General features: G+C 68.1%; 63 protein-coding genes and 2 tRNA genes (1 of these 65 running past the window's edge). 50 read left to right on the forward strand and 15 right to left on the reverse strand.

Going from position 1 to position 53,933, the window contains the following annotated elements; translation table 11 throughout:
- Positions 1–108: 108 nt before the first annotated feature.
- The 4 genes from FGX59_RS24520 (at position 109) to FGX59_RS24535 (ending at position 3,960) form a co-directional block, all read left to right on the forward strand.
- Positions 109–675: a cytochrome-c peroxidase gene (locus FGX59_RS24520; RefSeq protein ID WP_370296252.1), complete on the forward strand. Its 567-nt coding sequence runs from the start codon at positions 109–111 to the stop codon at positions 673–675.
- A 91-nt stretch (positions 676–766) separates the two neighbouring features.
- Positions 767–1,243 carry a TRAP transporter small permease subunit gene (locus tag FGX59_RS24525; RefSeq protein WP_138469771.1) on the forward strand — a complete coding sequence of 159 codons (477 nt, stop codon included), beginning with the start codon at positions 767–769 and terminating at the stop codon, positions 1,241–1,243.
- Complete coding sequence (locus tag FGX59_RS24530; protein WP_138469772.1) at positions 1,236–2,855, forward strand: TRAP transporter large permease subunit; 1,620 nt, start codon at positions 1,236–1,238, stop codon at positions 2,853–2,855. The genes FGX59_RS24525 and FGX59_RS24530 overlap by 8 nt, the downstream gene beginning before the upstream one ends.
- Before the next feature lie 40 nt (positions 2,856–2,895).
- Positions 2,896–3,960, forward strand: a complete 1,065-nt coding sequence (locus FGX59_RS24535; RefSeq protein ID WP_138469773.1) for a TRAP transporter substrate-binding protein — start codon at positions 2,896–2,898, stop codon at positions 3,958–3,960.
- A 486-nt stretch (positions 3,961–4,446) separates the two neighbouring features.
- On the opposite strand, the gene FGX59_RS24540 is transcribed toward FGX59_RS24535, so the two are convergent.
- Entirely contained in the window at positions 4,447–5,382 is a 936-nt protein-coding gene (locus FGX59_RS24540) for an alpha/beta fold hydrolase (RefSeq protein ID WP_240722691.1), read from the reverse strand.
- A 101-nt stretch (positions 5,383–5,483) separates the two neighbouring features.
- Positions 5,484–6,077 carry an HD family hydrolase gene (locus FGX59_RS24545; RefSeq protein ID WP_138469775.1) on the reverse strand — a complete coding sequence of 198 codons (594 nt, stop codon included), beginning with the start codon at positions 6,075–6,077 and terminating at the stop codon, positions 5,484–5,486.
- 76 nt (positions 6,078–6,153) lie between these two features.
- Here FGX59_RS24545 and FGX59_RS24550 point away from each other — a divergent pair, with 76 nt between their 5' ends.
- The 4 genes from FGX59_RS24550 (at position 6,154) to FGX59_RS24565 (ending at position 9,892) form a co-directional block, all read left to right on the forward strand.
- Positions 6,154–6,444, forward strand: a complete 291-nt coding sequence (locus FGX59_RS24550) for an S-adenosyl-L-homocysteine hydrolase (RefSeq protein ID WP_138469776.1) — start codon at positions 6,154–6,156, stop codon at positions 6,442–6,444.
- Positions 6,445–6,549: 105 nt separating this feature from the next.
- Positions 6,550–7,938, forward strand: a complete 1,389-nt coding sequence (ahcY, locus tag FGX59_RS24555) for an adenosylhomocysteinase (protein WP_138469777.1) — start codon at positions 6,550–6,552, stop codon at positions 7,936–7,938.
- Between the two features lies 1 nt (position 7,939).
- Positions 7,940–8,905 (forward strand): ketopantoate reductase family protein, encoded by a 966-nt coding sequence (locus tag FGX59_RS24560; protein ID WP_138469778.1) that lies wholly within the window; start codon positions 7,940–7,942, stop codon positions 8,903–8,905.
- 57 nt (positions 8,906–8,962) lie between these two features.
- Positions 8,963–9,892, forward strand: coding sequence for a DUF808 domain-containing protein (locus FGX59_RS24565; RefSeq protein WP_138469779.1), 930 nt, complete (start codon positions 8,963–8,965; stop codon positions 9,890–9,892).
- 211 nt (positions 9,893–10,103) lie between these two features.
- Here FGX59_RS24565 and FGX59_RS24570 read toward each other — a convergent pair whose 3' ends face one another.
- Positions 10,104–11,441, reverse strand: coding sequence for a dicarboxylate/amino acid:cation symporter (locus FGX59_RS24570; RefSeq protein ID WP_171060815.1), 1,338 nt, complete (start codon positions 11,439–11,441; stop codon positions 10,104–10,106).
- Between the two features lie 424 nt (positions 11,442–11,865).
- Here FGX59_RS24570 and FGX59_RS24575 point away from each other — a divergent pair, with 424 nt between their 5' ends.
- On the forward strand, positions 11,866–12,285 hold the full coding sequence (locus FGX59_RS24575) for an EVE domain-containing protein (protein WP_138469781.1): 420 nt from the start codon (positions 11,866–11,868) through the stop codon (positions 12,283–12,285).
- A 185-nt stretch (positions 12,286–12,470) separates the two neighbouring features.
- The gene (locus tag FGX59_RS24580; protein WP_138469782.1) at positions 12,471–13,760 is read left to right on the forward strand and encodes an Nramp family divalent metal transporter; all 1,290 of its coding nucleotides are present in this window, start codon (positions 12,471–12,473) and stop codon (positions 13,758–13,760) included.
- A 10-nt stretch (positions 13,761–13,770) separates the two neighbouring features.
- Here FGX59_RS24580 and FGX59_RS24585 read toward each other — a convergent pair whose 3' ends face one another.
- From FGX59_RS24585 to tsaD, 4 genes are all read right to left on the reverse strand, one after another.
- Complete coding sequence (locus tag FGX59_RS24585) at positions 13,771–14,043, reverse strand: YciI family protein (protein ID WP_138469783.1); 273 nt, start codon at positions 14,041–14,043, stop codon at positions 13,771–13,773.
- Between the two features lie 444 nt (positions 14,044–14,487).
- Entirely contained in the window at positions 14,488–15,162 is a 675-nt protein-coding gene (locus FGX59_RS24590; protein WP_138469784.1) for an SDR family NAD(P)-dependent oxidoreductase, read from the reverse strand.
- Positions 15,163–15,165: 3 nt separating this feature from the next.
- Positions 15,166–16,113, reverse strand: a complete 948-nt coding sequence (locus FGX59_RS24595) for an NAD(P)H-dependent glycerol-3-phosphate dehydrogenase (protein WP_370296254.1) — start codon at positions 16,111–16,113, stop codon at positions 15,166–15,168.
- Positions 16,110–17,219, reverse strand: a complete 1,110-nt coding sequence (tsaD, locus tag FGX59_RS24600) for a tRNA (adenosine(37)-N6)-threonylcarbamoyltransferase complex transferase subunit TsaD (protein WP_138469785.1) — start codon at positions 17,217–17,219, stop codon at positions 16,110–16,112. Before tsaD ends, FGX59_RS24595 begins: the two co-directional genes overlap by 4 nt.
- Positions 17,220–17,270: 51 nt before the next feature.
- Between tsaD and FGX59_RS24605 the strand changes: the two genes are divergently transcribed.
- From FGX59_RS24605 to FGX59_RS24685, 17 genes are all read left to right on the forward strand, one after another.
- Complete coding sequence (locus FGX59_RS24605) at positions 17,271–17,975, forward strand: uroporphyrinogen-III synthase (RefSeq protein ID WP_171060816.1); 705 nt, start codon at positions 17,271–17,273, stop codon at positions 17,973–17,975.
- A gap of 75 nt (positions 17,976–18,050) precedes the next feature.
- Positions 18,051–19,700 (forward strand): hypothetical protein, encoded by a 1,650-nt coding sequence (locus tag FGX59_RS24610; protein WP_138469787.1) that lies wholly within the window; start codon positions 18,051–18,053, stop codon positions 19,698–19,700.
- A 10-nt stretch (positions 19,701–19,710) separates the two neighbouring features.
- The gene (locus FGX59_RS24615; RefSeq protein WP_138469788.1) at positions 19,711–21,168 is read left to right on the forward strand and encodes a heme biosynthesis protein HemY; all 1,458 of its coding nucleotides are present in this window, start codon (positions 19,711–19,713) and stop codon (positions 21,166–21,168) included.
- Positions 21,169–21,233: 65 nt separating this feature from the next.
- A tRNA-Thr gene (locus FGX59_RS24620) sits at positions 21,234–21,309 on the forward strand.
- An 879-nt stretch (positions 21,310–22,188) separates the two neighbouring features.
- A tRNA-Gly gene (locus tag FGX59_RS24625) sits at positions 22,189–22,262 on the forward strand.
- Positions 22,263–22,467: 205 nt separating this feature from the next.
- Positions 22,468–22,677, forward strand: coding sequence for a 50S ribosomal protein L29 (gene rpmC / locus FGX59_RS24630; protein WP_138469789.1), 210 nt, complete (start codon positions 22,468–22,470; stop codon positions 22,675–22,677).
- A 4-nt stretch (positions 22,678–22,681) separates the two neighbouring features.
- Entirely contained in the window at positions 22,682–22,915 is a 234-nt protein-coding gene (gene rpsQ, locus FGX59_RS24635) for a 30S ribosomal protein S17 (protein WP_138469790.1), read from the forward strand.
- Positions 22,916–23,013: 98 nt separating this feature from the next.
- Positions 23,014–23,382: a 50S ribosomal protein L14 gene (gene rplN, locus FGX59_RS24640; RefSeq protein WP_072708063.1), complete on the forward strand. Its 369-nt coding sequence runs from the start codon at positions 23,014–23,016 to the stop codon at positions 23,380–23,382.
- A 1-nt stretch (position 23,383) separates the two neighbouring features.
- Positions 23,384–23,689, forward strand: coding sequence for a 50S ribosomal protein L24 (gene rplX / locus FGX59_RS24645; protein WP_138469791.1), 306 nt, complete (start codon positions 23,384–23,386; stop codon positions 23,687–23,689).
- Entirely contained in the window at positions 23,689–24,249 is a 561-nt protein-coding gene (gene rplE / locus FGX59_RS24650; protein ID WP_138469792.1) for a 50S ribosomal protein L5, read from the forward strand. Before rplX ends, rplE begins: the two co-directional genes overlap by 1 nt.
- A gap of 16 nt (positions 24,250–24,265) precedes the next feature.
- The gene (gene rpsN, locus FGX59_RS24655) at positions 24,266–24,571 is read left to right on the forward strand and encodes a 30S ribosomal protein S14 (RefSeq protein ID WP_138469793.1); all 306 of its coding nucleotides are present in this window, start codon (positions 24,266–24,268) and stop codon (positions 24,569–24,571) included.
- Between the two features lie 7 nt (positions 24,572–24,578).
- Positions 24,579–24,977, forward strand: coding sequence for a 30S ribosomal protein S8 (gene rpsH / locus FGX59_RS24660; RefSeq protein WP_171060819.1), 399 nt, complete (start codon positions 24,579–24,581; stop codon positions 24,975–24,977).
- An 11-nt stretch (positions 24,978–24,988) separates the two neighbouring features.
- Positions 24,989–25,522, forward strand: coding sequence for a 50S ribosomal protein L6 (gene rplF, locus FGX59_RS24665; RefSeq protein WP_138469795.1), 534 nt, complete (start codon positions 24,989–24,991; stop codon positions 25,520–25,522).
- Positions 25,523–25,533: 11 nt separating this feature from the next.
- Entirely contained in the window at positions 25,534–25,893 is a 360-nt protein-coding gene (gene rplR, locus FGX59_RS24670) for a 50S ribosomal protein L18 (protein WP_108258678.1), read from the forward strand.
- A gap of 145 nt (positions 25,894–26,038) precedes the next feature.
- Positions 26,039–26,596 carry a 30S ribosomal protein S5 gene (rpsE, locus tag FGX59_RS24675; protein ID WP_138469796.1) on the forward strand — a complete coding sequence of 186 codons (558 nt, stop codon included), beginning with the start codon at positions 26,039–26,041 and terminating at the stop codon, positions 26,594–26,596.
- 11 nt (positions 26,597–26,607) lie between these two features.
- Positions 26,608–26,796 carry a 50S ribosomal protein L30 gene (gene rpmD, locus FGX59_RS24680; protein ID WP_138469797.1) on the forward strand — a complete coding sequence of 63 codons (189 nt, stop codon included), beginning with the start codon at positions 26,608–26,610 and terminating at the stop codon, positions 26,794–26,796.
- A gap of 173 nt (positions 26,797–26,969) precedes the next feature.
- Complete coding sequence (locus FGX59_RS24685) at positions 26,970–27,278, forward strand: hypothetical protein (RefSeq protein WP_138469798.1); 309 nt, start codon at positions 26,970–26,972, stop codon at positions 27,276–27,278.
- 8 nt (positions 27,279–27,286) lie between these two features.
- Here FGX59_RS24685 and FGX59_RS24690 read toward each other — a convergent pair whose 3' ends face one another.
- Positions 27,287–27,829, reverse strand: coding sequence for a GNAT family N-acetyltransferase (locus FGX59_RS24690; protein ID WP_138469799.1), 543 nt, complete (start codon positions 27,827–27,829; stop codon positions 27,287–27,289).
- Positions 27,830–27,896: 67 nt separating this feature from the next.
- The gene (locus FGX59_RS24695; RefSeq protein ID WP_171060817.1) at positions 27,897–29,045 is read right to left on the reverse strand and encodes a PepSY domain-containing protein; all 1,149 of its coding nucleotides are present in this window, start codon (positions 29,043–29,045) and stop codon (positions 27,897–27,899) included.
- A 141-nt stretch (positions 29,046–29,186) separates the two neighbouring features.
- On the opposite strand from FGX59_RS24695, the gene FGX59_RS24700 reads away from it, so the two are divergent.
- The 5 genes from FGX59_RS24700 to FGX59_RS24715 all read left to right on the forward strand — a co-directional run bounded on the left by FGX59_RS24700 (position 29,187) and on the right by FGX59_RS24715 (position 32,822).
- Positions 29,187–29,879, forward strand: coding sequence for a VWA domain-containing protein (locus FGX59_RS24700; protein WP_240722690.1), 693 nt, complete (start codon positions 29,187–29,189; stop codon positions 29,877–29,879).
- Positions 29,880–29,952: 73 nt separating this feature from the next.
- Positions 29,953–30,105 (forward strand): hypothetical protein, encoded by a 153-nt coding sequence (locus tag FGX59_RS37765; RefSeq protein WP_171060814.1) that lies wholly within the window; start codon positions 29,953–29,955, stop codon positions 30,103–30,105.
- A gap of 158 nt (positions 30,106–30,263) precedes the next feature.
- Positions 30,264–30,785: a 50S ribosomal protein L15 gene (rplO, locus tag FGX59_RS24705; protein WP_138469801.1), complete on the forward strand. Its 522-nt coding sequence runs from the start codon at positions 30,264–30,266 to the stop codon at positions 30,783–30,785.
- Between the two features lie 103 nt (positions 30,786–30,888).
- Positions 30,889–32,244, forward strand: coding sequence for a preprotein translocase subunit SecY (gene secY / locus FGX59_RS24710; RefSeq protein WP_138469802.1), 1,356 nt, complete (start codon positions 30,889–30,891; stop codon positions 32,242–32,244).
- The gene (locus FGX59_RS24715) at positions 32,241–32,822 is read left to right on the forward strand and encodes an adenylate kinase (protein ID WP_138469803.1); all 582 of its coding nucleotides are present in this window, start codon (positions 32,241–32,243) and stop codon (positions 32,820–32,822) included. Before secY ends, FGX59_RS24715 begins: the two co-directional genes overlap by 4 nt.
- Before the next feature lie 56 nt (positions 32,823–32,878).
- Here the strand turns inward: FGX59_RS24715 and FGX59_RS24720 are convergent, their stop codons facing one another.
- Positions 32,879–33,175 carry a hypothetical protein gene (locus FGX59_RS24720; protein ID WP_138469804.1) on the reverse strand — a complete coding sequence of 99 codons (297 nt, stop codon included), beginning with the start codon at positions 33,173–33,175 and terminating at the stop codon, positions 32,879–32,881.
- A gap of 386 nt (positions 33,176–33,561) precedes the next feature.
- On the opposite strand from FGX59_RS24720, the gene rpsM reads away from it, so the two are divergent.
- The 15 genes from rpsM to FGX59_RS24795 all read left to right on the forward strand — a co-directional run bounded on the left by rpsM (position 33,562) and on the right by FGX59_RS24795 (position 46,137).
- Complete coding sequence (rpsM, locus tag FGX59_RS24725) at positions 33,562–33,930, forward strand: 30S ribosomal protein S13 (protein ID WP_138469805.1); 369 nt, start codon at positions 33,562–33,564, stop codon at positions 33,928–33,930.
- A gap of 15 nt (positions 33,931–33,945) precedes the next feature.
- Positions 33,946–34,341: a 30S ribosomal protein S11 gene (rpsK, locus tag FGX59_RS24730; RefSeq protein ID WP_138469806.1), complete on the forward strand. Its 396-nt coding sequence runs from the start codon at positions 33,946–33,948 to the stop codon at positions 34,339–34,341.
- Positions 34,342–34,457: 116 nt separating this feature from the next.
- Complete coding sequence (locus FGX59_RS24735; protein WP_138469807.1) at positions 34,458–35,474, forward strand: DNA-directed RNA polymerase subunit alpha; 1,017 nt, start codon at positions 34,458–34,460, stop codon at positions 35,472–35,474.
- Positions 35,475–35,639: 165 nt separating this feature from the next.
- A complete protein-coding gene (gene rplQ, locus FGX59_RS24740) occupies positions 35,640–36,059 on the forward strand; it encodes a 50S ribosomal protein L17 (protein ID WP_138469808.1) in 420 nt (139 codons plus the stop codon).
- A 140-nt stretch (positions 36,060–36,199) separates the two neighbouring features.
- Positions 36,200–37,528 (forward strand): replication-associated recombination protein A, encoded by a 1,329-nt coding sequence (locus tag FGX59_RS24745; protein ID WP_138469809.1) that lies wholly within the window; start codon positions 36,200–36,202, stop codon positions 37,526–37,528.
- A 31-nt stretch (positions 37,529–37,559) separates the two neighbouring features.
- Positions 37,560–37,937 carry a fluoride efflux transporter CrcB gene (gene crcB / locus FGX59_RS24750; protein ID WP_138469810.1) on the forward strand — a complete coding sequence of 126 codons (378 nt, stop codon included), beginning with the start codon at positions 37,560–37,562 and terminating at the stop codon, positions 37,935–37,937.
- Positions 37,934–38,983, forward strand: a complete 1,050-nt coding sequence (locus FGX59_RS38865; protein ID WP_138469811.1) for an RluA family pseudouridine synthase — start codon at positions 37,934–37,936, stop codon at positions 38,981–38,983. The genes crcB and FGX59_RS38865 overlap by 4 nt, the downstream gene beginning before the upstream one ends.
- A complete protein-coding gene (locus FGX59_RS38870) occupies positions 38,980–39,657 on the forward strand; it encodes an HAD-IA family hydrolase (protein WP_370296260.1) in 678 nt (225 codons plus the stop codon). Before FGX59_RS38865 ends, FGX59_RS38870 begins: the two co-directional genes overlap by 4 nt.
- A gap of 1 nt (position 39,658) precedes the next feature.
- The gene (locus tag FGX59_RS24765) at positions 39,659–40,372 is read left to right on the forward strand and encodes an ATP12 family chaperone protein (RefSeq protein ID WP_138469812.1); all 714 of its coding nucleotides are present in this window, start codon (positions 39,659–39,661) and stop codon (positions 40,370–40,372) included.
- A 283-nt stretch (positions 40,373–40,655) separates the two neighbouring features.
- Positions 40,656–41,672, forward strand: coding sequence for an amino acid ABC transporter substrate-binding protein (locus tag FGX59_RS24770; protein ID WP_138469813.1), 1,017 nt, complete (start codon positions 40,656–40,658; stop codon positions 41,670–41,672).
- A gap of 102 nt (positions 41,673–41,774) precedes the next feature.
- Positions 41,775–43,028 carry an amino acid ABC transporter permease gene (locus FGX59_RS24775; RefSeq protein WP_138469814.1) on the forward strand — a complete coding sequence of 418 codons (1,254 nt, stop codon included), beginning with the start codon at positions 41,775–41,777 and terminating at the stop codon, positions 43,026–43,028.
- Position 43,029: 1 nt separating this feature from the next.
- Positions 43,030–44,328 carry an amino acid ABC transporter permease gene (locus FGX59_RS24780; RefSeq protein ID WP_138469815.1) on the forward strand — a complete coding sequence of 433 codons (1,299 nt, stop codon included), beginning with the start codon at positions 43,030–43,032 and terminating at the stop codon, positions 44,326–44,328.
- 10 nt (positions 44,329–44,338) lie between these two features.
- Positions 44,339–45,124: an amino acid ABC transporter ATP-binding protein gene (locus tag FGX59_RS24785; protein ID WP_138469816.1), complete on the forward strand. Its 786-nt coding sequence runs from the start codon at positions 44,339–44,341 to the stop codon at positions 45,122–45,124.
- 157 nt (positions 45,125–45,281) lie between these two features.
- The gene (locus FGX59_RS24790; RefSeq protein ID WP_138469817.1) at positions 45,282–45,653 is read left to right on the forward strand and encodes a hypothetical protein; all 372 of its coding nucleotides are present in this window, start codon (positions 45,282–45,284) and stop codon (positions 45,651–45,653) included.
- Positions 45,654–45,768: 115 nt separating this feature from the next.
- Entirely contained in the window at positions 45,769–46,137 is a 369-nt protein-coding gene (locus FGX59_RS24795) for a 2Fe-2S iron-sulfur cluster binding domain-containing protein (RefSeq protein WP_138469818.1), read from the forward strand.
- A gap of 35 nt (positions 46,138–46,172) precedes the next feature.
- Here FGX59_RS24795 and FGX59_RS24800 read toward each other — a convergent pair whose 3' ends face one another.
- Both FGX59_RS24800 and argB read right to left on the reverse strand, forming a co-directional pair.
- A complete protein-coding gene (locus FGX59_RS24800) occupies positions 46,173–46,676 on the reverse strand; it encodes a histidine phosphatase family protein (protein ID WP_138469819.1) in 504 nt (167 codons plus the stop codon).
- 78 nt (positions 46,677–46,754) lie between these two features.
- Complete coding sequence (gene argB / locus FGX59_RS24805) at positions 46,755–47,621, reverse strand: acetylglutamate kinase (RefSeq protein ID WP_138469820.1); 867 nt, start codon at positions 47,619–47,621, stop codon at positions 46,755–46,757.
- 116 nt (positions 47,622–47,737) lie between these two features.
- On the opposite strand from argB, the gene FGX59_RS24810 reads away from it, so the two are divergent.
- The 3 genes from FGX59_RS24810 (at position 47,738) to FGX59_RS24820 (ending at position 50,582) form a co-directional block, all read left to right on the forward strand.
- Positions 47,738–48,469 carry an SDR family oxidoreductase gene (locus tag FGX59_RS24810; RefSeq protein ID WP_138469821.1) on the forward strand — a complete coding sequence of 244 codons (732 nt, stop codon included), beginning with the start codon at positions 47,738–47,740 and terminating at the stop codon, positions 48,467–48,469.
- A 96-nt stretch (positions 48,470–48,565) separates the two neighbouring features.
- Positions 48,566–49,342, forward strand: coding sequence for a mannosyl-3-phosphoglycerate phosphatase (locus tag FGX59_RS24815; RefSeq protein ID WP_138469822.1), 777 nt, complete (start codon positions 48,566–48,568; stop codon positions 49,340–49,342).
- A gap of 1 nt (position 49,343) precedes the next feature.
- Positions 49,344–50,582 carry a glycosyl transferase gene (locus FGX59_RS24820; RefSeq protein WP_138469823.1) on the forward strand — a complete coding sequence of 413 codons (1,239 nt, stop codon included), beginning with the start codon at positions 49,344–49,346 and terminating at the stop codon, positions 50,580–50,582.
- 16 nt (positions 50,583–50,598) lie between these two features.
- Here FGX59_RS24820 and yihA read toward each other — a convergent pair whose 3' ends face one another.
- From yihA to yidC, 3 genes are all read right to left on the reverse strand, one after another.
- Positions 50,599–51,255, reverse strand: a complete 657-nt coding sequence (gene yihA / locus FGX59_RS24825) for a ribosome biogenesis GTP-binding protein YihA/YsxC (protein ID WP_138469824.1) — start codon at positions 51,253–51,255, stop codon at positions 50,599–50,601.
- 169 nt (positions 51,256–51,424) lie between these two features.
- Positions 51,425–52,165, reverse strand: coding sequence for an MOSC domain-containing protein (locus FGX59_RS24830; protein ID WP_138469825.1), 741 nt, complete (start codon positions 52,163–52,165; stop codon positions 51,425–51,427).
- A protein-coding gene (yidC, locus tag FGX59_RS24835; RefSeq protein WP_138469826.1) for a membrane protein insertase YidC crosses the window boundary here: on the reverse strand, positions 52,162–53,933 show its 3' portion. 34 nt of this gene lie beyond the right edge of the window; 1,772 of the gene's 1,806 nt are visible here — the last part of the coding sequence; the start codon falls outside the window, past its right edge; it ends in the stop codon at positions 52,162–52,164. The genes FGX59_RS24830 and yidC overlap by 4 nt, the downstream gene beginning before the upstream one ends.

Genomic DNA, 53,933 nt, shown 5'->3' on the forward strand with positions numbered 1-53,933 from the left:
CATTGGGTGGCTCCTCTCATAGCAGTCACGACAACTGCACTATGGCGCATTGCGACGCCGGTTGGAGCAGGAGCCATCCACCCCATCGGGTTCCTCGCCGGCACGCCCTTGCCGTCCGCGGCCGAGGCGGGGCGGCAGCTGTTCTACGGCAAGGCCGGCTGCGACGCCTGCCATTCGGGACGGTTCCAGACCGACCAGGCCTTCCATGCCATCGCCATGCCGCAGATCGGCCCGGGCAAGGCGGCGCGGTTCGAGAGCGGCTTCCGCGACGAGGGGCGCCAGCGCGTGACCGGCGCGGCAGAGGACGCCTACCGCTTCCGCACGCCGTCGCTGCGCAATGTCACCGAGACCGCGCCCTATGGCCATGACGGCGCCTATGCCTCGCTCGAGGCGGTGGTGCGGCACCATCTGGATCCGGTGGCGGCGCTCGGGGCCTATGACCTGTCGCAGGCGCGGCTGCCGCATCTGCCGGGGGCGCGCGACCACATGGTGCTGGCCGATCCGCCGGAAATGGCGCGGATCGCGGCGGCCAGCGAGCTCGCCCCGGTCGCGCTGAGCGACGCGGAGGTGGCGCAGATCCTCGCCTTTCTCGCCGCGCTGACCGATCCGGCGGGGCTCGCGGGCCGGCTCGGCGTGCCCGGGATGGTGCCGAGCGGGCTTCCCGTGCCACGCTGAACGACCGGAAATTGCCCGCAACGGCGGGTCAGCCTTGCGGATCCGCGGCATTTTGGGCATGGGGCGCCATGACTTGAAAAGGAACGGCGAGATGGTGAACCGGATTGCCCTGAGCCTGCACCGGGTAACCGGGCTGCTCTGCCAGGGCCTGCTTGTATTGATCGTGCTGGGACAGCTTGCAGTGGTGATCCTGCGCTATGTCTTCGGCATCGGCTTCATCGAGCTGCAGGATGCCGTCGCCTATTCCTTTGCCGCGCTCGTGGTGCTGGGCCTGCCGGTCGCCTTCGCCGAGGACGGCCATGTCCGCGTCGACGTGTTCCGCGCCGGGCAGTCGCCGAAATGGCAGCGCCGCTTCGACATCGCGGGAATCCTCGCGCTGCTGCTGCCGTTCTTCGGGCTGACGCTCTGGTGGGTCTGGCCGGACGTGGCCTTCAGCTGGTCGATCATGGAAGGCTCGAAGGAGACCGGCGGTCTGCCCGGCTTCTTCATCGTCAAGTCGATGCTGCCGCTGGCCTGCGTGCTGATGATCCTGCAAGGCCTGGCGGCCCTGGCGGTGCGCCATGATTGAGCATGCCTGGCTGATCGTCTTCGGCCTCTCGCTGCTGGGGGGCATCCTCTCGGGCATCCCGGTGATGCTGGTGCTGGCCGGCGTGCCGGTGCTGCTGGCCTTCATCGCGGCGCCCTTCGGCGGCTTCGACCTGAGCTACCTGCAGGCCTATCCGCAGCGCGCCTTCGGGGTGATGTCGAACTCGCTGCTGCTTGCCGTGCCGCTCTTCGTGCTGATGGGGATCCTGCTGGAGAAATCCCGCGTCGCCGAGCGCATGCTGATGCAGGTCGGCCGCCTTCTCGGCGGCTCGCCGCGGGCGCTGGTGGCGGCAGTGCTGATGATCTCGACGCTGATCGCGGCCTCGACGGGGATCATCGGCGCAACCATCGTGATGCTGGGGCTGATCTCGCTGCCGGCGATGCGCCGCGTCGGCGTGCCGGACGGCACCGCCAGCGGCCTGATCTGCGCGGCGGGGACGCTGGGCCAGATCATCCCGCCCTCGATCGTGCTGATCCTCCTGGGCGACCAGGTGGCGAATGCCTATCTCGACGCGCAGCAGCGGGCGGGGAACTTCGCGCCCGACGCGGTCACGGTGGGCGATCTCTTCGCCGGCGCGCTGCTCCCGGGGCTGGTGCTGGTCGCGCTCTACGGGGTCTATGCCGTCGGCATCCTGTGGAAGCACGAGGCGCCGGCCTCCTCCGAGCCGATGCCCGACTCCTCGCTTGCCGATGTGCTGCGCGAGATCGTGCCGCCGATCCTGCTGATCCTCTCGGTGCTGGGTTCGGTCCTCGCGGGCGTCGCCACGCCGACCGAGGCGGCGGCAATCGGCGTCGCGGGCACCATCCTGATCACCGCCGCGCGGGTGCGCGCCGCGGGCGACGACGAGGTGATGCCCGGCGTCGTGCCCGAGGCGGCGCTGACCCAGCGGCTGACCCCGGCCTGGCTGCGCATCGCCATGTCGCTGACCGCGGCGGTCGGCTTCGGCCTGGTGGCGCTGCGCCTCGCAGGCGTCGGCCGGGTCGATCTGAGCGCCGCCACCGTGGCGATGGGGCCGGGCGCGATGCTGGCGCTGGGGCTGACGGTGCTCCTCGTCCTCGGGCTTGTCATCGCGGTGATCGCGCTCTGGCGGGCCGGCGTGATGGCGGCGGCGCTGTATGAAACCGTGAAGGTCTCGGCGATGATCTTCGGCATCATCCTCGCCGCCTCCATGCTGTCCCTGGTCTTCCGCGGCTTCGAGGGCGATGTCTGGGTGCACGAGATGCTGACCGGGCTGCCGGGCGACCACCGCACCATGCTCTTGATCACGCTGGCGATCATCTTCGTCATGGGCTTCGTGCTGGAATTCGTCGAGATCGTCTTCATCGTCGTGCCGCTGGTCGGGCCGATCATCCTGCAGGACGTGGATCCGGTCTGGTTCGCCGTGCTGATCGCGCTGAACCTGCAGACCTCCTTCCTGACGCCGCCCTTCGGCTTCGCGCTGTTCTACTACCGCTCGGTGGCGCCCGCGGACATTTCGACAGGGGCGATCTACCGCTCGGTGATCCCCTTCGTGCTGATCCAGCTGGTGACGCTGGCGATTGTTTTCCTGTGGCCCGATCTTGCGACCTGGCTGCCGGATATGCTGTTTGGCTGATACGGAAGAGGGGCCACGGGCCCCCGAAGGGAGAGACTGAATGAAACGCCGTGATTTCCTGAAGACCGGGGCCGTGGCCGCCCCGGCCGCCGCGCTTGCCGCTCCGGCCATTGCGCAGGGCGTGATCGAGTGGAAATGCCCGACCTCCTTTCCGGCGCAGGCGCCGGGGGTGGGCACCAATGCGGTCAATTTCGTCGAGCGCGTCAACGCCATGGCGGACGGCAAGCTGAAGCTGAAGCTGTTCTCGGCCGGCGAGCTGGTCCCGGCCTTCGCGGTCGAGGACGCGGTGCAGCAGGGCACGGCCGAGATCGGCCATTCCACCCCCTACTACAATGCCGGCAAGAACTCGGCGCTGCATTTCTTCACCACCATTCCCTTCGGCATGACCGCGGGCGAGATGTCGGGCTGGATGAACTATGGCGGCGGCCAGGAGCTCTTCGAGGAAATCTACGCCCAGCGGAACCTGATGCCGCTCTTCTCGGGCAACTCGACCGTGCAGGCGGCGGGCTGGTTCAAGAAGGAGATCAGCACGGTCGCCGATCTCTCTGGCCTGAACATGCGGATCGCAGGCCTCGGCGGCGAGGCGATGCGCAAGCTCGGCGTGAACGCGGTGCTGATGCCGCCCACCGAGATCTTCCCGGCCTTCCAGTCGGGCGCGATCGACGCCGCCGAATGGGTCGGCCCGATGCTCGACCAGGCCTTCGGCCTGAACAAGGTGGCGAATATCTGCTACGCGCCGGCCTTCCACGAGCCGGGCGCCGGTCTGGAAGTCGTCGTGAACAAGGACGCCTGGGATACCCTGACCCCGGACCTGCAGGCAATCCTGCGCTCGGCCGCCGATGGCGCGCTGTCGCAGAATATCGGCCAGTTCGAGTACTACAACGCCATCGCCTTCAAGCAGCTGCAGGAGGCCGGTGTCGAGTTCAAGACCTTCCCGCCGGAGGTGCTCGACGCGCTGCGCGGCGCGGTGAAGGAGGTCATGGACGAGCAGGCCGCTGCGAACCCGGATTTCGCCAAGTGCATGGAAAGCTACAACGCCTTCCTCGAGGTCGCGATCCCCTATTCCAAGGCCTTCAACGCACCGTCGATGATGCAGCGGGGCTGAGCGCCGCGCTGCCGGTTCAATTACGGTTAACCTCGAGTTTACCTAAAATGTGTACGACTCGGGGTGCCGGAACTGGCACGGAAGTAATCGGGCGCAAAACGCGCCCACGGATGCCGGGACAAGCGGAAAACCCGCCTGGCCGTCCCGCTTTCCGATGCAGGGGTGCAAAAAGTGCCCCGGAACCAGCATTTCGACTACCCCGGACCGGATCGCTACCGGGTCCGGGGCTTTCCTTTTCCGGCCGGGGCCCGGCTTCCGGCGGGTGGGTGCTGCTGAACAGGGCGGAATGCCAGGGGTTGCGCTGAACGGATGCCTGGGCGAGCCTTCCCGCCTTCCCGCCTTCCCGCCTTCCCGCCTTCCCGCCTTCCCGCCTTCCCGCCTTCCCGCCTTCCCGCCTTCCCGCCTTCCCGCCAGACGTGCAGAGCGCCCGCGTCCGGGGCGCGCGCCATATGCAGGCGGGCCGCTGTGCCAGCGCCCGGGGCCGGCTCAGCCCTGGCGGGTGTCGAGGAAGCCGAGGATCTCGGAGATCACCGCCGGAGCCGGCTCGCCCATCATCAGCACATGGCCCGCGCCGGGGATGATCCGCGGGATGCCGCCATAGTAGAAGGCGGTGCCGTAGGCATCGGGCACGGGCACCATGCGGTCGAGCTCGCCGCCGATCACCAGCACGTCGGATTGCGGTCCGGGCAGCGGCGCGAAGGGCGGGAAGCCGAGCGCCTGGGTCATCGCGCGCAGGCTCTCGTCGGTCATCTTCGGCACCAGCTCGCCGAAATCGCGGTCCGAGATGCCCCGCGGGAAGAGGTTGTGGCGCATTACCCCGATATTGCCCGGATTGAGCCCGGCCATCGAGAAATCCATCAGCGCCATGTAGAGCTCGGGATTGAGCCAGGCCATCTCCATCGAGGCGCGCCAGAGCCCGTAGGGCGGCACCGAGGCCAGCAGCACCGTCGCCTCGGGCCGCCTGCCGCGGCGCATCAGGTTCTGGGTCGCCGCGCCGCCCAGCGAATGGGCCACCACGGCGGCGGGCCGGCCGATCTGGTCCAGGCTGGTGGCGATCGCGTCGCTGAAATCGTCGAGCGTCGGCCCGTCGAGCGCGGGCATGCCGGGGAAGGACTGCGCCAGTAGGCCGAGCGCCGCGCGGGTGTCGCCCTTCTCGAAGGCGAGGCTCAGCACGGTGTCGAGCACGTCGGGATTGGTGGCGATGGAGCCGCCGGTCTTGCGGCCGGGCAGGGTGATCGTCCAGGACCGGTAGCCGGCCTTGGCAAAGCGCTCCAGCCAGGGGCGGTCCCAGATCCAGCCGCCCGAGGCCATGCCATGGACGAATAGCAGGTCGAAGGGCCGCTCGGGCCCGGCCACGGGATCGGTCCGGGTCATGGCCCAGCCCTGCAGGGCCTCTTCTTGCATGGCCTCGCCGGGGGCCATTCGCGTCACGGTTTCGCTCATCGCACGACTCACGCTTTGGGGACGGGATCTTCCTAACACGGAATGCTGCGCTGCGGCATCAGCCTTGCTGCCGCAGCGGATCACATTGCGGCCATCAGCGCGGCATGGCGGGCGGTGTAGTCCTCGCGGGCCTCGAGCGGCGGGCGCAGCCGCACCTCGAACCGGTCCGTCAGCTCCGGACGGGGCCGGCCGAAGAATTTCGACGCCTCCTCCTCGGAAAAGCCGGCGATCTGCGTCGCCTCCATCCAGGCGGAGACATTGTCGGCCCGCTTGATCGCCGCCTTGACCGGCTTGGGCAGGGTCGCGGGCAGGCCGAAGCGCAGGTGGATCGCCGCGGTGAGCCTCTGGTCGAGCTCGCCGTAATCCGGGCCGATCGCCGCCTTCACCGGCGAGATCATGTCGCCGATCACGTATTCGGGCGCGTCATGCAGCAGCGCGGCCAGACGCCAGCGGGCCGGCGCCTCGGGCGAGATCCGGGCGTAGATCGCCTCGACCAGCAGCGAGTGCTCGGCCACCGAATAGGGATAGTCGCCCAGCGTCTGGCCGTTCCAGCGCGCGACGAAGGCCAGGCCGTGGGCGATGTCCTCGACCTCGATGTCGAAGGGCGTCGGATCCAGCAGGTCGAGCCTGCGCCCCGACAGCATGCGCTGCCATGCCCTTGCCTGTTTCGCCATGCTTTCCGCCCGAACTTGCCGCTCCGCAGGGAACTTCGGCCCCGCCCGAGGGTTTCATCCCACGAAGGAGCCAAACATGAAACCCGCAATCCTGACCCTCGCGACACTGCTTGCTGTCCCGGCCTCCATGGCCACTGCCGACGTGATCTGCATGAAAAGCGACGAAATGGAGGCGGCGCTGATCGACTGGTACCAGCTCAGCCCCGTCAGCTGGACCTCGACCGAGGAGTCGGTCATCTGGGCCTCGTCCGATACCGGCGTCTGGGCGCTTGTCGACTATGACGGCAAGACCGGCATGTCCTGCGTGCTCGACCAGGGCGAAGACTGGACGGATGGCGGCGCCGGGATGCTCAGCGCGTCGAATTGACGGACGCCCTGCGGCCTGCGCCGCCCGGGCGGCTCAGGCGCATTGCCGTGCAGGGGGCCAGATGCTAGGTGGCTTGGGACTCAAGACCGTTTAGGAGCGCCTCCCATGTCGCAGGATTACGTCGTCAAGGACATTAGCCTCGCCGGTTTCGGCCGCAAGGAACTCGACATTGCCGAAACAGAGATGCCCGGCCTGATGGCGCTGCGCGAGGAATACGGCGAAGCCAAGCCGCTTGCCGGCGCGCGCATCGTCGGCTCCCTGCACATGACCATCCAGACCGGCGTGCTGATCGAGACGCTGGTGGCGCTCGGCGCGGATGTCCGCTGGGCCTCGTGCAACATCTTCTCGACCCAGGACCACGCCGCGGCGGCGATCGCCGAAGCCGGCGTGCCGGTCTTCGCGGTCAAGGGCCAGACGCTGGAAGAGCACTGGGACTATCTCGACAAGTCCTTCATGTTCCCCGAGGGCCCGAACATGATCCTCGACGATGGCGGCGACGCCACGCTCTACATCCTGCTCGGCGCCCGCGCCGAAGCCGGCGAGGACATCATCCCGGTGCCGGGCTCCGAAGAGGAAGCCGTCATCAAGGCGCAGATCGCCAAGCGGATGGAGGCCTCCCCGGGCTGGTTCACCAAGATGCGCGAGCAGATCCAGGGCGTCTCGGAAGAGACCACCACCGGCGTGCACCGTCTCTACGAGCTGCAGAAGAAGGGCCAGCTGCCCTTCCCGGCGATCAACGTCAATGACAGCGTGACCAAGTCGAAATTCGACAACAAGTACGGCTGCAAGGAATCGCTGGTCGACGGCATCCGCCGCGCCACCGACACGATGATGGCCGGCAAGGTCGCCGTGGTCTGCGGCTATGGCGACGTGGGCAAGGGCTCTGCCGCTTCGCTGCGCGGCGCGGGCGCGCGCGTCAAGATCACCGAAGCCGACCCGATCTGCGCGCTGCAGGCGGCGATGGACGGGTTCGAGGTCGTGCTGCTCGAGGATGTGGTCGACAGCGCCGACATCTTCATCACCACGACCGGCAACAAGGACATCATCCGCATCGAGCATATGCGCGCGATGAAGGACATGGCGATCGTCGGCAATATCGGCCACTTCGACAACGAGATCCAGGTCGCGGCGCTGAAGAACCACAAGTGGACCAACATCAAGGAACAGGTGGACATGATCGAGATGCCCTCGGGCAGCCGCATCATCCTGCTGTCCGAAGGCCGCCTGCTGAACCTCGGCAACGCCACCGGCCACCCGTCCTTCGTGATGTCGGCCTCCTTCACCAACCAGGTGCTGGCGCAGATCGAGCTCTTCACCCGCGGCGACGCCTATGGCAACGAGGTCTATGTCCTGCCGAAGCATCTCGACGAGAAGGTCGCGGCGCTGCATCTGGCGAAGGTCGGCGCCAAGCTGACCAAGCTGACGGCAGAGCAGGCGGCCTATATCGGCGTCGCGCCGGAAGGCCCGTTCAAGCCCGAGCACTACCGCTACTGACATGCGGATCGTCGTCTACGGACTTGGTGCCGTGGGCGGCACCGTCGCGGCGGGGCTGGCGCGGGCAGGCGTGCCCGTGACCGGCATCGCCCGCGGCGCCCAGCTTGCGGCGCTGCAATCGGGGCCGCTCCTGCTGGAAAGCCCGGCGGAGCGGATCGAGGCGCGCATCCCCTGCGTCGCCGATCCCCGCGAGCTGGAGCTCGGCGCGGATGACATCATCCTGCTGGCCGTGAAGACCCAGGACAGCGGCGCCGCGCTGGAGCGTCTGGCGCTGGCCGGGCTCGGCGGCCAGCCGGTCTACTGCACGCAGAACAGCCTGGCCAACGAGCCGCTGGCCGCGCGCTACTTCCCCAACATCCACGGCGTCAACGTGATGATGCCCTGCGCCATGGTCGCCCCGGGCCATGTCCGCACCTTCGTCGAGCCGCGCTTCGGCATGTTCGATATCGGCTGCTGGCCGGGCGGCAGCGATGCCGATGACGCGCGCCTGGCCGAGGCGCTGGAGGCCGGCAATGTCGCCTGCAGCCCGTCGGAGGACGTGATGACCTGGAAGCGGGGCAAGCTGCTCCTGAACCTCTCCAATGTCATCGATGCGGCGGTCGGGCCCGACGCCCAGGACGGCGCCATCCGCAAGGCGGCGCGGGAAGAGGCCGAGACGGTCTACCGCGCGCTCGGCCTGAGCTGGCGCACCATCGACGAGGACGACCCCCGCCGCGAACAGATCCGCCGCGGCACGATCGCGGGCGCGCCCCGGGCCGGCACCTCGACCACGCAGAGCCTGGCGCGCGGCGCCGCGCAGCTGGAGACCGCCTTTCTCAACGGCGAGATCGCGATGCTGGCACGGCAGGGCGGGCTCGAGGCGCCGGTGAATGCCGCGCTGTCGCGGCTCGGGGCGCGGCTTGCCGGGAACAAGGCGGCGCCCGGCGCGATGACAGTCGGTGAACTGGAAGACTGGATCCGGTCCTGAGCCCGGCCGCGCCCTCTGGCGGCGCGGCGGCTCGGGCCATCTGCAAGGGATATATTCATGAGTTCGGGATTGCTGGCGCTCTTGGATGACGTGGCGCTGATCGCGAAGACGGCGGCTGCCTCGGTCGATGACGTGGCGGGGATGACCGCCAAGGCCGGGTCGAAGGCGGCCGGGGTGGTGATCGACGACGCCGCGGTGGCGCCGCGCTTCGTCATGGGCTTCTCGCCGGCGCGCGAGATCCCCATCGTCTGGAAGATCGCCAAGGGCTCGGTCTTCAACAAGCTGGTGATCCTGCTGCCCGGCGCGCTGCTCTTGAGCCAGTTCGCGCCCTGGGCGATCACGCCGATCCTGATGGCCGGCGGGCTCTTCCTGTGCTTCGAGGGCGCCGAGAAGGTGCTGGAGATGATCCGCCCGCACAAGGAGGATGCCAGCGCGCCGGGCGTGGCGCCGGGGGCCGATCTGGAGAAGGTGCGGGTCAATTCGGCGATCAAGACCGACCTGATCCTCTCGGCGGAAATCATGGCGATCTCGCTCAGCTCGCTGCCCGACTCGCCGCTCTGGGAGCAGGCGATCGTGCTGGCCGCGGTCGGCATCGCGATCACCGCCGGGGTCTACGGCGCCGTGGCGCTGATCGTGAAGGCCGACGATATCGGGCTGCACCTGGCGGAGAACAGCGGCTCGCAGGCGGTGCAGCGCTTCGGCCGCTGGCTGGTCCGGGCGATGCCCTGGGTGCTTTTCGCGCTGGCCAAGATCGGCATGGTGGCGATGCTCTGGGTCGGCGGCGGCATCCTGCTGCACGGCTCGGAAGAGCTGGGGCTGCACGCGCCCGCGGAGATGGTGCACCACCTGCAGGAGGCCGCAGGCCATGCCGTGCCCTTCATCGGCTGGCTGGCGGCTGCGGCGGCCTCGTCGGTGCTGGGGCTCGCCATCGGCTTCTGCCTCGTGCCGCTCGGCCATCTGGTGGCGCGGCTGCGCGGCGGGCACTGAGCGCCCGGCGCGGGGTTCTTGACAGCCCCCTAAGACAAGTGCCTGATTTTTAGGGATTACGCGCTTTGGGAAATGGGCGTTTTCCTGTAGGGTCATCTGACACAGGCGCACCTTGCGCCGACAGGTATCACGGACAGGGGTGTGTCCGGGGTGGAAGAGAGGGTTCCGGCTGACCGGAACCCTCTTCGCGTTTCCGGGCCTTGCCCCGGGCCTATTCCGCGGGCCGGTGCTCGGCCGCATGGACGGCATCGGCCAGGCGCTTCTCGGTCTCCGGGTCGATGTCGAGCCCGTGCTCGCTCTCCGCGCCGGCATCCGGATTGGCGAAGGTCGCGAGGTCGAGCTTGCCCTCCGTCTTGGCGACCAGCACCGTCACCATCGCGTCGCCGGTCACGTTCACCGCGGTGCGCAGCATGTCCATCAGCCGGTCGACGCCGAGGATGATCGCGATCCCGTCAAGCGGCAGCCCGACCTGGCTGAGCACCATGGTCAGCATCACCATGCCGACGCCGGGCACGCCGGCCGTGCCGATCGAGGCCAGCACGGCCATGCCGATCACCGTCAGGTAGCCCGAGACGCCTAGATCGACGCCGTAGACATTGGCGATGAAGACCGTCGCCACGCCCTGCATGATCGCGGTGCCGTCCATGTTGATGGTGGCGCCGAAGGGGATGGTGAAGGAGGCGACCGAGGGATCGGCGCCCATCTTCTCGGTCACGCCCTGGTAGTTGACCGGGATCGTCGCCGAGGAGGAGGCGGTGGAGAAGGCGAAGACCTGGGTCGGCCACATCTTCTTCAGGAAGGTCACGGGGCTGAGCCCGGTGAAGACCTTGAAGATGATCATCAGCACCACGAAGCAGTGCAGCAGCAGCGCCAGCACCAGCGACGAGACATAGCCCAGCACCGGCAGGAAGACGACCAGACCCTCCTGGGCGAAGACCTTGGCGATCAGGCAGAACACGCCGTAGGGGGCGAAATGCATGACGATCTCGACGATTTTCATCATCAGCTCGTTCATGAATTCGCAGGCTTCGAGGAACGGTTTCGAGATGTCGCCCAGCATCAGCGCGGCGACCGCCAGCACGATGACGTAGAAGATGATCTGCAGCATCTGGCCGTTGGCCGCTGCCGCGATCGGGTTCGAGGGCACGATGTCGGCGATCACGTTCCACGCGGAGGGGGCCTCCTTGCCCGCGACCGAGCCGGCCTCGACGCCCGCCATCTCGAAGCCGCTGCCGGGCCCGATGATCAGCGAGATGCCGATGGCCATCATGATGGCCAGCGCCGTGGTGGCGATGTAGAGGACCAGCGACTTGCCGCCCACGCGGCCGAGCGCCGAGATGTCGCCGATCCCGGCGACGCCGCAGATCAGCGAGAAGATGACCAGCGGCACGACCAGCATCTTCAGCGCGTTCATGAAGATCGTGCCGACCATGGTGAACAGCCCGTTGACGAGCAGGCTGTTGAGGAAGCCGAGATCGACGGCATTCAGGATCAGCCCGACGACGATCCCGCTTGCCATGGCGATCAGTATCTTCGCAGTGAGCGACATGCGGCCGCCCCCTGATGTTGCATCCGGACTAGCCATGCGGAGACTCCTGCATTCCCTGTTATATGGGCTCGAGGATAAGCCGGGATTGCCGGTGGCAAAGCGCCGGGGACGCATTCAGCCGCCGCAATCGGTCCGGGCAAGGAAGAATTGCCCATGATTTAGGCGAAAATCGGGACATTTTCCGCCGGAGATCCGGCCCGGCCAGCTCCGGCCAGCTTGGGCGGCCCCGGTGCGGCGCAGATCGCGGGCTGCTCCGTTCTGTCGGCGGGACCGCGCCCGCGCGGTTCAAGCCCCTTGACCATGGCCGCCGCGTTCGCGACATCTTGGGGCCATCTGCAGCGGGCAGGCCGGCGCGGGACTCCGTGCCGGGCCGGCCCGGTCCATGGCGGGCAGGGACTGTCCCCCCGAAACTGGTGAGTGTCCGATGCGCTACTGGCTGTTCAAATCCGAAGCCTCCACCTGGTCCTGGGAGGACCAGCTCGGCAAGGGCGATGCCGGCGAGGAATGGAACGGGGTGCGCAACTACCAGGCGCGCAACTTCATGCGGGAGATGGCGCTCGGCGACCGCGGCCTCTTCTATCTCTCGCAGAAGGAGAAGGCGGCGGTCGGCATCGTGGAGGTCTGCGCCGAGGCGCATCCCGACAGCACCACCGACGACGCCCGCTGGGAATGCGTGGACATCCGCGCGCTGGAGACGCTTCCGAGCCCGGTCACGCTGGAGCAGATCAAGGCCGATCCGCGCCTGTCGGAAATGGTGCTGGTGAAGAACTCCCGCCTCTCGGTGCAGCCGGTGACCGAAGAGGAATGGCGCATCATCTGCGAGATGGGCGGCCTCGCCACCTGACCCTGCTGCGCCGGGCCATCGCCTGCCGCGCCGTCCGCCCGGTCCTGGTCCGGCCTGCGTCCGTGCGCCGGTTGCCGGGCGGCGTGCGCTTGTGTCAAACCTGCGTGAAAGACAGGGAGAGCGGATTTCAATTGCAACTCCCTCGCAAGTAGAACCCAGCCAATTGGCGCAAGGCAGTGCGAGTCATGCAGAGTCTCACGGACCGGACACGGGCCGGAATCAATTCCTTTCTTTCAGGAGAATCCCGCGGATTGCGCGGCCGCCTGCTTTTCGCGGGCCCGGCGGTGGTGGCCTCGGTCGCCTATATGGACCCCGGAAACTACGCCACCAACATCCAGGCGGGGGCGGGCTACGGCTACCAGCTGCTCTGGGTGGTGCTGATGGCCAACCTGATCGCGATGCTGTTCCAGGGGCTCTCGGCGCGGCTCGGCATCGTCACCGGCCGCAACCTGGCGGAGCTGTCGCGCGACCGCTTTCCCCGGCCGCTGGTCTGGGGGATGTGGGCGGTCAGCGAAGTGGCGGCGATGGCCACCGACCTGGCGGAATTCCTCGGCGGCGCGATCGGCCTGTCGCTGCTCTTCGGGCTGCCGCTGCTGGCGGGGATGGCGGTGACGGCGATCGTGACCTACGGGCTCCTGATGTTCGAGGGGCGGGGCTTCCGCCCGATGGAGCTGATCATCGGCGCCATGGTAGGGGTGATCGGCCTGTGCTACCTGGCCGAGATGCTGATCGCGCCGGTCGACTGGGCGGCGGCCGGGGCGGGGATGGCGACGCCGGCCCTGCCGGACGCCATGGCGCTGACCATCGCGGTGGGCATCATCGGCGCGACCGTGATGCCGCATGCGATCTACCTGCATTCCGGCCTGACGCAGGCCCGCGCCCGTCCGAGGAACGCGGCCGAGCGGCGGCGGCTGGTCTCCTATTCCAATACCGAGGTCGTTCTGGCCCTGGCCGTGGCGGGGATGATCAACGTGGCGATGGTCATCATGGCGGCCAGCGCCTTCCATCGCGGCCATTCCGAAGTGGCCGAGATCGAGACTGCCTACCACACGCTGACGCCGCTCCTGGGCGGGGCGGCGGCGGCGGCCTTCCTGGTCTCGCTGATCGCCTCGGGCGTCTCCAGCTCGGTGGTGGGGACGATGGCCGGGCAGATGATCATGCAGGGCTTCCTGCGGGTGCGGGTGCCGATCTGGCTGCGCCGCGCCGTGACCATGGTGCCGGCCTTCGCGGTGGTGCTGGCGGGGGTGAACGCGACCCAGGCGCTGGTGATGAGCCAGGTGGTGCTGTCGATCGCGCTGCCGGTGCCGATGCTGGCGCTTCTCTATTTCGTGTCGCGCCGCGACGTGATGGGCGAGCTGGCCGTGTCGGCGCCGGTGATGGCGCTGGCCGGGGCCGGCGCGGTGCTGGTCCTCGGCCTGAATGCCGTGCTCCTGGCCGGGGCCTTCGGGCTCAGCCTGCCGTTCCTGGCGGGCTGAGCGGGCCGGGTCAGCCGATCACGCGGTTCCAGTGCATGACCTGCACGCTGTCGAAAAGACCGGCCTTTGCATAGGGATCGCCGGCTGCCCACTCGGCCGCCTGCTCCTCGGTCTCCACCGACAGGATCACCAGCGAGCCGATCATCTGCCCCTGGGGGTCGAGGAACGGGCCGGCCTGCTCGACCGCGCCGGTTTCGGCGATATAGGCCAGATGCGCGTCGCGGTTGGCCTTGCGGATCTCAAGCGCGCCGGGCTTGTCCAGGCAGATCAGGGTATAGGGCATGGAACGGACTCCTCTATGCGTTCGCCCGTACCTAGTGCCTTTCGGGCGCGGATGGGAATATCCGGCAGCGCTTTCGCGCGGAAAGCCGCGGTCCGGGCCAATCGAATGCGCTGCCGGCGCCGTCCGGCGCGCAGCGCCCGGGCCAGCGCATGTTCCCCGAACTCGACAGGCCCGCGGCCGGCATGTGCGTGCCGGAGCCGTGCTGCGATGCCCGCGAGCCTTTCCGCCGCCGATGTCCGGACGGCCCCGCGCGGGACTGCGGCGGCGAAGACCGGAGCCTGTCGCGGAGGGCGCCGGCCGCCTGCCTGCACTGCCCGGTCCCGGCGGCGCGACTCTTTTCGGGCGCTGCTGTCGCGCGGCGCGGCGGGCCGTCTGTCCTATGGTCCCCGCCCGGTGCGGCAGCCGCTTTGCGCGCGGGATGTCCCGCCCCGAAACGGCGGAGCGTCACTCCTCGTAGATCATCTTCTTCGTCATCCCGCCATCGACGGCGAGGGTCTGGCCGGTGACGAAGCCCGCCGTGGCGAGGTAGAGCACGGCCCCGGCGATGTCGTCCGGCCGGCCGGCGCGGCCCGCCGGGTGCTGGGCATGGTCGCTTTCGCTCAGGTCCGGGTCATCGGTGATCCAGCCCGGGGCGATGGCATTCACGCGGATCCGCGGGCCGAGCTGCACCGCCAGGGCCTGGGCCAGCGAGACCATCCCGCCCTTGGCCGCGGCATAGGCGAAGTCGTGCCCCTCGGACATCAGCGCCCGGGTCGAGGCCATCATCACGATCGCGCCGCCCGCCTGCATGCGCGGCAGCGCCGCGCGGCTGACCAGGAAGGCGCCGGTCAGATGGCTGCCGATCATGCCGTTCCAGTCCTCCAGCGTCGTCTTGCCCAGATCGGGCGTCTGTGCGCCGACCTTGCCGCCATTGTTCACGACAAGGCCGATCTCGTCCCAGCCGAGCGCGTCGAAGGCGGCGGCGACGGAGGCCTCGTCGGAGATGTCGCAGCGGACCTGCCGGCCGGCCCGGCCGTCGGCCAGATCGAGGCTCGCGACCTCCCAGCCATCGGCCAGCAGCCGCTCGCAGATGGCGGTGCCGATCAGCCCGGCCCCGCCGGTGACGATGGCGCGTTTCATCCTCTATTCCTCCCGCAGCGGACGGGCCATCAGCGCGGCCAGCGCCTCGGCCACCGAAAGATCGCCGTCGACCAGCCGCGCGACCGCGCGGGTGACCGGCAAATCGAGCCCGGCGCGCTCTGCCAGCCGCGCCATGGCGCGCGCGGTGGCGGCGCCCTCGACGGTCATCGACGGATCCGGCGCCGCGCCGCGGCCGAGCGCCAGCCCGGCGCGGTAGTTGCGCGACTGCTCGGAGGTGCAGGTCAGCACCAGGTCGCCGAAGCCCGAAAGCCCGGTCAGCGTCTCGGGCCGGGCCCCCAGATGCGCCGCGGCGCGGGCCATCTCGGCAAAGCCGCGGGTCATGATCGCGGCGCGGGCGCTGTCGCCCAGCCCGGCGCCGATCACCGCGCCGGCCGCGATGGCGACGACATTCTTCAAGGCGCCGCCAAGCTCGGCCCCGGCCAAGTCGTCGGTCAGGTAGAGCCGCAGCGTCGGCGTCGACAGGAGCGCCTGCAGCCCCGCCGCGTCCTCGCCGGCGCAGGCCAGGGTCAGCGCGGTCGGCAGGCCGCTTGCGATATCGGCGGCAAAGCTCGGGCCGGTCAGCACCGCCGGGACGGCCCCGGGGGCGAGCTCGGAAATCAGGTGCGAGGGGCCGGTCAGCCTCGCCAGGTCGATCCCCTTGCAGCAGGCGACGAGCGTCCGGCCGGGCCAGAGGCCGGGATGCGCCTCGAGCAGCCCGGCCAGCGCCTGCATCGGCACGGCCAGCAGGATCGCCTCGGCCCCGGCCAGGTCGCCCGGCGCGGCGGTGACGCGCAGCGCGTCGGGGAAGGCGATGCCGGGCAGGCGCGGGCTCTCGCGGCGGGCGGCCATGGCGGCGGGATCGCGGGCCCAGAGCACGACCTCCTGCCCGGCGCGCGCCAGGGTGATGGCCAGCGAGCTGCCGAAGGCGCCGCCGCCCATCACGCCGATCACGCTTTCGGTCCCTTCTTGCCGGAGCCGAGCAGAGCCGGGCTGCGCTGGTCCAGCGGCCAGCGCGGCCGCGCCGCCAGATCCATGCCGTCGGCCTGGCCCGCGCGGAACCGCTCCAGCCCTGCCCAGGCGATCATCGCGCCGTTATCCGTGCAGAGCTTCAACGGCGGCGCGAGGAAGGGGATGCCGCCCGCGACCGCGGTCAGCCGCTCGCGCAGCGCCTGGTTCGCTGCCACGCCGCCGGCCACGGCGAAGCCCGTCAGCTGCAATCCGCGCTCGGCGCAGGCGGCCAGGGCGCGGCGGGACTTCTCGGCCAGCACGTCGGCCACCGCCGCCTGGAAGCCGGCGCAGAGATCGGCGCGGTCGCCGACCGTCAGCCCGCCCTTGCCCGCCATCGCCTGGTCGCGGGCGCGGATCAGCGCGGTCTTCAGCCCCGAGAAGCTCAGGTCGCAGCCGGGCCGGTCGAGGAGCGGCCGCGGGAAGCGGAACCGGGCCGGGTCGCCCTTGGCGGCTTCGCGCTCCACCGAGGGGCCCCCGGGCTGTTCCAGCCCGAGCAGCTTCGCGGTCTTGTCGAAAGCCTCGCCGGGGGCGTCGTCGATCGTGCCGCCGAGCCGGGTGAAGCGGTCGGGGCCCTCGGCCACCAGGAACTGGCAGTGCCCGCCCGAGACCAGCAGCATCAGGTAGGGGAAGCCGAGCCCGTCGGTCAGCCGCGGCGTCAGCGCATGGCCCGCCAGGTGGTTGACGCCGACCAGCGGCAGGCCCGCGCCCATGGCGATGCCCTTGGCGCACATCACGCCCGCCAGCACGCCGCCGATCAGCCCGGGCCCGGCCGTCACCGCCACCAGATCCACCGCCGAGAGCGGCAGCCCGGCCGTGCCGAGCGCTTCCTCGACGGCCAGATCCATCTTCTCGGCATGGGCGCGGGCGGCAAGCTCGGGGACGACGCCACCGAAGGGCGCGTGCAGCGCCGCCTGGCCCAGCACCACATTGGCGAGGATCTCCGCCGGCCGGCCCGGCACATGGCGCAGCACCGCCGCCGCGGTGTCGTCGCAGCTGCTTTCCATCCCGAGCACCGTCAGCGCCCGGTCGTGACCCGTTGTTCTCTCCATATCCGGCAGCTAGCATCGGGGACCGACCGCCACAAGCTTGCCGAGCGTCCCGTGCCCCATGCCCCGCTGCTCCTGACCCGCCCCGCGCCCGAGTCGCGCCGCTTCGCCGCCGAGGCGCAGGCGCGCCTGGGGGAGGGGCCGGTGGTGATCTCGCCGGTGATGCAGATCGTGCCGCGGGCGGAGCTGCCTTCGCTCGAGGGGGTGGCGGGCGTGGTGCTGACCTCGGCGCAGGCGGTGCAGCCCGGGATCTGCTGGCCGCCGGGCCTGCCGGCCTGGTGCGTCGGCGGGCGCACCGCGGCGGCGGCGGCGGCGGCCGGGCTGGCGGCGCGGTCCGCCGAGGGGGCGCTGCCCGAGCTGATGGCGCTCCTCCTGCGCGAGCGTCCCGGCGGGCGGCTCCTGCATCTGCGCGGTGCCCATGTCTCGGCGCCCCTGGCGGCGCCGCTCTCGGCGGCCGGGCTCGATATCGGCGAGGCGGTGGTCTACGATCAGGCCCCGGCGCCGCCCTGCGCAGACGCCCTGCGCCTCTTGGCGCAGCCCGGTCCGGTGCTGCTGCCGGTTTTCTCGGCACGCTCGGCACGGCTCCTGGCGCCGCTTCTTTCCGGAGCGGCGGCCGATCTTTTTGTTGCGGCAATCAGCCCTGCTGCCGCCGGTGCCCTGCCTGTGCAGAGTGCCGCCAGACTCGACGTGGCCGCGCGTCCGGATTCCGGGGCCGTGCTGGACCTGCTTGCCAAGCAAGACGCCAGTTTGCGTGCTTGAGAAATCGAACGCCGCCGGTCTAAGTTGCAATTCGGGACAGACCCCGGCGGACAGCTCCAGGGAGAGGACGCAGTTTTGAGTACGGATGACAAGCGCGGGCGGCAGGACGAGACCGCCGACGGCAAGGCAACCGAAAAGGACGTCGCGGACACCCCGCGCGATGTCGAGGATGCCGAGATCGTCTCAGAGACCCCTCCCGGGGATGGAACGGAAGAGAGCGGCGCCTCCAGCGTCCAGGCCGAGCCGGACATGACCAAGGAAGAGGCGGATGCCGCGGTCGAGGAGCCTGTCCTCGACGCGCAGGAGACCCCGGCGGATGCGCCGGAAGAGCCGGCTGCCGAGGCTGCCGCCGACGCGCCCGCGGAAGAGCCCGCGGAAGAGAGAGCGCCCGTCTGGGAGGAACCGGCTCCGGAAGAGCCGGCCGCGGAAGGGCCTGCCGCGCCCGCCGCGGCGCCTGCTCCGGCCGCGGCCGAGAGCGGCCGCCATGGCGGCGGCGTCTTCTCGACGATCTTCGGCGGCGTCCTGGCGGCGCTGGTCGGCTTCGGCGCGGCGCAGTTCGTCAAGGTCGACTGGCTGTCGATGACCGGCGTCGGCAAGGACCCGGTCGCGGTCGAGCTCGAGGCGCTGAAGACCCGGCTGGACGAGCTGGAAACCGAGAATAGCAGCTCCGTCGAAACCGCCGTGGGCAATGTCACCGGCGGCATCGAGGGCCTGGTCGGCGATGTTTCGGGCCAGATGGAATCGCTCTCGGGCGAGCTTTCCTCGCTTCAGGACGTGGTCCATGGCGATCTCGAGGATGTCACCACGCTCCTGTCCTCGGCGCAGTCGCAGATGGAGACGGTGGCGACCTCGCTGACCAATGTCGACACGCGGATGGGCAGCTTCGGCGAACGGCTGGGCGGGCTCGACGAGCGCCTGGCCGAGGTCGACCAACGGCTGGTCGCGGTCGAGAAGCGCCCGCTGGTGGAAAGCTCCGACACGGCCAAGGCGGCCTTCGACAGCTACGAGCGCCAGCTCGAGGAGCTGCGCACGATGCTGGCCAGCCAGCGCGAGGATGCCGGCAAGCTCGAGGACCGGCTGACCGACATCTCCGCCGCCTCCGCGGCCGAGCTGACCGCGATGCAGGAAGAGGCGCAGAAGGATCTGGCCTCGGCCCAGGATGCGGCCGCCGCGCAGGTCGCCGCCGCCGAGGAGCGCGCCCGCGCCGCCGAGGCCGCGGCCGAGGAGCGCGCCAACCAGGCGGTCGCCGAAGCGGCGCTGGCCCAGGTGGTCGCGGCACTCAACGCCGGCATCCCCTACGAGACCGCGCTGCCTGCGCTGCAGGAAGTGACCGAGGTCCCGGCGGTGATCCTCGACAATGGCGCGACGGGCATCCCGACGGTGCTCGAGCTGCAGGAAAGCTTCACCCCGGCCGCCCGCGAGGCGCTGGAGGAATCGCTGACCTCGACCATGACCGACGATCCGGCCGACCGCTTCATGGCCTTCCTGCGCACCCAGACCGGCGTGCGCTCGCTGGAGGCGCGCGAGGGCGACGATCCGGACGCGGTGCTGTCGCGGATGACGGTCGCCGTCGAGGAGGGCGATCTGGCCGCCGCGCTGGCCGAGTTCGACGCGCTGCCCGCAGACGGGCAGGCCGAGCTCAGCGGATGGGCGGACCAGGCGCGCGCCCGCGTGGATGCCGATGCCGCCCTGCCCGGTCTGGCCGCGGCCGTGAACACGAACTGAGGACGAGATCATGCTCTGGACCCTTATCAAGATTCTTGTCTTCGTCGCGGTCGTCGTCGCGCTGGAATACGCGATCACCATCATCGCGGGCTCGGGCGAGAACCTGACCGTGATCTTCGGCGGCTACGAGGTCACGCTCGGCCCGCTCCAGGCCGTGGTCGCGGCGCTGCTGCTCTTCGTGGCGGTGTGGATCGTGATGCGGCTGGTCGGGCTGCTGGTCGCGCTCCTGCGCTTCATCGCCGGCGACAAGACCGCGTTCACGCGCTGGTTCTACCGCTACCGCGAGAAGCGCGGCAACCAGCTGCTCAGCGAGGGCATGCTGGCGCTCGCCTCGGGCGACAGCAAGCTGGCGCTGCGCAAGGCGCAGAAGGCCGACGGCAAGCTGGCCAACGAGGAGGCCGCGGTTCTGCTGGCAGCGCAGGCGGCCGAGCAGATGGGCGACAACGCGATGGCGATGGAAAGCTACAAGAAGCTCCTGTCGAACGACAAGACGCGCTTCGTGGCGATCCGCGGGCTGATGCGGCAGAAGCTGGGCGAGGGCGACGAGGCCACCGCGCGCAAGCTGGCCGAGAACGCGCTGAAGCTGCAGCCTGCGCATTCCGAGACCGCCGACCAGCTGTTCCTCATGCAGACGCATGAGAAGGACTGGTCCGGCGCACGGGCGACGCTGGGGCTGAAGCGCAAGTACCACACTGCGCCGAAGGACCTGGCCAAGCGCCGCGACGGGCTGCTGGCACTCTGCCAGTCCTACGACCTGCGCCGGGCCGGCAAGCTCGAGGATGCGCGCAAGGCGGCGCTGGACGCGGCGAGGGAGCTGCCGAATTTCGCCCCCGCCGTGGTCGAGGGCGCCAAGGCGCAGGTGGAGATGGGCTCGGGCGCCAAGGCGGCGCAGCTGATCCGCACCGCCTGGGCGGCAGAGCCGCACCCGTCGCTTGCCGCGGCCTATGCCGCGATCGATCCGCAGGAGACGCCGGAGAAGCGGCTGAAGCGCTTCGGCGACCTGGTGAAGAAGGATCCGCAGCATCCCGAGGCCCGCATGCTGATGGCCGAACTGAACATCGCCGCCGAGCATTTCCCCGAGGCGCGCCGCACCCTGGGCGATCTGGTCGAGACCGATCCGACCGCGCGGGTGATGACGCTGATGGCGGCGATCGAGCGCGGCGAGGGCGGCTCCGACACGGCGGTGAAGGCCTGGCTCGCCAAGGCGGTCACGGCGCCGCGCGGCAATGCCTGGGTCTGCGAGGTCGAGGGCGCGGTCTATGCCGAATGGCAGCCGGTCTGCGATGTCTGCGGCAGCTTCGACACGCTGAGCTGGAAGCCGGCGCCGGCCTCCGAGGTGATGCCGGAGGTCTCCGCGGGCATGCTGCCGCTGATCGTCGGCGCGCTCGAGGACAAGGGCCCGGCGGCATCGCCGGAAGAGGCCGAGACCGTAGAGGGCTCTGCCGAAGAATCGACCGTCAAAGCGTAATTTCGGTCTTTCGCTGGTAGCAGGGATTTGCTACCAGCCGCTCCACGGTGCTTCGCGGCACCGGCGCCGCAGTAGCTCAGCTGGTAGAGCACGTCATTCGTAATGATGGGGTCGGGGGTTCGAGTCCCTTCTGCGGCACCACTTCTCTCCCCGGAAAACCGCATCCCGACGGGCCGCCTGCAGGCTCGGGCGAAGATGGCATCCTCCGGTCCGATATCCCAGTAGATCTCCGCCGGCGACTGCGGGACGTCCAGCGCGATGCCCCGGGCCTCCTCGAGGCAGGCGCGCCCGATCCAGATCTGGCGGACGCGATCCGGCGGAATCCAGTCTTCCCGGAAATCCAGCTCCCGCATGCCGGTGACGCCGAGGGCCGAGAGGTCGATCACGTCGGCATCGTCCTCGAATCTGTCGATGATGATGGAGCGGAGCCCGCGCCCCCGGGACGAACAGACCGGATACCGGCCCGGCCTCGATGGTCGCGTTCCGCCCGACACGGACCGTGCCGTCCCCGTCCTGCACCCCGACGCCATCGGCATGGGGCACGTCATTCCCGTCGCGCACGTGGATGGACTCCCGGTCCGGCCCGCGGCCGACGACATCGTCGCCGTCATGGTCCTAGATAGTGTCATTCCCCGCGAGGCCGTCGATCGCATTGGCGCGGCCCGGCCCGGCGAGGAGGGCACCGCCCTCGGTCGGCCGTGGCCTCATCGGGTACGGCTGCGATGGGCGGGGCGAGGACCTCCTCGCGGGGCAGGTGCGCGAAGCTGGGGGCAGCGGCGCATGCCGTGGCAGGTCCTCCCGGGCATGCGTCCCGCCTCCGGGAAGGGCAGGGCTGCGGGCCGGAGGGGGCTCAGGGCTCCATGCAAGCGCGGCCATGCGACTCTATTAGTGCGAATGTGCTTGGCGGGATGGCACAGCCCGCGAGGGAGGTCCCGGGCAGAGGTCCGGCGCATCTTAACCAGAATCCGCGCTGACGGGCCTTGCCTCCGCTTTTCGCTTCTTCTATGTCTCCGGAACGGCGCGGGTATGGTGAAATGGTATCACACGAGCCTTCCAAGCTCTTGGTGTCGGTTCGATTCCGACTACCCGCTCCAGGATTTCCCCCGCGACGCTTTCCCCGATGACCGCCTGCCGGGCGGCGCCCGCCCCAGAGGGCGCGGAAAACGCCCCACGGGCCAGAGAAGCCTTGTCATCTTGCCGTCATCCGCGTATAGGGGCCGCTCATTCACCGACTCCACCGGAATCAGAGTGACCTCGACCGCAGGGGGCTCTCCGGTGATTGTGCAAAGGAAAAGGGCGATGAACGCCAAGGAACTTCGCGAGAAGACCCCGGACCAGCTGCGTGACCAGCTGGCCGATCTGAAGAAAGAGGCCTTCAACCTCCGCTTTCAGGCAGCCACGAACCAGATGGAAAACACCGCACGGATCCGCCAGGTCCGCCGCGATGTCGCCCGTGTCAAAACTGTCCTGAACCAGAAGGCAGCCGCAGCTGCCCAGCCGGAGGCCTGAGTCCATGCCCAAACGCATCCTGCAAGGTGTCGTCACCAGCGCCGCGAACGAGCAGACCGTCACCGTTTCGGTCGAGCGCCGCTTCAAGCACCCGGTTCTGCAGAAGACCATCCGTAAGTCCAAGAAGTACCGGGCTCACGACGAGCAGAACGCCTACAAGGCTGGTGACAAGGTCCGCATCATCGAATGCGCGCCGAAGTCGAAGACGAAGCGCTGGGAAGTGCACGGCACCTGGTAAGGCGCCACGCTTTCAGTTGACTGGATACGACGGGCGGAATATTCCGCCCGAACTATTCGAAACCCTGGGACCCGTTCCCAAAGGTCGGGAGACTAACCATGATCCAGATGCAGACCAATCTGGATGTCGCTGACAACTCCGGCGCCCGCCGGGTTCAGTGCATCAAGGTCCTCGGCGGCTCGAAGCGGAAATACGCTTCCGTGGGCGACATCATCGTCGTCTCGGTTAAGGAAGCCATTCCGCGGGGCCGCGTGAAGAAGGGCGACGTTCGCAAAGCCGTCGTCGTCCGGACCGCAAAGGAAGTTCGCCGCGAAGATGGCACCGCCATCCGCTTTGACCGCAACGCTGCCGTCATCCTGAACAACAACGGCGAGCCGGTCGGCACCCGTATTTTCGGGCCGGTCGTCCGCGAGCTGCGCGCCAAGAACTTCATGAAGATCATTTCGCTGGCGCCGGAGGTGCTCTGAGATGGCTGCTAAGCTGAAAAAAGGCGACAAGGTCGTCGTCCTTGCCGGCAAGGACAAGGGCAAGCAGGGCGAGATCCAGTCCGTGAACCCGTCGGCAGGCAAGGCCGTGGTCGAAGGCGTGAACGTCGCCATCCGCCACACCAAGCAGACCCAGCAGTCCCAGGGCGGCCGCATCCCCAAGGCGATGCCGATCGACCTGTCGAACCTCGCGCTGCTCGACTCGAACGGCAAGGCGACCCGCGTCGGCTTCCGCGAGGAAGACGGCAAGAAGGTCCGTTTCGCCAAGACCACCGGGGAGACCGTCTGATGCTCGACGTGACCGATTACACCCCGCGCCTCAAGGCCCTGTACCGCAACGAAATCCGCAGCAAGCTGCAGGAAGAGTTCGGCTACAAGAACGTCATGATGATCCCGCGTCTGGACAAGATCGTCCTGAACATGGGCGTCGGCGAAGCCGTCAACGACACCAAGAAGGTGAAGTCGGCAGCCGAAGATCTGACGGCGATTGCCGGCCAGAAGGCAGTCATCACCAAGGCGAAGAAGTCGATCGCAGGCTTCCGCGTCCGTGAAGGCATGCCGCTGGGCACCAAGGTGACGCTGCGCGGCGACCGGATGTACGAATTCCTCGATCGCCTGATCACGATCGCCATGCCCCGCATCCGCGACTTCCGCGGCGTGCCTGGCAAGTCCTTCGACGGCCGCGGCAACTACGCCACCGGCCTGAAGGAACACATCGTTTTCCCGGAAATCGAATTCGACAAGGTCGACGCGGTCCGCGGGATGGACATCATCATCTGCACCACCGCGTCCACGGATGCAGAAGCCAAGGCGCTGTTGAAAGCTTTCAACATGCCGTTCAACAGCTAAGGCGAGGATCTAGGACATGGCAAAAAAATCCATGATCGAACGCGAGAAGAAGCGGGAGCGCCTGGTCGAGCAGTATGCCGCCAAGCGCGAAGCTCTCAAAGCGATCGCGAATGACGAGAACCTTCCGATGGAAGAGCGCTTCAAGGCCCGCCTGAAACTGGCGAAGCTGCCGCGCAACTCCTCGGCAACCCGGCTGCACAACCGCTGCCAGCTCACCGGGCGTCCGCACGCCTACTACCGCAAGCTCAAGGTCAGCCGGATCATGCTCCGCGACCTCGGTTCCGCAGGCCAGATCCCTGGTCTCGTGAAGTCCAGCTGGTAAGGGAGGTATACACATGAACGATCCTCTCGGCGATATGCTCACCCGCATCCGCAACGCCCAGCTGCGTCGCAAGTCGACCGTCGTCACCCCGGCGTCGAAGCTGCGCGCATGGGTTCTCGACGTGCTGGCCGACGAAGGCTACATCCGCGGCTACGAAGCCACGACGGGCGAAGATGGCCACCCGGCCCTCAAGATCAGCCTGAAGTACTTCGAAGGCACTCCGGTCATCCGCGAGCTGAAGCGCGTCTCCACCCCCGGCCGCCGCGTCTACGCCGGCGCCACCGAGCTCCCGCAGGTCCGTCAAGGCCTGGGCGTCTCCATCGTCTCCACCCCGAAAGGCGTGATGACCGATGCGAATGCCCGCCAGGCCAATGTCGGCGGCGAAGTGCTCTGCACAGTGTTCTAAGGAGGGCAGAAATGTCTCGTATCGGCAAGAAACCGGTCGCCCTTCCTTCGGGCGTGACCGCAGACATCAAGGGCCAGACGGTCGAAGTGAAGGGTCCGAAAGGCACCCGCTCCTTCACCGCGACGGACCTCGTGTCTCTCGAACTGGAAGACGGCGCCGTCAAGGTGACCCCGGTCAACAAGACCAAGGTTGCCCGGCAGCAGTGGGGCATGACCCGCACCATGGTGGCGAACCTCGTCACCGGCGTGTCGGACGGCTTCAAGAAAGAGCTGGAAATCCAGGGCGTCGGCTACCGTGCGCAGATCCAGGGCAACACCCTGAAGCTGGCACTCGGCTATTCGCATGACGTGAACTTCGATGTTCCGGCAGGCATCACCGTGACCTGCCCGAAACAGACGGAGATCATCGTCGAAGGCATCGACCAGCAGCTGGTCGGCCAGGTTGCAGCAAACATTCGCGAGTGGCGCGGTCCCGAGCCCTACAAGGGCAAGGGCATCCGCTACAAGGGCGAGTTCATCTTCCGCAAGGAAGGCAAGAAGAAGTAAGGACGGGCAACATGGCCAACAGCAAACGAGAGCTGTTCCTGAAGCGCCGGTTGCGCGTTCGGAACAAACTGCGGAAAATGGCAAACGGGCGCGCGCGCCTGTCGGTCTTCCGTTCGAACAAGAACATCAGCGTCCAGCTGATCGACGACGTCCAGGGCATCACCCTGGCCTCCGCCTCGACCCTCGAGAAGGATCTTGGTCTGGCAGGCAAGAACAACGTCGAAGCCGCAGCCAAGGTCGGCGCCCTGATTGCAGAGCGTGCCAAGGCGAAGGGCGTGGAAGAGTGCTACTTCGATCGTGGCGCCTTCCTGTTCCACGGCAAGGTGAAGGCTCTGGCCGACGCCGCGCGTGAAGGCGGTCTGAAGTTCTGATCGCGCGCCCTTCGGGGCGTGCTTTCGGTCAAGACCCGTGCAGGCAGCGCCCCGGCGCTGCCTCGATGATCCGGGAGCCGGGACCTGTTCCGCTCACCTGGATTGGACTCATCGGCGCCTGGCGCCAGATACAAGGAACTGTCTCATGGCAGAACGTGACAACCGCCGCGGCCGCGACCGCGACGAGACTCCGGAATTCGCGGATCGCCTGGTTGCGATCAATCGCGTTTCCAAGACCGTGAAGGGCGGCAAGCGCTTCGGCTTTGCAGCTCTCGTGGTCGTTGGCGACCAGAAGGGCCGTGTCGGCTTCGGCAAGGGCAAGGCGAAAGAGGTCCCCGAGGCCATTCGCAAGGCCACCGAGCAGGCAAAGCGCCAGATGATCCGCGTGCCGCTGCGCGAAGGCCGCACGCTGCACCACGACATCGAAGGCCGTCACGGCGCAGGCCGTGTCATCATGCGCACCGCGCCGCACGGGACCGGGATCATCGCCGGTGGTCCGATGCGCGCCGTGTTCGAGATGCTGGGCATCCACGACGTGGTCGCAAAGTCGACCGGTTCGCAGAACCCGTACAACATGATCCGCGCAACCCTGAACGGCCTTGGCCGCGTGGCTAGCCCGCGCCAGGTGGCTCAGCGCCGCGGCAAGAAGGTCGCCGACATCCTCCCCAAGAAGGATGAAGCGCCGGCCGAAGCTGACGCATAAGGAGCGGACCCATGGCGAAAACCATCGTTGTCAAGCAGATCGGTTCCCCGATCCGCCGCCCGGAAGTCCAGCGCAAGACGCTGATCGGCCTGGGCCTCAACAAGATGCACAAGACCCGCGAGCTGGAGGACACCCCCTCCGTGCGCGGCATGATCAACAAGATCCCGCATCTCGTCGAGATCGTCGAAGAGCGCGGCTGAGCCGCACTCGGATGAAGTTTCGGAACGCCCCGGCCCTGGTTGCCGGGGCGTTCTGCATTTGCGGGCTGGCCGGGGAACCCGGGCCGCCCGGACCGCGTTCGGCCGTGGCAGGCCAGGACCGGCCCGGACCCGCCAGGGAGCAGGACGCTCCGGCATATAGAGGCAAGCAGCATATGTACGACATGAAGGCGGCAATGAAGGCCGCGCTGACCTGGCAGGAAGTGAGCCTGTCCTATGGCCGCATGATGATTTCGGCCTCCGAGGTGATCCAGCGGCGCACGCTGCAGATGGCGCTTGGCCAGCTCGGCCCGGCCGAGGCGGTGCAGATGGTGATGGAGAAGCCCGCGGCCTTCACGAAGTCCTTCGAGATGGCGGCGCGCGCCACCGCGGGCAGCAAGGGCACGGCCGCGGCCGCGCTGGCGGCGATCCGGCCGATCGAGGCGCGCACCCGCTCGAACAGCCGCCGCCTTCGCAAGGGCTGAGCCCGGGCTCAGCCCTCTTCGTCCGGCGGCCCGAAATCGAGCGTCGCCAGGCGCAGCGAGAAATCCTCGGGGTCGAGCGACAGGCTCATGCCCAGCCGCTTGGCCAGCCCCAGCATCCAGCTGTTGTCGCCCGAGATGCTGCCCCAGACGCCGGTGGCGCCGCGCAGGCGGGCAATGGCGATGACCGCTTCCAGGGACTGGCGCGCCAGCCCCATCCCCTCGGCCTCCGGGCGCAGCGAGACGGCGAACTCGGCCGGCTTTCCCGGTGCCAGATCGGCGATGCGCGCCCCGCCGAGGATGTCGCCCTCGAGCGCGCCTCGGCCCTCCACCACCAGGCAGATCTCGTGCGCGGGATCGGGGCTGCAATAGGCTTCGGCCATTTCCTCTGTCAGATGCGGCACCGGATGCAGCAGCCGGAACCAGCGGTTCCGGGGCGGCATCGCCTCGAAGCCGCGGATCAGCGACGCCGCATCGCCCGGCCGGATCGGCCGCAGCCGGTAGGCCGTCCCGTCGGTGGCGCGGATCTCCCTTGGCGGCGGCAGCGCCTGCATCTCGGACTCCTGGGTTCCCGGCAGCAGGATAGCGCCGGGCCGTCCGGGATGCACGCCGCAGCGCGGCTCAGGCGGCGGCGCGTCCCGCGGCGGCCTTGCGGCGCATCCGGCCGAGCCGGCGCAGCCCCAGCGACAGCCCGGTATAGACCAGCACCATCGCGGCCAGGCAGGCCGCGGCGCCGATCGTCTGCCCCGCCAGGCCGTAGACTTCGCCGGTATGGACGAAGCGGAACCAGCCGCGCGCCCGGCTGGCCGGGCTCTGCGCCTCGATCCCGCTATGGCCGAGCGCGGCGCCGGTCGCGCGGTCGAGGATCAGCGTCTCGCGCTTGGCGGCCTGGCGGCCGTTGCCGCGGTCCATCGCGACGGTGACATAGCGAGCGCCGTCTTCCGGCAGGGCGATGGCGGCCGTCTTCCAGCCGGGCGCCAGCGTCCCGGCGGCCGCGAGGAGCGCGGAGGCGGGCAGGGCGCGGTCCTCCGTCAGAGCCTCTCCGGCCAGATCGCCGGGCAGGGCCCCGCCGCCCGGCCCGCCGCGGCCCGCGGGCGCGGTTTCGCCATAGGCGGCATAGACCAGCCGCGACGCCCAGGGATAGGAGATGACCACGCCCGAGAGGGCGATGACGAAGAGCGGCACCAGCGCCCAGGCGCCGAAGACATGGTGCCAGGAGAAGTGCCGCGCCTGCGCCGTCGGCAGCCCGCGCCGCAAGAGCAGCCGGATGCGGAACTGCGACCAGCGCATCACCCGCGGCAGCCACAGGTAGAGGCCCGAGGCCGCGAGGAAGACAAAGACCAGGTTGGCCGCGCCGTTGATCGCGCCGCCTGTGTCCGAGGGGCCGGAGAGGCTGAGCCAGCGGTGGAGATAGGTCACCTTCCGGAAGAAGGCCGCGGTCCCCGCGCCCGCCTCTTCGAGCACTTCGCCGGTATAGGGGTCGAGCCGGACGGAGCTGCGCCCGGCGCGCAGTTCGGGCGGCACCGCGGGATCGGCATCGAGGACCAGCGTCCGGCCCGCGCCGCTGCCGTCGAGGGCGAGCTTTGCGATCAGCGCGTCGGCATCGAGCGGCTCTGCCCCGGCGGGCGCCTCGACCGCGCTGCGGACCGCCGCTTCGGTAATCTGGGCCTCGTAGCTGAGGATCAGCCCGGTGGCCGACATCAGGAAAATGAACAGGCCGGCAACGGCGCCGGCGGCGAAATGCGCCCAGAACAGGATGGTGCGTAGCATGAAGGCCCTCCGGATGATCGGGTCTGGAACGCGGTCCGGAAGCACTTCCGTCGCGAAAAGTTTCGGCAGATGGCACATCTCCTGCGAAGGTCGCAATGCAGGAGGCTTGCCCGAAGGCCCGGGCAGGCGCAAAGTTGCCGCATGCGTCCGCTCATTATGGCCCTTGCCCTGATCCTGCCGGCTGTCGTCTCCGCCCAGGAGTGCAGCCGGGATGCCATGGTCGTATTCGACGGGTCGGGCTCGATGTCGGAGATGGGCTTCAACCAGCTCTCCGAGCCGCGCATCTTCGAGGCCCGCCGCGCGCTGCGCCTGGCCATGCCGCGGCTGGACGGGTTCCGGCGGATCGGGCTGATGATCTACGGCCCCGGGGCAGGGGCGACCTGCGAGAATATCGAACTGCGTTTCCCGCCGATGGCGGATGCCTCCGGCCCGGTGATCGCGGCGGTGGATTCGCTGCAGCCCGATGGCGAGACGCCGCTGACCGAGGCTGTGCGGCGCGCCGCGGCGCTCTTGTCGGAGGATGGCGGCGGCGGCGACGTGGTGCTGGTGACCGACGGCAAGGAGACCTGCGGCGGCGCCCCCTGCGAGCTGGCCGCCTATCTGGCCGCCGAGCATCCCGGGCTGAGGGTCCATGTCATCGGCTACAAGGTGCGCGGCGTCCGCTTCCTGTGGGACAAGGAGGGGACCAACGACTATACCGACGCGCAGAGCCCGGCGCGCTGCCTGGCCGAGCAGACCGGGGGGCAGTATGTCTCGGCCGAATCCGTCGAGGAGCTGGTCACCGCGCTGCAGGTGACGCTGGGCTGTCCCCTTTACGGGCGGCTCGAGGAATAGCGCGGATTTTCGGCATTGCGCGGCTGACCCCCGGCCGCTTGCCGGCTATGGCTGGCGAGGAGGGGGAGATGCCATGAAGCCGATGTTCCTTGCCATGCTGTCCGCCCTGGTTCTGGGCCCGCTGCCGCCGGAACCGCCCGGCCATGGCGGCGGCTGCCGGAAATCCTCGCCGCCGGGCCAATGCTGCCATATGGAAAGCGCGACCGGCCGCGTCCATTGCCACTGAGCGCGGCCCTGCAGGGCCCCTGATCCTTAGGCCCTTGATCCTCGGCGCGTACGGCCGTATACGCGCGCGGTGGTCCGCATGGATCCGAATCCAAGAAACAAGAAAAGCCGTGTCTGGCCCATTCGCTTCAGGGGTCATGTCCGGCAAGGAGAAGCGACATGAAACTTCACGAACTTCACGACAATCCCGGTGCAGCCCGCAAAGCAAAGCGCGTTGGCCGCGGCCCCGGCTCCGGCAAGGGCAAGATGGGCGGCCGTGGTATCAAGGGCCAGAAATCGCGTTCGGGCGTGGCGATCAACGCCTATGAAGGCGGCCAGATGCCGCTTTACATGCGTCTTCCGAAGCGCGGCTTCAACAAGCCGAACCGGAAGTCCTACGCCGTCGTCAACCTGGGCGTGCTGCAGAAATTCATCGAAGCCGGCAAGATCGACGCCAGCCAGCCGGTGACCGAGGACATCCTGGTCGCATCGGGCCTGGTGCGCCGCAAGCTCGACGGCATCCGCGTGCTGGGCAAACTGGCCGGCACCGTCGACGAAGCCGGCGCGCTGACCGAGACCGCCTTCGCCCAGAAGATCGACCTGCAGGTCACCGCGGTCTCCAGCGCCGCCAAGGATCTGATCGAGAAAGCCGGCGGTTCCGTCACCGTGTCGGCACCGGCGGCGCCTGCGGCAGACGCTTAATTGCTTGTGAGCGGGGCCTGCCCCGCTTACTACTCCCACAGGTTTTCCTAGCGCCGCCGACCGGAAACCGGTTAGGCGGCGCTGTCGTTACAAGAGAGGCGCAATGGCTTCAGCAGCGGAACAGATGGCGCAGAACCTCAGCTGGGGGGCCTTCGGGAAGGCAACCGAGCTGCGCCAGCGCATCCTATTCACGATCGGGCTCCTGATCGTCTACCGGCTGGGGACCTACATCCCCGTGCCCGGGATCGACGGCGCGGAACTGCGCGCCTTCATGGAGCAGGCGACCACGGGCATCGGCGGTGTCCTGAACATGTTCACCGGCGGCGCGATCAGCCGGATGGGCATCTTCGCGCTCGGCATCATGCCCTATATCTCGGCCTCGATCATCGTCCAGCTCCTGGGCGCGATGTGGGAGCCGCTGATGAACCTAAAGAAAGAGGGCGAAGCCGGCCGCAAGAAGCTGAACCAGTACACCCGCTACGGCACCGTGGCGCTGGCGCTGGTGCAGTCCTACGGCCTGGCGGTCTCGATCGAATCCGGTGGCCTCGCCCATGATCCGGGCTGGTTCTTCCGCATCGGCTGCATGATCACGCTGGTCGGCGGCACCATGTTCCTGATGTGGCTGGGCGAGCAGATCACCGCGCGCGGCATCGGCAACGGCATCTCGCTGATCATCTTCGTCGGCATCATCGCCGAGATCCCCGCCGCCATGGCGCAGTTCTTCACCCAGGGCCGCGCGGGCGTCGTCAGCACCGGCACGATCTTCGCGGTGATCGCGATGATCATCGTCGCCATCGGCTTCGTGGTCTTCATGGAGCGGGCGCTGCGCAAGGTGCATATCCAGTACCCGCGCCGCCAGGTCGGCATGAAGATGTATGACGGCGGCTCCAGCCACCTGCCGATCAAGGTGAACCCGGCCGGCGTCATCCCGGCGATCTTCGCCTCGTCGCTCCTGCTGCTGCCGACGACCCTCGCCACCTTCTCGGGCTCGGATACCGGCCCGGTGATGTCCACGATCCTGGCCTATTTCGGTCCCGGCCAGCCGCTGTATTTACTGTTTTTTACAGCGATGATCGTGTTCTTCACTTACTTTTACACGCAGAATGTGGCATTCAAGACCGAAGACGTGGCGGACAACCTGAAGAATCAAGGGGGCTTCATCCCCGGGATTCGGCCAGGAAAACGTACCGCCGAATATCTTGACTACGTGGTCGTGCGACTTCTTGTCCTCGGATCCGCGTATTTGGCGCTTGTTTGCCTGCTTCCCGAAGTCATGCGGTCGCAGTTGAACATTCCCTTCTACTTTGGAGGGACTTCCGTCCTTATCGTTGTCTCCGTTACGATGGATACGATCCAGCAGGTCCAGTCGCACCTTCTGGCGCATCAGTACGAAGGCCTGATCGAGAAGTCACAGCTCCGGGGAAAGAGGCGGAGCAAGAAAGGGACGAGACGCAAATGAACATCATCCTTCTTGGACCGCCGGGTGCGGGCAAGGGAACGCAAGCCCAGCGGCTGATCGACAGCCAGGGCATGGTCCAGCTTTCCACCGGCGACATGCTGCGCGCCGCGGTGAAGGCCGGGACCGAGATCGGACTGAAGGCCAAGGCCGTCATGGAAGCCGGTGATCTGGTTTCCGACGAGATCGTCATCGGCGTGGTCTCCGAGCGTCTCGATCAGGATGACGTCCAGGCGTCCAGCGGTGTGATCTTCGACGGCTTCCCGCGCACCTCGGCCCAGGCCGAAGCGCTCGACAAGCTGCTGGAGAGCAAGGATATGAGCCTCGATGTCGTCATCGAGATGCAGGTCCCCGACGAGCTGCTGATCGGCCGCATCGAGAAGCGCGCCGCCGAGAGCGGCGGCAGCCGTGCCGACGACAATGCCGAGACCCTGAAGAAGCGCCTCGCGACCTATCACAAGGACACCGCGCCGCTGGTCGAGTACTACCGCGGCACCGGCAAGCTGAAATCGGTCAATGGCGACCAGCCGATGGACGATGTCACCGCGGCAATCATCGGGGCCATTACGGTTTCCGCCTGATCCCGGATCGGCACGCGAACGAGGAAGGGGCCCCAGCGGCCCCTTTTTTCATGCGCTCAATCGAGCGCGGCCGAGAGTTCGGGCGTCCAGCGGGCGAGGAGCTTCGCATCGACCAGCTCGCGCTCGTCGGTCTCGTGTGGGTGCAGCCCCGCGGCGGCTTCGGCATCGTCGAGCGCGCGGCGCTCCTCCGCGGCACAGGCGCCGAGCCCGGCCCCGAGCGTCGCGGCGCCGCTGGCGCGCAGGCAGGCGAGCAGGGCGGCATGGCTTTCTTCCGCCGCTTGGTCGCGGGCATCGCCGGCCGCCGCGACGGCCGGGACGAGGATCAGGGCGATGAGCAGGGCGGGGCGTGTCATGTCGGGCTCCTTCATGTCCGGCCGCCCTTCTGCCAGAGCCGGTTGACGGTTTTGCGACAGCCCGGGCGCTCCGGTTTCCGTGAAAGGCGCGGCGAAAACTCCGATTTGCGTCGCATGGATTTTTGTGAGAAACTCCCTAGGTACTCCGGAGCCCGAGACGGCCATCCGGAGCCTGTTCTCCGTGTCGGCCTGTGGCCGAAGATCCGCCCTTGACCTTGGCACGGATTCTCAATACTTCACGCCATCTCAACTGAGAATCGGCTTTCGCTTTGTGCTTGGCGCGCAGGGGATTCGCCGAAGATCGCCGCGCTGCCTGCCTCATGGCGGGTCTGCGTTGTGAAAAAAGGTTCTGGAACTACGGAACCGCAACGAAAAGGAAAAACCACGTGGCACGTATCGCCGGCGTCAACATCCCCACGGCCAAGCGCGTTCCGATCGCGCTGACCTACATCCACGGCATCGGCGACCACGTCGCCAAGCAGATCTGCGAAGCCGTGAACATCGACGCGACCCGTCGCGTCAACGAGCTCTCCGACGAGGAAGTGCTCGCCATCCGCGAACATATCGACGCGAACTTCACTGTCGAAGGCGACCTGCGCCGCGAAGTGCAGATGAACGTCAAGCGCCTGATGGATCTCGGCTGCTACCGCGGCCTGCGCCACCGCCGCAACCTCCCCGTGCGCGGCCAGCGTACCCACACCAACGCCCGCACCCGCAAGGGCCCGGCGAAGCCGATCGCCGGCAAGAAGAAGTAAGGGGAGACCGGAAACATGGCACGTGATACCCGCCGCAATGCCGGCAAGAAAAAAGAACGCAAGAACATCGCCGCCGGCGTGGCGCATGTGAACTCGTCGTTCAACAACACCAAGATCCTCATCTCCGACGTCCAGGGCAACGCGATCTCCTGGTCCTCCGCCGGTACGATGGGCTTCAAGGGGTCGCGGAAATCGACCCCTTACGCTGCGCAGATGGCTGCCGAGGATGCCGGACGCAAGGCGCAGGAACATGGCGTCAAGACGCTGGAAGTCGAAGTGCAGGGCCCCGGTTCGGGCCGCGAGAGCGCGCTGCGCGCCCTGGCTGCTGTCGGCTTCAACATCACGTCGATCCGCGACGTGACGCCGATCGCGCATAACGGCTGCCGCCCGCCCAAGCGCCGCCGCGTCTGATCCGATCTGACAAGCTTTGAACCGGCGGCATCCGGCCGCCGGTTCGATCCGTTCACAACCTCGGGTGTCGCGGGCCTTTGGACATGGGGCAGGCGGCGAGCATGGAGGCCACAGGCATGATCCAGAAGAACTGGCAAGAGCTCATCAAACCGATGCAGCTCGACGTTAAGCCGGGCAATGATCCCACCCGCCAGGCGACCCTGGTTGCGGAACCCCTGGAGCGCGGCTTCGGCCTGACGCTCGGCAACGCGCTGCGCCGGGTCCTGATGTCCTCGCTGCAAGGTGCGGCGATCACCACCGTCCAGATCGACAACGTGCTGCACGAGTTCTCCTCGGTGGCGGGCGTCCGCGAGGACGTGACCGACATCGTGCTGAACCTCAAGGGCGTCGCGATCAAGATGGATGTCGAGGGTCCGAAGCGGATCACCATCCAGGCCCGCGGGCCGGGTGCCGTGACCGCCGGCGAGATCTCGGAATCCGCAGGCATCGAGGTCCTGAACCGCGACCACATCATCTGCCATCTCGATGACGGCGCGGATCTCTACATGGAGATGACCGTCGATATCGGCAAGGGCTATGTCGCGGCCGACAAGAACCGTCCCGAGGACGCCCCGATCGGCCTGATCCCGATCGACGCGATCTTCTCGCCGGTCAAGAAGGTCTCCTACGACGTCCAGCCGACCCGCGAGGGCCAGGTGCTGGACTACGACAAGCTGACCATGAAGATCGAAACCGACGGCTCGGTCACGCCCGAGGACGCCGTGGCCTTCGCCGCGCGCATCCTGCAGGATCAGCTGCAGATCTTCGTCAACTTCGACGAGCCGGAAGCGGCCCGCAGCGAATCCGAGGATGACGGCCTCGAGTTCAACCCGCTGCTGCTGAAGAAGGTCGACGAGCTGGAGCTGTCGGTCCGTTCGGCGAATTGCCTGAAGAACGACAACATCGTCTATATCGGCGACCTGATCCAGAAGACCGAAGCCGAGATGCTCCGCACCCCGAACTTCGGCCGCAAGTCGCTGAACGAGATCAAGGAAGTGCTCTCGGGCATGGGCCTGCATCTCGGCATGGATGTCGAGGACTGGCCGCCGGACAACATCGAGGATCTGGCGAAGAAGTTCGAAGACCAGTTCTGAGGTCTCCGGCCCGCGCCCCGGACTTGATCCGGGGCCTCGCCGAGGCTACCAGGAGGCCCCGGGTCAAGCCCGGGGCGCCGCATCGCAAGACCAGGGCAATTCCGCCCCACCAAGGAGGTCCCCGCACGCATGGGGGCCGGACAAAGCACCTGAAAGGATAGACACATGCGTCACGCCCGCGGATACCGCCGCCTGAACCGCACCCACGAGCACCGCAAGGCGCTCTTTGCCAACATGGCCGGCTCGCTGATCGAGCACGAGCAGATCAAGACCACCCTGCCGAAGGCGAAGGAACTGCGCCCGGTGATCGAGAAGCTGATCACCCTTGCCAAGCGCGGCGACCTGCATGCCCGCCGCCAGGCCGCGTCGAAGCTGAAGCAGGACGCGCTGGTCGCCAAGCTCTTCGACGTGCTCGGCCCGCGCTACAAGGACCGCCAGGGCGGCTACGTCCGCGTCCTGAAAGCCGGCTTCCGCTACGGCGACATGGCGCCGATGGCGATCATCGAATTCGTCGACCGCGACGTCGATGCCAAGGGCGCCGCTGACCGCGCCCGCGTCGAGGCCGAGGAAGCCGAAGAGGCGTAAGCCTCGCGGCAGCGATTTTCCGGAAGGGCGGGGCGCAAGCTCCGCCCTTTTCGCATTTCGGCCCTCCCCTCTCCCCGCGGGGAGAGGGGCCGGGGGAGAGGGGGCTTGCGAAAGCGGCCCGGAGCCGCAACATCCCTGACATGGCCGATCTCTTCGACTCCCTCCCCGATGCCCGCCCGGCTGGTCCCGCCCAGCCGGAGGGTCCGCGTCCGCTGGCCGACCGGCTGCGGCCGCGGGCGCTTGCCGACGTGCTGGGCCAGGAGGCCGCGCTCGGTCCCGAGGCGCCGCTCGGCACCATGCTCGCGGCGGGGCAGATCCCCTCGCTGATCCTCTGGGGCCCGCCGGGCGTCGGAAAGACCACGATCGCGCGGCTGCTGGCGCGCGAGGCCGGGCTCCACATGGTCGAGATCAGCGCGATCTTCGCCGGCGTCGCCGACCTGAAGAAGGTCTTCGAGGAGGCCCGCCAGCGCCGCCGCGCCGGGCAGGGGACGCTGCTCTTCGTCGACGAGATCCACCGCTTCAACAAGGCCCAGCAGGACGGGTTCCTGCCGCATCTCGAAAGCGGACTGATCACGCTGGTCGGCGCCACTACCGAGAACCCCTCCTTCGAGCTCAACGCGGCGCTGCTCAGCCGCGCCCATGTCGTCGTGCTGAGCCGGCTCGGGGCGGAGGCGCTCGAGGCGATGCTCTCCCGGGCCGAGACCGAGCTCGGCCGGTCCCTGCCGCTGACGCCCGAGGCGCGGGCGCATCTTCTGGCCATGGCCGATGGCGACGGGCGCAGCCTGCTGAACATGGCGGAGGTCGTGGCCAGCTGGCAGGCGGAGGCGCCGCTCGATGCCAAGGCGCTCGGCCAGCGGCTGAACCAGCGGGCGGCACATTACGACAAGTCGGGGGACGGGCACTACAACCTGATCTCGGCGCTGCACAAATCGGTGCGGGGCTCCGATCCGGATGCCTCGCTTTACTGGTTCGCGCGGATGCTCGAGGGCGGCGAGGATCCGCGCTTCCTCGCGCGGCGGCTGACGCGGATGTCGGTCGAGGATATCGGCCTCGCCGATCCGCAGGCCCAGGCGGTCTGCATCGACGCCTGGCAGACCTATGAACGGCTGGGCAGCCCCGAGGGCGAGCTGGCCCTGGCCCAGGCGGTGATCTACCTGGCGCTGGCGCCGAAATCGAACGCGGCCTATGTCGCCTACAAGGCCGCGCGGGCGCTGGCGAAGAAGACCGGCTCGGTGCCGCCGCCCAGCCATATCCTCAACGCGCCCACCGGGCTGATGAAGGACCAGGGCTATGGCGCGGGCTATGCCTATGACCACGATGCAGAGGACGGATTCTCGGGGCAGGACTACTTTCCCGAGGGCATGGCCCGGCCGGAGCTCTACGCTCCGGTGGATCGCGGCTTCGAGCGCGAGCTGGGCAAGCGGGCCGGGTACTTCGCCCGGCTCAGGGCAAAGCGGCAGGGCGGTTGACTCCGCGGCCGGGCCGGGAAAAGAGGAGCGCATGATCGACAAACTCGCCATGGTCGCCCTGGGCGGCGCAATCGGCGCCTCGGGGCGCTATCTTTCGGGCATCGCCGCGATGCGGCTGATGGGGCCCGGATTCCCCTGGGGCACCTTCTTCGTCAATGTCGCGGGCTCCTTCCTGATGGGGGTCTTCGTCACGGTGATGGCGCTGAAGGGCGGCACCAAGTTCGCGCCGCTGCTGACCGTCGGCATGCTCGGCGGCTTCACGACCTTCTCCAGCTTCTCGCTCGACGCGGTGACGCTGTGGGAACGCGGCGAGCTGGCGACGGCGGCCTTCTATGTCGGCGCCTCGGTGGTGCTGTCGCTGGCCGCGCTTTTCCTCGGACTGGCCCTGAGCAGGATGGTGTTCCAATGAGCGGCGTGCAGACTTTGACCGTGGGCGCAGATGATGCCGACCAGCGCCTGGACCGCTGGCTGCGACGGCTGTTCCCGCATCTCGGCCAGGGCCGGATCGAGAAGATGTGCCGCAAGGGCGAGCTGCGCGTCGATGGCGGGCGGGTGAAGCCCGCGACCCGGCTCGAGGCCGGGCAGAGCGTGCGCATCCCGCCGATCCCCGATCCCGGGCCCGAGCAGGACCGCCCGCCGGCGCCCCGGATCGCCGAAGCCGATATCGAGATGATGCAGCGCGCCGTGCTCTACCGCGACGACCACATCATCGCGCTGAACAAGCCGCCGGGGCTGGCGACGCAGGGCGGATCGGGCCAGACGCGCCATGTCGACGGGCTGTCCGAATGCCTGCGCTTCGGCCTCGAGGAGAAGCCGCGGCTGGTCCACCGGCTCGACCGCGACACCTCGGGCGTGCTGATCATGGCGCGCACCCGCAAGGTGGCCGACGCGCTGACCAAGGCCTTCCGCTCGCGCGAGACCCGCAAGATCTACTGGGCGGTGGTGGCCGGCGTGCCGACCCCCGCGATGGGCACGATCAAGTACGGGCTGGTGAAGGCGCCGGGCCATGGCCGTGGCGGCGAGGGCGAGAAGATGCGCTGCCTGCATCCCCGCGATGTCGACAGGACCGAGGGCGCCAAGCATGCCACGACCGACTACGCGGTGCTTTCGCCGCTGGGCAAGCGCTGCGCCTGGGTGGCGATGGTGCCGATCACCGGCCGCACGCACCAGCTGCGCGCGCATATGGCCGAGCTGGGCCATCCGATCATCGGCGACGGCAAGTACGGCGGCTCCGGCCAGGAGAACCTGGGCGACGGCTGGGGCGCGCAGCTGGGCGGAGAGATCAGCCGCAAGCTGCACCTGCATGCCCGCAGCCTGGAGATCACCCATCCGGTGACCGGCGCGCAGCTGTCGATCACCGCGCCCCTGCCCGACCACATGGCCCGGACCTGGAAGACGCTGGGCTGGGACCCGGCGGATGTTCCGGCCGACCCGTTCGAGGATCCCGAATTTTGACACGTCTCCGCCTCGCGCTCTTCGATGTCGACGGCACGCTGGTCGACAGCCAGGGGCATATCAAGCTGTCGATGGAAGCGGCCTTCTCCGCCGAGGGGCTCGCCACGCCGCCCGCCGCCGAGATCCTGTCGATCGTGCGCCTGTCGCTGCCCAATGCGATCGCCCAGCTGGTGCCGGACATGGCGCCGGAGCGGATCGACCGGATGGTCGAGACCTACAAGGACGCCTATGCCTCGCTGCGCGGCGCCGATGCGGCGGCCTCCTCGCCGCTCTATGACGGCGCGCTGGCCTGTCTGGACGCGCTGGCGGCAGAGGACCACGTGCTGATCGGCATCGCCACCGGCAAGTCGCGCCGCGGGCTGACCCACCTGCTGGAGACCCACGGGCTGGCGCACCGCTTCATCACCACCCAGGTCGCCGACGACCACCCGTCGAAGCCGCATCCGGCCATGGTCGAGGCCGCGCTCTCGGCGACCGGGGTAGAAGCGCGCGACGCGGTGATGATCGGCGACACCGCCTTCGACATGGAGATGGGCCGCGCCGCGGGCGTGCGGCGGTTGGGCGTCAGCTGGGGCTACCATCCGGCGGAACGGCTGCAGGCGGCGGGGGCCGAACGGCTGGCGACGGAATATGCGCAGGTCCCGGGCCTGCTGGGCGAGCTCTGGGAGGGCTGAGATGGCGGGCTGGGTGCCGAAGCGGTTCTGGAAAGAGGCCGCAGTCGCGGAGGCCGGGGACGGCTGGACGGTGCAGCTGGACGGGCGGGCGGTGAAGACCCCGGCCAAGGCCGCGCTGGTGCTTCCGTCGCGCGCCCTGGCCGAGGCCGTGGCCGCCGAATGGCGCGCGCAGGGCGACACGATCGACCCGGCGAGCATGCCGCTGACCAAGCTGTCGAATTCCGCGATCGACAATGTCGCCGTGAACCATGCCGCGGTGGCGGAGATGCTGGCCGCCTATGGCGGGACCGACCTTCTGTGCTACCGCGCCGAGGCGCCCGAGGCGCTGGTCGCGCGCCAGCGCGCCGCCTGGGATCCGCTGCTGATCTGGTCGGCGGGCCGCTTCGGCGCGCCGCTGAACACTGCGGGCGGGGTGATGCATGTCGCCCAGCCCGAGGCCAGCCTCGCCGCGCTCGCCGCCGAGGTCCACGGCCTGACCGCCTTCGAGCTGGCCGCCTTCCACGACCTCGTCGCCATCTCGGGCTCGCTGGTCCTGGGGCTTGCCGTGATCCATGGCGAGGCTGCGGCCGAGGCCGCCTGGACCCTGTCGCGCGTCGACGAGGACTGGCAGGCCGAGCAATGGGGCGTGGACGAGGAAGCCGCCGGGACCGCGGCGAAGAAGCAGGCCGAATTCCTCACCGCGCACCGCGCCTTCGTCCTGATCCGCAGCGCCTGACGCCCGGCGCGGGGGTCTCTTCCTTCCCCTGCGTAAGTGAGCTCTGGCCCGTTTTCTGGGCATTTGCGCGTTTGTGTGAATGCCCTTTTTTCGCTCCCCGACGCTGCGTTTGCTGAAAAAACCGCCATTCCGGTCCGGGGAAGGGGGGGCTCACCCTTGACCGGAGGCCCTTAAACTGCGCGAATTCCGGCGGTGAGGGGCTCACCAAAGATAAACGGGACTAAAATGCCGGCAGAGTGCACCGGCAGAAAACCGCGCATGCGGTTCACAGGAAGAGGTAAACATGACCAAAAAGGTATTTTGGGGCGTGCTGGCTGCTGCTAGCGCCGTGGCCGGTTTCGCTTCGGCGGATACGCTGGATGACGTGAAAGCGCGCGGCAAGCTGATCTGCGGCACCTCCACGGGTCTGGCCGGTTTCTCCGCTCCCGATGCGAATGGCCGCTACGAAGGCTTCGACGTCGCCTATTGCCGGGCTCTGGCCGGCGCGATCTTCGGCGATCCCGAAGCCGTGGACTTCAAGCCGCTGACCACCACCAACCGCTTCAGCGCGCTGTCGGCCGGCGAAGTCGACGTGCTGGCGCGCAACACCACCTGGACGCTGACCCGCGACGTCGACCTGAAGAACACCTTCATCGGCGTGAACTACTATGACGGCCAGGGCTTCATGGTGCCGAAGGAGCTGGGCGTGACCTCGGCCCGCGAACTCGACGGCGCCACCGTCTGCATCCAGACCGGCACCACCACGGAGCTGAACCTCGCGGACTTCTTCCGCGCCAACAACATCAGCTACGAGCCGGTGCCGATCGAGACCAACGCCGAGGCCCAGCAGCAGTACCTGGCCGGCGCCTGCGACGTCTACACCACCGACGCCTCCGGCCTGGCCGCGACCCGCGCCTCCTTCGAAGCGCCGGGCGATCACGTGATCCTGCCGGAAATCATCTCCAAGGAGCCGCTCGGCCCGCTCGTCCGCCAGGGCGACGACCACTGGGCGGACATCGCCTCCTGGACGCTGAACGCGCTGATCGCGGCAGAAGAGCTGGGCGTCACCTCGGCCAATATCGACGAGCTGTCCGAGTCGACCGAGAACCCGGAAATCGCCCGCCTGCTGGGCACCGAGGGCAACCTGGGCGAGATGCTGGGCCTGTCGCAGGACTGGGCCGCGAACGCGATCAAGGCCGAAGGCAACTACGGCGAGATCTTCGAGAAGTACATCGGCGAAGGCACCCCGATCGGGCTGGCGCGCGGCCTGAACGCGCAGTGGACCGAAGGCGGCCTCCTGTACGCACCGCCGTTCCGCTGAGGACAACCGGGGCGCGGGTCATCCCGCGCCCCTCGTCCGTCCGGCGCCCTGCTGTTCCGGCGCCCTCCGCCTGCCTGACGCGTATTCTAGACAGGAGCTTTCATGGCCATTGCGAGCGACCCGCCGAAGGGCGGATTCCAGCTTTCCCAGCTCATCTACGACACCCGCTACCGCTCGATGACCATCCAGGTCGCCACGCTGATCGGGGTCCTGGCCCTGGTCTTCTGGCTCGGCGCGAATGTCACCGAGAACCTTGCCGAACTGGGCAAGCCGATCGATTTCGGCTTCCTCGGAGAGCCTGCGGGCTATGACATCAACCAGCGGCTGATCGAATACGACAACCAGGACATCCATGCCCGCGCCGCCTTTGTCGGGCTCCTGAACACGCTGCTGGTCGCCTTCCTGGGCTGCATCCTGGCCACGGTGGTCGGCGTGCTCGTCGGCGTGCTGCGCCTGTCGCACAACTGGATCGTCGCCAAGATCATGACGGTCTATGTCGAATGCTTCCGCAACGTGCCGGTGCTGCTGTGGATCGTCCTGGCCATGGCGATCATGATCGAGGCGCTGCCGCAGCCGCGCGACTTCCGCGGCGACGATCCGGCGGCCTCGATGCTGTTCGACGCCTTCGCCTTCACCAATCGCGGTGTCTACATCCCCGAGCCGCTCTTCTCGCGCAGCCTTGGCGATTTCAGCTTCTTCGGCATCTTCGACATCAGCATCGACCTGATCGCCATCCTCGCGGTCCTGGCCGCGGGCATCTTCACCGCCAAGAAGATCGGCGCGCAGGCCGACCAGATCCAGAACCAGACCGGCATCCGGCCGAAAACCTGGCCGAAGACCGCCGGGGTCATCCTCGTGCCGCTGCTGGCGATCCTCGCGATCCTCGGCTTCCACCTGGGCTATCCGGCGCTGAAGGGCTTCAATTTCGACGGCGGCACCCACCTGCGCAACTCGCTGATCGCGCTGTGGCTGGCGCTGAGCTTCTATACCGCGGCCTTCATCGCCGAGATCGTGCGCGGCGGCATCATGGCCATCTCCAAGGGCCAGAGCGAGGCCGCGGCCGCGCTGGGTCTGCGGCCGAACCGGATCATGCGCCTGGTGGTGCTGCCGCAGGCGCTGCGGATCATCATCCCGCCGCTGATCTCGCAGTACCTGAACCTGACCAAGAACAGCTCGCTGGCCATCGCGGTCGGCTACATGGACCTCACCGGCACGCTGATGGGGATCACGCTGAACCAGTCGGGGCGCGAGCTGGAATGCGTGATGCTGACGATGCTGATCTACCTGGCGATCTCGCTGTGCATCTCCGGCGCCTTCAACATCTACAACCAGCGCGTCAAGCTGAAGGAGCGGTAACATGGAAGTCAAACCCTATGTCCGCACCGCCATGCTGGACGGCAAGCCCGCGCCGGTGACCTCCTCGGGTCCGGCGGGCTGGCTGAAGAAGAACCTCTTCGACGGGCCCTGGAACACGGCGGCGACGCTGGTGGCGCTCGTCGTGGTGTTCCTGCTGCTGTCGCATCTGCTGCCCTGGGTGTTCCAGTCGGTCTGGAATGCCGAGAACCTGGCCGAATGCCGCGAGATCATCGACGCCACCTGGGGACCGGAGCATTCCGGCGCCTGCTGGGCGGTGATCCACGACCGCTACCTGCAGCTGATCTACGGCTTCTACCCCTGGGACTTCCTGTGGCGGCCGAACCTGACCTTCGCGATGATGCTGGTGGCGATCGCGCCGGTGCTCTTCACCCAGCTGCCGCGCAAGATGCTGATCTTCTCGTGCCTCTTCCCCTTCATCGGCGCCTGGCTGCTCTGGGGCGGCTCGATCTGGCAGCCGGTGATGGTGCTGGCGGGCTTCGGCATCGGCGCCGCCGCCTTCCGCTATCTCGCCAAGGTCAACCGCATCCTGTCGATCGCCGCGGCGATCGTGCTGCCGGTGATCTGGTGGGTCTTCGTGATGGAGACGGTGGTCCACGGCCTGCATGCGGTGATCCCGCTGGGGCTGGAGCCGGTGCAGTCGAACCAGTTCGGCGGCTTCATGGTCTCGATCATCATCGGCCTGACGGCGATCACCTGCTCGCTGCCGCTGGGCATCATGCTGGCGCTGGGACGGCAGACCGAGCTGTTCATCGTGCGGACCTTCTCGGTGGGCTTCATCGAGTTCATCCGCGGCGTGCCGCTGATCACGCTGCTGTTCGTCGCCTCGACGCTCTTGAACTACTTCATGCCGCCGGGGACGAATTTCGACCTGATCGTGCGGGTGATCATCATGGCGACGCTGTTCTCCTCGGCCTATATCGCCGAGGTGGTCCGCGGCGGGCTCGCGGCGCTGCCCAAGGGCCAGTACGAGGCGGCAGACAGCCTCGGGCTCGACTACTGGCAGGCGCAGCAGCTCATCATCATGCCGCAGGCGCTGAAGATCGCCATCCCGGGGATCGTCTCGACCTTCATCGGCCTCTTCAAGGACACGACGCTGGTCTCGATCATCGGCATCCTCGACCCGATCGGCCTGTCGAACGCGATCCGCGCCGACAGTGCCTGGAACGGCATCTACTGGGAGCTGTTCGCCTTCATCGGGTTCGTCTTCTTCATCTTCTGCTTCTCGATGTCCCGGTACTCCATGTACCTGGAACGCAAGCTCAATACCGGCCACCGCTAAGGAGAGCCACATGACCGACACAGCCGTGAACACCGCCCCTGCCGGCATGACCGTCTCTGACGAGGTGGCCATCGAAATCCGCAACATGAACAAGTGGTACGGCCAGTTCCACGTTCTGCGCGACATCGACCTGACCGTCTACCGCGGCGAGCGGATCGTGATCTGCGGGCCCTCGGGCTCGGGCAAGTCCACCATGATCCGCTGCATCAACGCGCTCGAGGAGCACCAGGAGGGCAAGATCACCGTCGACGGCACGGTGCTCAGCTCGGATCTGAAGAACATCGACAAGATCCGCTCCGAGGTCGGCATGTGCTTCCAGCACTTCAACCTCTTCCCGCACCTGACTATCCTGGAGAACTGCACGCTCGCCCCGATCTGGGTTCGCAAGATCCCGAAGAAGGAAGCGATCGACACCGCGATGCACTACCTGGAGAAGGTGAAGATCCCCGACCAGGCCAACAAGTATCCCGGCCAGCTCTCCGGCGGGCAGCAGCAGCGCGTCGCCATCGCGCGCAGCCTGTGCATGCGGCCGAAGATCATGCTCTTCGACGAGCCGACCTCGGCGCTCGATCCCGAGATGATCAAGGAGGTGCTCGACACCATGATCCAGCTCGCCGAAGAGGGCATGACCATGCTCTGCGTCACCCACGAGATGGGATTTGCCCAGGCAGTGGCGAACCGGGTGATCTTCATGGATGCGGGCCAGATCGTCGAGCAGAACGAGCCGAAGGCCTTCTTCAACAACCCGCAGAGCGAGCGCACCAAGCTGTTCCTCAGCCAGATCCTCGGGCACTGAGCCCTTTGCAGGGCGCGGGCCCAGCCTGCGCCCTGCCGTCCCGTCCGGGGACGCCTGCCATGCGGAAATCACGGTCTCCCGGCAGCGAAAGATCGACCGGACACGGCCGAAACGCTCTAGGATGGTTGCGATCTTCCCCAATCCGAGGAGCGCAGCCATGAATGTCTTCCCCTTCTCCGCCATCTTCCGCGCGCCGCTTTCGGGCGATGTCGCGCAATCCATCGCGCCGGAATTCGACGGCATCGCCGGCGTGCCCGAGATCGAGCAGCGCGTCGTCCGCGAGGTGGCGAGCTATGGCACCCAGCTCGGCATGCTGCTCGACGCCGTCGAGGCGCTGGCCGAGCATGTCCCGGCGCTGGCGGCGGATCCGCGGGTGGCCCGCGCGCTGGAGCTGAAGGGGCAGATCGCCGAGGTGAAGGCAGAGGAGGCGGGCAGCCTGCAGGCAAGGGCCGAGCGGCTGCTGGCCAGCCTGCACCGGGTCAGCCCGGCGGGCCATGCCGCGCTGATGGAGGCGGAAAGGACCCGCTAGAGTGTCGCCTTCGCGACAAAGCGGCGGGCGCGAAAGGGCGGTTTCCCCGGGTTCGGGCCTTGGCCCGGCCCGTGCTCGGACAAGGCGTGCGCGCACCCTTGAAAAGGAACCACCCATGGCAAACGTGACCTTCTCGTCTCCGATCATGCATCAGGACAAGACCGTCTATGCTGTCGCAGGCAATACCGCCACCATCCTGAATGTCGCCAAGGAGAACCGGATCCCGATCCCGTTCGAATGCGAGAACGGCGATTGCGGCTCCTGCGTGATCGAAGTCGAGTACTACGATGACAGCAACAAGATGAGCCTTGCCTTCACCGAAAAGGAAAAGGCGCGGCTGAAGGAGCTCGGGCTCCTGACCGACGCGGATATCGAGAATGCCGAAGTGAATGACATGCCGCCGAAATACCGGCTGGCCTGCCAGTACATCGCCCGGCACGAAGACATCCGCATCACCTTCACCGGCGAGCCGGGCGGAGCCTGACCCACGGCGCGGGGCAGGTTCGCCTGCCCTCCGCCTCAGGGATGGCCGGGCAGGTCGCGGGGCACGAAGAACCCGGCCAGCCGCGCCCGGCCATTCTCCAGCGCGGCCCAGTCGTCGACCTCGGCGATCAGCGTCGCGCCGGTCGGGTAGATGCCGAATTTCGGATGGGCCGGCGCCTCCGGGAGCAGCCGGTGCGCCAGCGCGCCGATGCCGGGATTATGGCCGATCATCGCCACCACGCGGCCGGTCGCGCCCTGCAGCACCGACAGCATCGTCTCGGGCGAGGCGTGATAGAGCGCGGGCAGGATCTGCGGCGCCGCCGCGCCCGGAAGCTCCGAGGCGATCCCGGCCCAGGTCTCCTGCGTGCGCCGCGCGGAGGAGCAGAGCACCTCGTCGGGCACCAGGCTGCGCCGTGCCAGCTCCATCCCGACCAGCGGCGCCGCCGCGTGGCCGCGGGCATTCAGCGGCCGGTCGTGGTCGCTCAGATCCTCGTGCGACCAGTCGGATTTGGCATGGCGGGCGAGGATCAGCAGGGGCATGGGCGGGGCTTTCGGTGCGGAAATCTAGGCGCGGTGTTAGGCGGTGCCCGCTTGCATGGCAAGCACCGCGCAGGCAGCTCAGCCGCGGCGGATCATCGAGCCGACGCCGTGATCGGTGAAGAGCTCCAGCAGGCAGGCATTCGGCACGCGCCCGTCGAGGATCACCGCCGCGCGCACGCCGCGGGCGAGCGCGTCGAGCGCGGTCTCGGTCTTCGGGATCATCCCGCCGGCGATCACGCCCGAATCGGTCATCTCGCGGATCTGCGTCGCGGTCAGCTCGGTCATCACGTCGCCGGCCGCGTTCTTGACGCCCGCCACGTCCGTCAGCAGCAGCAGCCGCCGCGCCTGCAGCGCGCCCGCGATCGCCCCGGCCGCCGTGTCGCCGTTCACGTTCATCGTCCTGCCGTCGCGGCTGACGCCCAGGGGCGCGATCACCGGGATCAGCTCGCCCGCGGTCAGCGTTTCCAGCAGGCGGGTGTCGACCGTGTCGGGCGTGCCGACCAGGCCGAGCGCCGGATCGGTCTCGGTGCAGACCATCAGGTTGGCATCCTTGCCGGAAATGCCCACCGCGCGGCCGCCCTGGTCGTTGATCGCCTGCACGACGCGCTTGTTGATCAGCCCCGAGAGCACCATCTCGACCACTTCGACCGTGGCCTCGTCGGTGACGCGCTTGCCGTTGACGAATTCCGACTGGATGTCGAGCCGCTTGAGCATCGAGTTGATCATCGGGCCGCCGCCATGGACGATCACCGGATGCACGCCGACCTGCCGCATCAGCACGATGTCGCGGGCAAATTCCTCCATCGCCTCGTCCGAGCCCATGGCGTGGCCGCCGAGCTTGATGACGATGGTCGCGCCCTCGTAGCGCTGCAGGTAGGGCAGGGCCTCGGAGAGGGTCTTGGCGGTTGCGATCCAGTCGCGGGTCTGGGACATCTGTTTCTTCATCTCGCGCACCTCGGGGGACGGCTTGTCCTAATCCGTCGCGCCGGATCACTCAAGGGCAGCTTTCCTTGGCGCCCCGGGCGCCCTAGATTGCGTCTGTAACGAGAAAAGGACGTGCCATGTCAGCCCAGAAGACCCTGCTCCTGACCGGGGCCAGCCGCGGGATCGGCCATGCCACCGTCAAGCGCTTCTCCGCGGAAGGCTGGCGGGTGCTGACCTGCTCGCGCCAGCCCTTCGACGCGCGCTGCCCCTGGCCGGGTGGCGAGGAGAACCACATCCAGATCGACCTTGGCGATCCGCAGAGCACGATCGACGCGATCGAGACGATCCGCGGCAAGATCGACGGGCGGCTCGACGCGCTGGTCAACAATGCCGGCATCTCGCCCAAGACCGAAGAGGGCGGCCGGCTGAACACGCTGGAGACCGACCTGCGCACCTGGGGAAAGGTGTTCCACGTCAACTTCTTCGCGCCGATCGTTCTGGCCCGCGGGCTGAAGGACGAGCTCTCCGCCGCCCGCGGCGCGGTGGTCAATGTCACCTCGATCGCCGGGACCAAGGTCCATCCCTTCGCCGGCGCGGCCTATGCGACTTCGAAAGCGGCGCTGAAGGCGCTGACCCGAGAGATGGCGCATGACTTCGGTCCGATGGGGGTGCGGGTGAACGCCATCGCCCCGGGCGAGATCGAGACCTCGATCCTCAGCCCCGGCACCGAGAAGATCGTCGAGACCCTGCCGCTGCGCCGGCTCGGCCAGCCCTCCGAGGTGGCCGACGTGATCTTCTTCCTCTGCTCGCCGGAATCCTCCTACGTGACCGGCACGGAAATCGAGGTGAACGCGGGACAGCATGTCTGAGCATTGCTGCAATGCAGCACTTGGCAGCGCTACCAATTTCGTGTTCCCTGAGCCTGCCGGCCGAGCCTGCCGGCGGCAACATATCGGAATATCACGCTGACCTGGCTCGTTTTCACCGATCTCGACGGGACGCTCCTCGACCATGCCACCTATGACTGGTCCCCGGCGCGTCCCGCCCTGGCGCGGCTCGGCGCGCTCGGCATCCCGCTGATCCTGGCAAGCTCGAAGACCGCCGCGGAGATCGCGCCGCTGCATGAGGCGCTCGGCCTCGGGGATGCGCCGGCCATCGTCGAGAACGGCGCCGGGCTCTACGAGCCGGGCGCGGCGGCGGGCGAGGGCGAGGGCTACCGGCGGCTGCGCTGGCTGCTCGACGAACTGCCGCCCAGGCTGCGGGCGCCGTTCTGCGGCTTCGGCGACATGACAGATGCCCAGGTCGCGGCGATCACCGGGCTTTCCCCCGAGGCCGCGGCGCTGGCACGGCAGCGGCATTTCTCCGAGCCGGGGCTCTGGCAGGGAACCGCGGAGGACCGGGCGGCGTTCCTCGATGCGCTTTCCGAACTTGGCATCGCCGCGCGCTCCGGCGGGCGCTTCCTGACGCTGTCCTTCGGCGCGACCAAGGCCGGGCGGATGGCCGAGATCGCCGCGCGCTACGGCGCGGAGACGGTGATTGCGCTCGGCGACGCGCCGAATGACCGCGAGATGCTGGAGGCGGCGACCTGCGGGGTCGTCATCCGCAACGATCACGGCCCCGGCCTGCCGGAGCTCGACGGCGAGGCCGCGGGCCGCATCCGGCGCAGCGCGCTGCCCGGGCCCGAAGGCTGGAATGCCGCAATCCTAGACCTGACCGCGGGCCTCGTGCCGCAGGAGAGCTGACATGGCTGACTTTCACCAGAACGGCAACATCGCGCAGTTCCACAATCTCAGGTCCCGCCCGCTCGAGGAGATGATCTACGAGATCGAGGCCTATGCGCAGACCCGCCGGATCAGCCTGATCCTGCCCTCGCTCTATTCCGAGCTGGAGGGCCCGGCCCTGGCCAATATCCTCGCCGAGCTGTCGAAGGTCCGCTACCTGCACCGGATCATCGTCGGGCTCGACCGCGCCGACGAGCGCCAGTACCGCATGGCGCGCGACTTCTTCTCGCGGCTGCCGCAGAACCACGTCGTCATCTGGAACAACTCGCCCCGGATGCTGGCGATCGAGGCGCGGCTGGCCGCGCTCGGCCTGGCGCCGCCGGAACCGGGCAAGGGCAAGAATGTCTGGACGTCGATGGGCTACCTGATCGCCTGCGCCGACTCGGCGGTGATGGCGACGCATGACTGCGATATCGTCACCTACGACCAGGAGATGCTGGCGCGGCTGGTCTATCCGGTGGCCAATCCGAACTTCCCCTACCAGCTGTCCAAGGGCTTCTATCCGCGGATCGGCGACGGCAAGCTGAACGGGCGGGTGACGCGGCTGCTGGTCTCGCCCCTGCTGATCGCGCTGAAGAAGGTGATCGGCGACCGCGACTACATCGACTACCTGCGCAGCTTCCGCTACCCGCTCTCGGGGGAATTCGCGCTCAGGACCGGGACCCTGCCCGACCTGCGCATCCCCTCGGACTGGGGGCTGGAGATCGGCGTGCTGTCCGAGGCCTGGCGCAATCTCGGCCCCGGCGCCGTCTGCCAGGTGGAGATCGCCGACGGCTACGACCACAAGCACCAGGATGTCAGCACCGAAGAGGCCAATGACGGGCTGAACCGGATGTCGACCGATATCTGCAAGGCGATCTTCCGCAAGCTGGCGGTCGACGGCACGGTTTTCACCACCGACACGTTCCGCACGCTGAAGGCCACCTACTACCGCCGCGCGCTCGACATGGTCGAGGTCTACGCCCATGACGCCAAGATGAACGGGCTGACGCTGGACCGCCACCGCGAGGAGCTGACGGTCGAGCTCTTCGCCGAGAACATCACCCGGGCCGGGCAGATCTTCCTGGAAAGCCCGCATGGCAGCCCGTCGATGCCGAACTGGAGCCGCGTCTATGCCGCCGATTCCGCGCTGATGTCGGATCTGAAGGCGGCCGTGGCGGCGGACGAGACGGAATTCCCGCCGATCGACTTCGCGATGTAGACGGCGGCGCGCCGGCTCAGTCCTCCAGCAGCCCCGCGATGGTGCTGCGCAGGGTGGGAATGCCCTCGCCCTTCTCCGAGGAGGTCAGGATCAGCTCGGGATAGGCGGCCGGGTGCTTCGACAGCGCCTTGGCCACCTGCTCCAGCAGCTTCGGATATTCGCTGGTCTTGATCTTGTCGGCCTTGGTCAGCACCACCTGGAAGGTCACGGCCGAGCGGTCGAGCAGCTTCAGGATCTCCTCGTCGACCTTCTTCACCCCGTGGCGGCTGTCGATCAGCACGAAGGCGCGGCGCAGCGTCGGGCGGCCGGAGAGGTAGCTTTTCATCAGCTCCTGCCATTTCGCCACCGTCGCGACGGGGGCATTGGCGAAGCCGTAGCCGGGCAGGTCGACCAGGTAGAGCGCGTCGCGCTCGAAATAGTTGATCTCCTGGGTGCGGCCGGGCGTGTTCGAGGCCCGCGCCAGGCCCTTGCGCCCGGTCAGCGCGTTGATCAGCGAGGACTTGCCCACATTCGAGCGCCCGGCGAAGCAGATCTCCAGCCGGTCGGCGGGGGGCAGGCCGGACATCGCGACCACGCCCTTCACGAAGGTCGTCTCTCCGGCAAAGAGCTTGCGCCCGGTCTCGCGGGCGATGTCGTCGGGCTCTTCGGCCAGAGGGAAGGGGAGCTGCGTCATCGGGCGGCCTCCTGGGCGTCGGTCTCGGCGCCCTGATCGGCCGCCTGGTTGGGGGGAACTTCTCCACCACCCGCGCGCGGCGCGCAAGGGGCGGGGGCGGGCGGACAAAGGAAAACCGGCCGATGCGGGGCATGCGGCCGGTGTTTCGTGGCGCGGAACGGGGGCCGGCTCAGAGCAGCACGGCGGCATCCCCGACCGAGATCTCGCCGGCCGAGACCACGCGGGCATAGACGCCGAAATCGCGATGGCCCCAATTCGCCTTCAGCGCGGGCAGGATGTCGAGATCGCGCTGGCCGCTTTCGGGGTTGGAATGGGTCGCCAGGCAGCGGGTGTTGCGCTCGGCGATTTCCAGGACGGCCGAGCCGATGGCGAGGCGCCGCCCGACCCAGTCCCATTCCTCCCAGGCCTCCGCCCCCTCGATCCACAGGTTGCCGCGGAAGCGGCGCATGTCGAGCGCGGGCACCCCGAGCGCATGGGCCAGCGCGCGCAGCGAGGCGAGGTTCAGCACCGAGACCGACGGGTAGTCCATGTCGGACATGCCCTCTTTCGGCGCCTTCACCAGCTTCACCGGGCGCGGCATGCCCTCGGGCCAGAGATCGGCGACCCAGTCGATCAGCTTCTGCGGCTCGGTCTCCGGATCGAAGCTGAGCGGGGTCTTCTTCGGATGGCGCAGGTCGATCCCCTGCGCCGTCACCGTGGCCGAGACCGCCATCAGCGACGGGCCATTGGCGCCGCGCAGGAAGGAGCTGCATTTCTGCCAGCCCCCGGTCTCCTCGGCGCCGTCGCGCAGCACCGCCCATGCGCGGTCCCCGGAAACGGGAAGACCCGGCTCAAGATGAGCCGAGTCCAGTGCTTCCGTGCCGATCCCCTTGATCGGGTGCCGCCAGATATGGGCGAGGCTGAGGGTCATTCGGCGTCCTTCTTCTTCTTCCGCCATTTGAACCCGGCCTTGATGTTGCCGAAGATGTCCGGCTTGTACCCGTGGCGCCGCATGATCGTGTACTGCTGGATGAAGGTCAGCGTGTTGTTGGTGATCCAGTAGAGCACCAGGCCGCTGGCGAAGTTGCCCAGCATGAACATGAAGACCCAGGGCATCCAGGCGAAGATCATCTGCTGCGTCGGGTCGGCGGGCGCCGGATTCAGCTTCTGCTGCAGCCACATCGAGATGCCCAGCAGGATCGGCAGGATGCCGAGCGACAGGATCGCGAAGAAGCTTGCCGGATCGGGCGTGCCCCAGGGCATCAGGCCGAACAGGTTCAGGATCGACGAGGGATCGGGCGCCGAGAGGTCGCGGATCCAGCCCAGCCAGGGCGCGTGCCGCAGTTCCAGCGTGACGAAGATCACCTTGTAGAGCGAGAAGAAGATCGGGATCTGCATCAGGATGGGCAGGCAGCCCGCCGCAGGATTGACCTTCTCCTTCTTGTAGAGGGCCATCATCTCCTGCTGCATCTTCATGCGGTCGTCGCCGGCCTTCTCCTTGATCTTCTCCATCTCCGGCTGGAGTTCCTTCATCTTCGCCATGGAAGCGTAGGACTTGTAGGCCAGCGGGAAGAGCAGGACCTTGAGGATGAAGGTCAGCACGATGATCGACCAGCCCATGTTGCCGATGATGGCGTGCAGGTGGTGGAGGATCCAGAAGATCGGCTTGGTCAGGAAGAAGAACCAGCCCCAGTCGATCGAGTCGAGGAAGCGGTCGACGCCGCCGCGCTGGTAGTCGCGGATGGTCTCCCATTCCTTCGCCCCGGCGAAGAGCTGGGTGGTGACTTCCTGGGTCTGGCCGGGCTCGACCGTGACGGTCGGCAGCCGGGCTTCGGTCTGGTAGATGTCCGCGCTGGGGATGTATTTCGCGACCGAGGTGAAGGCATCGCCCTGGGTCGGGATCAGCGTGGTCATCCAGTACTTGTCGGTGAAGCCGATCCAGCCGCGGTCGGTGACGTCGATGACCGAGGCGGGCGCGCCCTCGCGGCCGACGGTCTCCAGGTCGGGCATCTTGGCGTACTTGATCTCTTCCAGCGCGCCGTCGCTCATCCGCACCACGCCTTCGTGGAGGATGAAGAACTTCTTGGTCTGCGGTTCGCCATGGCGCGCGACCAGGCCGTAGGGGGCCAGGCGCTGCGCGCTGTCCGAGGCGTTCTCGACGCTCTGGGTGACGGTGAACATGAACTTGTCATCGACCGAGAAGGTCCGGCGGAAGATCATGCCGGCGCCGTTGTCCCAGGCCAGGGTGACGGGGCTGCCCGGGGCGAGGGTCTCGCCGCTTTCCACCGTCCAGGGCGTGGTCGCGCCGGGAACCTGGTCGAAGCCCAGCTCGCCGCCCGGGGCCCAGCCGTAGAGCGCGTAATACGCCTGCGGCTTGCCGACCGGCGAGAGCAGGTTGACCAGCGGGCTGGTCGGGTCGAGCGTCTCGCGGTAGTTGCGCAGCGACAGGTCGTCGATCCGGCCGCCGGCCAGCGAGATGGACCCGGTCAGGCTGGGCGTGTCGATCTCGATGCGGGCGGAGTCGGCAACGGCCTCGGCGGCGGCGTCGACGCGCTGGCTGGCGACCGGGCTCTCGACGCCCGGCGGCACGGCGGCGGTGCTGCCGTCGCTCTGCTCGGCGACCGGGGTCTCGGTCTGCGGCGTCTCCTGTGGCGGGAACAGGAAAAACCAGCCCATCAGGACGACAAAGGACAGGACCG

This window comes from Poseidonocella sp. HB161398 (assembly GCF_005870025.1).
Lineage (GTDB): Bacteria > Pseudomonadota > Alphaproteobacteria > Rhodobacterales > Rhodobacteraceae > Mangrovicoccus.

Bases quoted from the DNA above. Each gene is read 5' to 3' on its own strand.
- FGX59_RS24525 (WP_138469771.1), top strand. From the start codon at position 767: ATGGTGAACCGGATTGCCCTGAGCCTGCACCGGGTAACCGGGCTGCTC.
- FGX59_RS24530 (WP_138469772.1), top strand. From the start codon at position 1,236: ATGATTGAGCATGCCTGGCTGATCGTCTTCGGCCTCTCGCTGCTGGGG.
- FGX59_RS24535 (WP_138469773.1), top strand. From the start codon at position 2,896: ATGAAACGCCGTGATTTCCTGAAGACCGGGGCCGTGGCCGCCCCGGCC.
- FGX59_RS24540 (WP_240722691.1), bottom strand. From the start codon at position 5,382: ATGGCCCCCGGCGAGGCCATGCAAGAAGAGGCCCTGCAGGGCTGGGCC.
- FGX59_RS24545 (WP_138469775.1), bottom strand. From the start codon at position 6,077: ATGGCGAAACAGGCAAGGGCATGGCAGCGCATGCTGTCGGGGCGCAGG.
- FGX59_RS24550 (WP_138469776.1), top strand. From the start codon at position 6,154: ATGAAACCCGCAATCCTGACCCTCGCGACACTGCTTGCTGTCCCGGCC.
- ahcY (WP_138469777.1), top strand. From the start codon at position 6,550: ATGTCGCAGGATTACGTCGTCAAGGACATTAGCCTCGCCGGTTTCGGC.
- FGX59_RS24560 (WP_138469778.1), top strand. From the start codon at position 7,940: ATGCGGATCGTCGTCTACGGACTTGGTGCCGTGGGCGGCACCGTCGCG.
- FGX59_RS24565 (WP_138469779.1), top strand. From the start codon at position 8,963: ATGAGTTCGGGATTGCTGGCGCTCTTGGATGACGTGGCGCTGATCGCG.
- FGX59_RS24570 (WP_171060815.1), bottom strand. From the start codon at position 11,441: ATGTCGCTCACTGCGAAGATACTGATCGCCATGGCAAGCGGGATCGTC.
- FGX59_RS24575 (WP_138469781.1), top strand. From the start codon at position 11,866: ATGCGCTACTGGCTGTTCAAATCCGAAGCCTCCACCTGGTCCTGGGAG.
- FGX59_RS24580 (WP_138469782.1), top strand. From the start codon at position 12,471: ATGCAGAGTCTCACGGACCGGACACGGGCCGGAATCAATTCCTTTCTT.
- FGX59_RS24585 (WP_138469783.1), bottom strand. From the start codon at position 14,043: ATGCCCTATACCCTGATCTGCCTGGACAAGCCCGGCGCGCTTGAGATC.
- FGX59_RS24590 (WP_138469784.1), bottom strand. From the start codon at position 15,162: ATGAAACGCGCCATCGTCACCGGCGGGGCCGGGCTGATCGGCACCGCC.
- tsaD (WP_138469785.1), bottom strand. From the start codon at position 17,219: ATGGAGAGAACAACGGGTCACGACCGGGCGCTGACGGTGCTCGGGATG.
- FGX59_RS24615 (WP_138469788.1), top strand. From the start codon at position 19,711: ATGCTCTGGACCCTTATCAAGATTCTTGTCTTCGTCGCGGTCGTCGTC.
- rpmC (WP_138469789.1), top strand. From the start codon at position 22,468: ATGAACGCCAAGGAACTTCGCGAGAAGACCCCGGACCAGCTGCGTGAC.
- rpsQ (WP_138469790.1), top strand. From the start codon at position 22,682: ATGCCCAAACGCATCCTGCAAGGTGTCGTCACCAGCGCCGCGAACGAG.
- rplN (WP_072708063.1), top strand. From the start codon at position 23,014: ATGATCCAGATGCAGACCAATCTGGATGTCGCTGACAACTCCGGCGCC.
- rplX (WP_138469791.1), top strand. From the start codon at position 23,384: ATGGCTGCTAAGCTGAAAAAAGGCGACAAGGTCGTCGTCCTTGCCGGC.
- rplE (WP_138469792.1), top strand. From the start codon at position 23,689: ATGCTCGACGTGACCGATTACACCCCGCGCCTCAAGGCCCTGTACCGC.
- rpsN (WP_138469793.1), top strand. From the start codon at position 24,266: ATGGCAAAAAAATCCATGATCGAACGCGAGAAGAAGCGGGAGCGCCTG.
- rplF (WP_138469795.1), top strand. From the start codon at position 24,989: ATGTCTCGTATCGGCAAGAAACCGGTCGCCCTTCCTTCGGGCGTGACC.
- rplR (WP_108258678.1), top strand. From the start codon at position 25,534: ATGGCCAACAGCAAACGAGAGCTGTTCCTGAAGCGCCGGTTGCGCGTT.
- rpsE (WP_138469796.1), top strand. From the start codon at position 26,039: ATGGCAGAACGTGACAACCGCCGCGGCCGCGACCGCGACGAGACTCCG.
- rpmD (WP_138469797.1), top strand. From the start codon at position 26,608: ATGGCGAAAACCATCGTTGTCAAGCAGATCGGTTCCCCGATCCGCCGC.
- FGX59_RS24685 (WP_138469798.1), top strand. From the start codon at position 26,970: ATGTACGACATGAAGGCGGCAATGAAGGCCGCGCTGACCTGGCAGGAA.
- FGX59_RS24690 (WP_138469799.1), bottom strand. From the start codon at position 27,829: ATGCAGGCGCTGCCGCCGCCAAGGGAGATCCGCGCCACCGACGGGACG.
- FGX59_RS24695 (WP_171060817.1), bottom strand. From the start codon at position 29,045: ATGCTACGCACCATCCTGTTCTGGGCGCATTTCGCCGCCGGCGCCGTT.
- FGX59_RS24700 (WP_240722690.1), top strand. From the start codon at position 29,187: ATGCGTCCGCTCATTATGGCCCTTGCCCTGATCCTGCCGGCTGTCGTC.
- FGX59_RS37765 (WP_171060814.1), top strand. From the start codon at position 29,953: ATGAAGCCGATGTTCCTTGCCATGCTGTCCGCCCTGGTTCTGGGCCCG.
- rplO (WP_138469801.1), top strand. From the start codon at position 30,264: ATGAAACTTCACGAACTTCACGACAATCCCGGTGCAGCCCGCAAAGCA.
- secY (WP_138469802.1), top strand. From the start codon at position 30,889: ATGGCTTCAGCAGCGGAACAGATGGCGCAGAACCTCAGCTGGGGGGCC.
- FGX59_RS24715 (WP_138469803.1), top strand. From the start codon at position 32,241: ATGAACATCATCCTTCTTGGACCGCCGGGTGCGGGCAAGGGAACGCAA.
- FGX59_RS24720 (WP_138469804.1), bottom strand. From the start codon at position 33,175: ATGACACGCCCCGCCCTGCTCATCGCCCTGATCCTCGTCCCGGCCGTC.
- rpsK (WP_138469806.1), top strand. From the start codon at position 33,946: ATGGCACGTGATACCCGCCGCAATGCCGGCAAGAAAAAAGAACGCAAG.
- FGX59_RS24735 (WP_138469807.1), top strand. From the start codon at position 34,458: ATGATCCAGAAGAACTGGCAAGAGCTCATCAAACCGATGCAGCTCGAC.
- rplQ (WP_138469808.1), top strand. From the start codon at position 35,640: ATGCGTCACGCCCGCGGATACCGCCGCCTGAACCGCACCCACGAGCAC.
- FGX59_RS24745 (WP_138469809.1), top strand. From the start codon at position 36,200: ATGGCCGATCTCTTCGACTCCCTCCCCGATGCCCGCCCGGCTGGTCCC.
- crcB (WP_138469810.1), top strand. From the start codon at position 37,560: ATGATCGACAAACTCGCCATGGTCGCCCTGGGCGGCGCAATCGGCGCC.
- FGX59_RS38865 (WP_138469811.1), top strand. From the start codon at position 37,934: ATGAGCGGCGTGCAGACTTTGACCGTGGGCGCAGATGATGCCGACCAG.
- FGX59_RS24765 (WP_138469812.1), top strand. From the start codon at position 39,659: ATGGCGGGCTGGGTGCCGAAGCGGTTCTGGAAAGAGGCCGCAGTCGCG.
- FGX59_RS24770 (WP_138469813.1), top strand. From the start codon at position 40,656: ATGACCAAAAAGGTATTTTGGGGCGTGCTGGCTGCTGCTAGCGCCGTG.
- FGX59_RS24775 (WP_138469814.1), top strand. From the start codon at position 41,775: ATGGCCATTGCGAGCGACCCGCCGAAGGGCGGATTCCAGCTTTCCCAG.
- FGX59_RS24780 (WP_138469815.1), top strand. From the start codon at position 43,030: ATGGAAGTCAAACCCTATGTCCGCACCGCCATGCTGGACGGCAAGCCC.
- FGX59_RS24785 (WP_138469816.1), top strand. From the start codon at position 44,339: ATGACCGACACAGCCGTGAACACCGCCCCTGCCGGCATGACCGTCTCT.
- FGX59_RS24790 (WP_138469817.1), top strand. From the start codon at position 45,282: ATGAATGTCTTCCCCTTCTCCGCCATCTTCCGCGCGCCGCTTTCGGGC.
- FGX59_RS24795 (WP_138469818.1), top strand. From the start codon at position 45,769: ATGGCAAACGTGACCTTCTCGTCTCCGATCATGCATCAGGACAAGACC.
- FGX59_RS24800 (WP_138469819.1), bottom strand. From the start codon at position 46,676: ATGCCCCTGCTGATCCTCGCCCGCCATGCCAAATCCGACTGGTCGCAC.
- argB (WP_138469820.1), bottom strand. From the start codon at position 47,621: ATGAAGAAACAGATGTCCCAGACCCGCGACTGGATCGCAACCGCCAAG.
- FGX59_RS24810 (WP_138469821.1), top strand. From the start codon at position 47,738: ATGTCAGCCCAGAAGACCCTGCTCCTGACCGGGGCCAGCCGCGGGATC.
- FGX59_RS24820 (WP_138469823.1), top strand. From the start codon at position 49,344: ATGGCTGACTTTCACCAGAACGGCAACATCGCGCAGTTCCACAATCTC.
- yihA (WP_138469824.1), bottom strand. From the start codon at position 51,255: ATGACGCAGCTCCCCTTCCCTCTGGCCGAAGAGCCCGACGACATCGCC.
- FGX59_RS24830 (WP_138469825.1), bottom strand. From the start codon at position 52,165: ATGACCCTCAGCCTCGCCCATATCTGGCGGCACCCGATCAAGGGGATC.